At 65.4% G+C, this 44,981-nt stretch carries 40 protein-coding genes (1 of these 40 cut by a window edge); 13 read left to right on the forward strand and 27 right to left on the reverse strand.

Translation table 11 applies throughout. From position 1 onward, the window contains the following. The 14 genes from E3T39_RS08485 to E3T39_RS08550 all read right to left on the reverse strand — a co-directional run. Positions 1–400, reverse strand: the 5' portion of a protein-coding gene (locus tag E3T39_RS08485) for a C40 family peptidase (protein WP_134514359.1). Its footprint begins 269 nt before the window's first position; only the first 400 of its 669 coding nucleotides appear in the window; its start codon is at positions 398–400; its stop codon lies off the left edge, out of view. After that, positions 397–876 carry a flagellar export protein FliJ gene (locus E3T39_RS08490; RefSeq protein WP_134514361.1) on the reverse strand — a complete coding sequence of 160 codons (480 nt, stop codon included), beginning with the start codon at positions 874–876 and terminating at the stop codon, positions 397–399. The genes E3T39_RS08485 and E3T39_RS08490 overlap by 4 nt, the downstream gene beginning before the upstream one ends. Next, entirely contained in the window at positions 873–2,210 is a 1,338-nt protein-coding gene (locus tag E3T39_RS08495) for a FliI/YscN family ATPase (RefSeq protein WP_134514363.1), read from the reverse strand. The genes E3T39_RS08490 and E3T39_RS08495 overlap by 4 nt, the downstream gene beginning before the upstream one ends. Next, entirely contained in the window at positions 2,207–2,824 is a 618-nt protein-coding gene (locus E3T39_RS08500) for a FliH/SctL family protein (protein WP_134514364.1), read from the reverse strand. The genes E3T39_RS08495 and E3T39_RS08500 overlap by 4 nt, the downstream gene beginning before the upstream one ends. Continuing rightward, a complete protein-coding gene (gene fliG / locus E3T39_RS08505; protein WP_134514366.1) occupies positions 2,814–3,830 on the reverse strand; it encodes a flagellar motor switch protein FliG in 1,017 nt (338 codons plus the stop codon). Before fliG ends, E3T39_RS08500 begins: the two co-directional genes overlap by 11 nt. Further along, on the reverse strand, positions 3,827–5,443 hold the full coding sequence (fliF, locus tag E3T39_RS08510; protein ID WP_134514368.1) for a flagellar basal-body MS-ring/collar protein FliF: 1,617 nt from the start codon (positions 5,441–5,443) through the stop codon (positions 3,827–3,829). The genes fliG and fliF overlap by 4 nt, the downstream gene beginning before the upstream one ends. Next, positions 5,443–5,703 carry a flagellar hook-basal body complex protein FliE gene (fliE, locus tag E3T39_RS08515; RefSeq protein WP_478213414.1) on the reverse strand — a complete coding sequence of 87 codons (261 nt, stop codon included), beginning with the start codon at positions 5,701–5,703 and terminating at the stop codon, positions 5,443–5,445. Before fliE ends, fliF begins: the two co-directional genes overlap by 1 nt. A 53-nt stretch (positions 5,704–5,756) precedes the next feature. Next, the gene (locus E3T39_RS08520; protein ID WP_134514372.1) at positions 5,757–6,146 is read right to left on the reverse strand and encodes a flagellar basal body rod protein FlgC; all 390 of its coding nucleotides are present in this window, start codon (positions 6,144–6,146) and stop codon (positions 5,757–5,759) included. Next, entirely contained in the window at positions 6,143–6,484 is a 342-nt protein-coding gene (locus tag E3T39_RS08525; RefSeq protein ID WP_134514373.1) for a flagellar basal body rod protein FlgB, read from the reverse strand. Before E3T39_RS08525 ends, E3T39_RS08520 begins: the two co-directional genes overlap by 4 nt. Positions 6,485–6,640: 156 nt before the next feature. Further along, positions 6,641–7,018 carry a hypothetical protein gene (locus tag E3T39_RS08530; protein ID WP_134514375.1) on the reverse strand — a complete coding sequence of 126 codons (378 nt, stop codon included), beginning with the start codon at positions 7,016–7,018 and terminating at the stop codon, positions 6,641–6,643. Then, positions 7,011–7,439 carry a flagellar export chaperone FliS gene (locus tag E3T39_RS08535; protein WP_166784091.1) on the reverse strand — a complete coding sequence of 143 codons (429 nt, stop codon included), beginning with the start codon at positions 7,437–7,439 and terminating at the stop codon, positions 7,011–7,013. Before E3T39_RS08535 ends, E3T39_RS08530 begins: the two co-directional genes overlap by 8 nt. 11 nt (positions 7,440–7,450) lie before the next feature. Then, entirely contained in the window at positions 7,451–8,806 is a 1,356-nt protein-coding gene (gene fliD, locus E3T39_RS08540) for a flagellar filament capping protein FliD (protein ID WP_134514378.1), read from the reverse strand. A 163-nt stretch (positions 8,807–8,969) separates the two neighbouring features. Further along, entirely contained in the window at positions 8,970–10,106 is a 1,137-nt protein-coding gene (locus E3T39_RS08545; protein WP_134514380.1) for a flagellin N-terminal helical domain-containing protein, read from the reverse strand. 192 nt (positions 10,107–10,298) lie between these two features. Next, entirely contained in the window at positions 10,299–11,123 is an 825-nt protein-coding gene (locus E3T39_RS08550; protein WP_134514382.1) for a sigma-70 family RNA polymerase sigma factor, read from the reverse strand. Positions 11,124–11,413: 290 nt separating this feature from the next. Between E3T39_RS08550 and E3T39_RS08555 the strand changes: the two genes are divergently transcribed. Genes E3T39_RS08555 through E3T39_RS08575 form a run of 5 tightly spaced genes read left to right on the forward strand, consistent with a single transcriptional unit; the run spans position 11,414 to position 15,479 of the window. After that, positions 11,414–11,899 (forward strand): flagellar protein FlgN, encoded by a 486-nt coding sequence (locus tag E3T39_RS08555; protein ID WP_134514384.1) that lies wholly within the window; start codon positions 11,414–11,416, stop codon positions 11,897–11,899. 40 nt (positions 11,900–11,939) lie between these two features. Then, a complete protein-coding gene (gene flgK / locus E3T39_RS08560) occupies positions 11,940–13,379 on the forward strand; it encodes a flagellar hook-associated protein FlgK (protein ID WP_134514386.1) in 1,440 nt (479 codons plus the stop codon). Positions 13,380–13,382: 3 nt separating this feature from the next. Next, positions 13,383–14,300 carry a flagellar hook-associated protein FlgL gene (gene flgL, locus E3T39_RS08565; protein WP_134514388.1) on the forward strand — a complete coding sequence of 306 codons (918 nt, stop codon included), beginning with the start codon at positions 13,383–13,385 and terminating at the stop codon, positions 14,298–14,300. Next, the gene (locus E3T39_RS08570) at positions 14,297–14,695 is read left to right on the forward strand and encodes a flagellar assembly protein FliW (RefSeq protein WP_134514390.1); all 399 of its coding nucleotides are present in this window, start codon (positions 14,297–14,299) and stop codon (positions 14,693–14,695) included. The genes flgL and E3T39_RS08570 overlap by 4 nt, the downstream gene beginning before the upstream one ends. A gap of 49 nt (positions 14,696–14,744) precedes the next feature. Continuing rightward, complete coding sequence (locus E3T39_RS08575; RefSeq protein WP_134514392.1) at positions 14,745–15,479, forward strand: SDR family oxidoreductase; 735 nt, start codon at positions 14,745–14,747, stop codon at positions 15,477–15,479. Between the two features lie 66 nt (positions 15,480–15,545). Here E3T39_RS08575 and sufU read toward each other — a convergent pair whose 3' ends face one another. Both sufU and E3T39_RS08585 read right to left on the reverse strand, forming a co-directional pair. Further along, entirely contained in the window at positions 15,546–16,025 is a 480-nt protein-coding gene (sufU, locus tag E3T39_RS08580) for a Fe-S cluster assembly sulfur transfer protein SufU (protein ID WP_134514394.1), read from the reverse strand. Continuing rightward, positions 16,022–17,362, reverse strand: a complete 1,341-nt coding sequence (locus E3T39_RS08585; protein WP_134514396.1) for an aminotransferase class V-fold PLP-dependent enzyme — start codon at positions 17,360–17,362, stop codon at positions 16,022–16,024. The genes sufU and E3T39_RS08585 overlap by 4 nt, the downstream gene beginning before the upstream one ends. A 96-nt stretch (positions 17,363–17,458) precedes the next feature. Between E3T39_RS08585 and clpS the strand changes: the two genes are divergently transcribed. The 5 genes from clpS (at position 17,459) to E3T39_RS08610 (ending at position 23,122) form a co-directional block, all read left to right on the forward strand. Beyond that, complete coding sequence (gene clpS / locus E3T39_RS08590) at positions 17,459–17,743, forward strand: ATP-dependent Clp protease adapter ClpS (RefSeq protein WP_134514397.1); 285 nt, start codon at positions 17,459–17,461, stop codon at positions 17,741–17,743. Beyond that, positions 17,740–18,276 carry a DUF2017 family protein gene (locus E3T39_RS08595; protein ID WP_134514399.1) on the forward strand — a complete coding sequence of 179 codons (537 nt, stop codon included), beginning with the start codon at positions 17,740–17,742 and terminating at the stop codon, positions 18,274–18,276. The genes clpS and E3T39_RS08595 overlap by 4 nt, the downstream gene beginning before the upstream one ends. 106 nt (positions 18,277–18,382) lie before the next feature. After that, complete coding sequence (locus tag E3T39_RS08600; RefSeq protein WP_134514401.1) at positions 18,383–19,204, forward strand: FAD binding domain-containing protein; 822 nt, start codon at positions 18,383–18,385, stop codon at positions 19,202–19,204. Positions 19,205–19,239: 35 nt separating this feature from the next. Beyond that, positions 19,240–22,050, forward strand: a complete 2,811-nt coding sequence (locus E3T39_RS08605) for a molybdopterin-dependent oxidoreductase (RefSeq protein ID WP_134514459.1) — start codon at positions 19,240–19,242, stop codon at positions 22,048–22,050. Positions 22,051–22,366: 316 nt separating this feature from the next. Further along, a complete protein-coding gene (locus E3T39_RS08610) occupies positions 22,367–23,122 on the forward strand; it encodes a nucleotidyltransferase family protein (protein ID WP_166784092.1) in 756 nt (251 codons plus the stop codon). A gap of 179 nt (positions 23,123–23,301) precedes the next feature. Here E3T39_RS08610 and E3T39_RS08615 read toward each other — a convergent pair whose 3' ends face one another. From E3T39_RS08615 to E3T39_RS08625, 4 genes are all read right to left on the reverse strand, one after another. Then, positions 23,302–24,615: a nucleotide disphospho-sugar-binding domain-containing protein gene (locus tag E3T39_RS08615; RefSeq protein WP_134514405.1), complete on the reverse strand. Its 1,314-nt coding sequence runs from the start codon at positions 24,613–24,615 to the stop codon at positions 23,302–23,304. Further along, positions 24,612–26,945 (reverse strand): glycosyltransferase, encoded by a 2,334-nt coding sequence (locus E3T39_RS08620; RefSeq protein WP_134514406.1) that lies wholly within the window; start codon positions 26,943–26,945, stop codon positions 24,612–24,614. Before E3T39_RS08620 ends, E3T39_RS08615 begins: the two co-directional genes overlap by 4 nt. Positions 26,946–27,245: 300 nt before the next feature. Then, on the reverse strand, positions 27,246–27,347 hold the full coding sequence (locus E3T39_RS16705; RefSeq protein ID WP_420898154.1) for an MFS transporter small subunit: 102 nt from the start codon (positions 27,345–27,347) through the stop codon (positions 27,246–27,248). After that, positions 27,344–28,738, reverse strand: a complete 1,395-nt coding sequence (locus E3T39_RS08625) for an OFA family MFS transporter (protein ID WP_134514408.1) — start codon at positions 28,736–28,738, stop codon at positions 27,344–27,346. The genes E3T39_RS16705 and E3T39_RS08625 overlap by 4 nt, the downstream gene beginning before the upstream one ends. Before the next feature lie 207 nt (positions 28,739–28,945). On the opposite strand from E3T39_RS08625, the gene E3T39_RS08630 reads away from it, so the two are divergent. After that, on the forward strand, positions 28,946–31,246 hold the full coding sequence (locus E3T39_RS08630; protein ID WP_134514410.1) for an FdhF/YdeP family oxidoreductase: 2,301 nt from the start codon (positions 28,946–28,948) through the stop codon (positions 31,244–31,246). A 6-nt stretch (positions 31,247–31,252) separates the two neighbouring features. On the opposite strand, the gene fdhD is transcribed toward E3T39_RS08630, so the two are convergent. The 7 genes from fdhD to E3T39_RS08665 form a co-directional block, all read right to left on the reverse strand. After that, positions 31,253–32,104, reverse strand: coding sequence for a formate dehydrogenase accessory sulfurtransferase FdhD (gene fdhD, locus E3T39_RS08635; RefSeq protein ID WP_134514412.1), 852 nt, complete (start codon positions 32,102–32,104; stop codon positions 31,253–31,255). 175 nt (positions 32,105–32,279) lie between these two features. Beyond that, a complete protein-coding gene (moaA, locus tag E3T39_RS08640; RefSeq protein WP_134514414.1) occupies positions 32,280–33,398 on the reverse strand; it encodes a GTP 3',8-cyclase MoaA in 1,119 nt (372 codons plus the stop codon). A gap of 128 nt (positions 33,399–33,526) precedes the next feature. Beyond that, a complete protein-coding gene (gene fdhA / locus E3T39_RS08645; protein WP_134514416.1) occupies positions 33,527–34,744 on the reverse strand; it encodes a formaldehyde dehydrogenase, glutathione-independent in 1,218 nt (405 codons plus the stop codon). A 180-nt stretch (positions 34,745–34,924) separates the two neighbouring features. Further along, positions 34,925–36,955 (reverse strand): PhoX family protein, encoded by a 2,031-nt coding sequence (locus E3T39_RS08650; RefSeq protein WP_241979618.1) that lies wholly within the window; start codon positions 36,953–36,955, stop codon positions 34,925–34,927. 189 nt (positions 36,956–37,144) lie between these two features. After that, a complete protein-coding gene (locus tag E3T39_RS08655; protein WP_134514419.1) occupies positions 37,145–38,503 on the reverse strand; it encodes a GntP family permease in 1,359 nt (452 codons plus the stop codon). Positions 38,504–38,538: 35 nt separating this feature from the next. Further along, complete coding sequence (locus E3T39_RS08660; protein ID WP_134514421.1) at positions 38,539–39,711, reverse strand: glycerate kinase; 1,173 nt, start codon at positions 39,709–39,711, stop codon at positions 38,539–38,541. 75 nt (positions 39,712–39,786) lie between these two features. Next, positions 39,787–40,944 carry a CdaR family transcriptional regulator gene (locus tag E3T39_RS08665; protein ID WP_166784093.1) on the reverse strand — a complete coding sequence of 386 codons (1,158 nt, stop codon included), beginning with the start codon at positions 40,942–40,944 and terminating at the stop codon, positions 39,787–39,789. A gap of 209 nt (positions 40,945–41,153) precedes the next feature. On the opposite strand from E3T39_RS08665, the gene E3T39_RS08670 reads away from it, so the two are divergent. Further along, positions 41,154–41,426 (forward strand): hypothetical protein, encoded by a 273-nt coding sequence (locus E3T39_RS08670; protein WP_134514425.1) that lies wholly within the window; start codon positions 41,154–41,156, stop codon positions 41,424–41,426. Further along, positions 41,423–44,854: a DNA polymerase III subunit alpha gene (locus E3T39_RS08675; RefSeq protein ID WP_134514426.1), complete on the forward strand. Its 3,432-nt coding sequence runs from the start codon at positions 41,423–41,425 to the stop codon at positions 44,852–44,854. The genes E3T39_RS08670 and E3T39_RS08675 overlap by 4 nt, the downstream gene beginning before the upstream one ends. The last annotated feature ends 127 nt before the right edge of the window (positions 44,855–44,981 follow it).

Here is a 44,981-nt window from a genome sequence, read left to right on the forward strand (position 1 = left end):
CGAGGGAAGCGACCTCCGTTCCCATCTTCATCTGCCCCGACACGAGTCGGGGCAGTTCTATTCCAATATCGGCATAGACGGTCTGTACGAGTCCGGAGCAGTCCATTCCGCTGGAATCTTCACCACCAAACACGTAGGGTACGCCGAGGTATTTCTCCGCGGAGGCGACCACGTCGGTGCCGCTTGCACCCGTGCCCAAGCCGGTCGGGCCGGCTGCGGTCGTGCCGGCGGTGCCGAGCGCCGCCGCCAGGGTCGCGGCGAAGCTCCCAGCCGAGGCGGATGCCGCAGCGGTCGTCGCCGCCGCGGCCGTTGTCGTCACCCGGTCTGTCGACGCGCCGGAGAGCTGCTGCAGAGTGGCCTGGATCTGGCTGATCCGCCCCATGGCCGCGATCATCGTCATGGTGTCTCCTCCTCATTCATCGTGGCGGTATCGCTCGTGGCGGTATCGCTCGTGGCGGTATGGGAGCGATGCCAGCGTGCCCCGGCAATTTCGTCGAGCACGGTCTGCTCCGCGTGCAGGTCTTGGGCCAGCAGTGCGGCAGCGTGCCGCTCGTGCAGTTTTTCGAGCGCGACCGACTCGGCCCTGGCCGCGTTGTACGTAGTCTGGGCGAAGTCCAGGCTCACCTGATGATTGCGGCCGACGGCTTCGAGCTCGGCAAGCATGCTGCGCGACGACGACCGCGCCGCTGCCATGGCGTTGAGCGCGGCGATGGTTTGCGGGGAATTGCCGAGGGCGCTAAGCGCGGTGCGGGCGCGCCCATGGCGGGCCTCGCTCGCCGCCACCCGGGCGTTCGCTTCGGCGAGGTCAAGGGCAGCCTGGTCCTGCTGCAGCTTGCGCAATCGCAGCAGTCCGGCGAGGGGAAAGAGGCGGCTCATGCGACAGCCCCGAACGCACGGGTCAGTTGGGTCAGCTGGGCCCAGGCCTGCTCACTGGGAGTCTGGTCGTTCATCCGCTGCTGTAGAAAAGCTTTGATGGCCGAGTCATTCTCAACGGCCGCATCGACCAAGGGGTTGGTGCCGACCCGGTACGCTCCGACGTCGAGCAGGTCCTGCGCGCCCTGACGGGCCGCCATCACCGTGCGCAGGGTCGTCGCGATCGCGTTTCGTTCCGCGCTGTTCACCCGCGCAGCAACGCGAGAAATGGAGGAGAGCACATCGACCGACGGAAAATGGCCGGTGATGGCGAGCTTACGGTCGAGCACGACGTGACCGTCGAGAATAGACCGCGCCGCATCTGCGATCGGTTCGTTGTGGTCATCACCGTCGACGAGCACCGTGTACATTCCGGTGATCGAGCCGGTCTCACCGGTTCCGGCGCGTTCGAGGAGTCTGGCGAGCACCGAGAACGTCGAGGGCGGGTAGCCACGGGTAGCCGGCGGTTCGCCGACCGAGAGGCCGATTTCGCGTTGGGCCATGGCGACGCGGGTGAGCGAGTCCATCATGAGCATGACGTCGGCGCCCTGATCGCGAAACGATTCGGCGATGCGGGTCGCGGTGAACGCGGCGCGCAACCGCATCATTGCGGGTTCGTCCGAGGTGGAGACCACGACGATGGAACGGGCCAGGCCTTCCGGGCCGAGATCGTCTTCGAGAAACTCCCGAACCTCACGCCCGCGCTCCCCCACCAGTGCGATGACCGAGACCTGGGCATCCGTTCCGCGGGCGATCATCGACAGCAGCGACGATTTTCCCACTCCGGAACCGGCAAACAGCCCGAGGCGCTGGCCGCGGCCGACCGTCGTGAGCGTGTCAAGAACGCGTACGCCCAAGTGCAGCGGGGTCGTGATGCGCGCCCGGTGCATGGCCGACGGGCTGTCGTTTTCGAGCAGAACGGCACCGTCGGAATCGAGCGGCCCCTTGCCGTCGATCGGGCGCCCGAGACCGTCGATGACCCGTCCGAACAGACCGCGACCGGTGGGCACGAGCAGGGGCGAACCGGCTGATCGCACCCGGGCTCCCGCTTGCAACCCGGTGATGCGGCCGAGCGGCATACAGCGGATACTGGTCTGGGTCGTGGCAACGACCTCCGCATCGATTCCTTCGTGGCCGGGACGGGCGTCGAGGGTGACAATGTCGCCGATGGCCGAGCGCAGGCCACGCACCTCCACGCCGAGCCCGACGATGGACGACACGATACCGACCCGCTCCGGGCGGCCCGCTTCGATCGCCTGCGCGAGCTTTGGCGCCCGCGGGCGCCAGGCCGTGATCATTCTTCGACCTCGGCAAGGGCGGCCTTCGCGCGGGCGAACGCCGTGCCGATGCGTGCGTCGAGAAACCCGTCACTGAATTCCGTGATGGCGTCGCCGCGCTTGAGCCGGGAATCGGCGACAAAGCGGATGCTCTCCAGCGCCCGCGTCTGCGCGTTCAGCACGACGAGGTCTTCCGGGTGCATGCGAATGCTGTGGACCTCGCTGCGATCCAGCTGGTCGGGCTGATGCAGGGCGCGTTCCAACGCCCGGCGAGCGGATGGCTCGGTGTGGCTGAGTTCGCAGCCGAGTATGGCTTCGGCCAGTTCGAGAGAAGTGTTGACGAGGGTGGATTCCGCCTGTTGAATAAGCGGGATGCTGCGTTCGTCGAGGGCGCGGGCTGCGGCGGCAAGCAAACGCACCGCGTGGTCGATCTGAGCTTCGCCGTAGCGTTCATTTTCGGCGTGTTCGGCGTTGATCTCGTCGGCGCGGCGCGCGACATCCTCTGCGGCCAGGCGCAGCCCTTCGGTGTAGCCGGCGGCGTGGCCTTCTGCGCGCGACTGCTCGGCTGCACGGTCCTGTTCCTCGTCGTGCAGACGGGGAAAGGCCATACGGCCGAATCCGGTGTCAGTTGACATATTCGTCCTCGGCACCGCGCTGCACCGTGATGCTCCCCTGCGCTTCCATATCGCGAATAGCGCGCACGATTTCGGCGCGGGCGTCTTCGACCTGGCGCATGCGCACCGGACCAAGGCTTTTGGTCTCGTCGTCGAGCACATCGCGGTTGCGCTCGGAGAGGTTGGCCCGAATGACCTCGATGACGGCGTCGGTGCTGCCTTTCATCGCCATCGCCAACACATTCGTGTCGATACCGCGCAGTACCTGTTGCACGTCCCGGCTTTCGAGCTTGACGATGTCCGCGAAGGTGAGCATGCGTGAACGAATCTCTTCGGCGAGGGCCGGGTCGCGTTCTTCGAGACTTTCCAGGAGCGCCCGCTCGGTGGCGGCATCCGCTCGGTTGATGATGTCGACGAGCGGCTGGATACCGCCGATAACCTCTGCGCTGGCCCGGGCCACGATCTTGCCCGTGCGCAATTTGAGTGTGTCTGTGACTATGCGAATGGCCTCGGGGGTGGCACTGGACATGGTGGCGATACATTGGGCTACGTCGGTGCGCAAGCTGGCGTCCATGCCGGCCAGAACGGCCGATGCCTGATCGCGCCTCAAGTGCGCCAGAACGAGGGCGACGGTCTGGGGCATTTCGCCATCGAGCAGGGTGAGCACGTCACCGGGCTCTGATGGGTCCAGAAACTCGAAAGCCTTGCCTGCCATCGAAGTGGCAACCCGGTTCATGACGCCGGCCGCGCGCTCAGCACCGAAGGAGGCCTCGAGCAGGCCTATCGCGAAGTCGTGGCCGCCCCTCGACAGACGGCGGCCCTTGAGGCTAATTTCGTGAAACTCGTTGAGTGTGGCTTCGGCCAGTGCCGGATCGACGTTGCGCAGTTGAATGATCTCGCCCGCAATGACCTCGGCTTCGATATCGCTGAACTCCTTCATGACCTCGGTCGCGCGCTGCCGGTCCATGTTCATGAGCACGACGGCAACCTTCTGGGTGCCGCTCAATACCGTGAGTACCTCGCTCATGCGGGCTGCCGGTCGTCCATGAGTCCCCGCAGGAACTCCGCGGTGCTGCGCGGGTCGCTCTGGGCGAGCGCGTCGATTTCTGCACGACGGATGTCGGTGTCGCTCGGCACGAACGCCACGGTCGGGAGGATCTTGGTCGGGGTGTCGTTGCCCTGGTCGAGGAACAGGGTTGCCGGTGACGCGGTGACCGACAGCGGTGTCGGCGCTGCACCGAGCGCATCCTGCATTTCGGTCAGATCACCGATCTCGACCGTTTCCCGGCTCTGGCGCCTGGACCGACGGGCGTACAGAATGAGGGTGACAACGAGCGTGACAACAATGCCAGCGGTGATCACGGCCACCCGCACAATATCGGCGAACCGGTCGGCGGCCGCGGCATCCGCTGCCGCTTGGAGCGCTGCGGCTGCCGCTGCGGCACCGGCGGTGTCAAAGGCCATGACCTCGACGGTGACGGCGTCGCCGCGAATGGCGTCGATTCCAGCGGCGGACGTGACGAGAGAGGTGATATCCGCCACGTTGAGATTGGCGGCGGCATCCGCGTCGACGGCCACGGAAACCGTCTGCCGGGTGATTGCACCGGCCGGAATAGTGCGGCTCTCGGTCACTTTATTGACGGCGTTATTGCGCGTGGTCGACTCGCTCGAGAACGTGCCGTCCGTGGCGCCATCGGCCGCGACTGCCGCCTCTGCACCGAGCACGCCAGCGGCGTTGCCCCCGGTTCCCGTATAGGTTTCCGTGTCGACGGATTCGTTGAGGGCCGGAGTCTCGATCGGGGTGGTGAACGACTCTTCCACCCGTTCGGCCGATTCATAGCTCATGTCGGCAGCAACGACGACGGTAGCGTTGCCGGCACCGACGACCTTGTCGAGCATCGCCTGCACTGCGGTACTCACACGAGATTCATAGTCAGAGGCCTGCTGCTCCGCTCCCCCCGTGGCGCCGATTCCGACGGCCGACAGCACGGCGCCGCTCGAATCGACGACAGCCACGTCGGCCGCGGACATGCCGTCGATCGACGCGCTGGTCAGGTGCACAATCGCCTGAACTTGGTCGTTGGAAAGCGAAACGCCGTTTTCGGTTTCAACGAAAACGGATGCCGTCGGGTCGTTCTTCTCCGACACGAACACGCTGTCTTCGGGGATCGCAAGCCGCACCGAAGCAATTTGAACGCCGTCGAGCGCACCGATGGTCTTGGCCAATTCGCCTTCGAGCGCCCGCTTATACGTTACGGACTGTTGAAACTCACTCGACGTGACACCCATCGTGTCGAGCAAAGAATATCCCCCGGTGCTCGACGTGGGCAGGCCGGCCGAGGCCGCCTTGATGCGTTCGTCGTAGACGTTCGCTTCGGGCACCAGAATGGTGGCGCCGCCGTTTGCTAGTTCGTACTCCACGCCGTCAGCCCGCAGTTGCTCGACAATGCTATTTGCGTCTTCGCCGCTGAGACCGGAGAACAGGGGCGTGAAGGCCGGCTTGGTCACCCACATGCTGAGCGCGGCGATGCCGAGTACGAGCACCGCGACGCCAATGATTGCGACCGTGCGCTGGGCGATGGTGAACTCGCGAATGGCGTTTCCGAAGCGTTTAAACACGCTGGTGACCTGCCGGGGCATCAGGCCTGCATCCTCATGATCTCGTTGAAGGCGTCGACGCCTTTGTTACGCACTGCGGCGACGAGTTCCATGGTCACCTGCGCGCGAGTCGACGCAATGGTAGCAGTGTGAATGTCATTGAGGTCACCGGTCACGGCCTGAATAGCAAGGGCGTTCGAAGTTCCTTGCAGCTGCTGCAGGTTGTCGATGGCGCCCGACAGGGCGGTGCCGAAGCCGGAGCCGTCAAGGCTCTGCGTGGCGGTCGTGGCAGAAGTGCCCATGACGCCGGAGAGCGACGTTGCGGCGGCGGTTGCGTTGATAGCACTGAGCGGCATCAGCCACGTCCGATCTGTAGTGCGGCTTCATAGGCAGTCTTGGCCCGGTCGACGACGGCGGCGTTGGCCTGGTAGCCACGCTGAGCCATGATCAGGTTGCCCATCTGCTTGGCCATGTCGATTTCGGGGTAACGCACGTAACCGTCGGCATCGGCCAAAGGATGCTCCGGCTCATACACGATGGTTCCCTCCGGGCTACCAAACGCGGCACTTGCGCTGGCTCCGACGTTGCCGGTGCCTTCCTGCGCCACGATGTAGCGTTCCTGGAAAGCGGCGTTGTTGGTCGCGGTGGCGGTGTTGGCGTTGGCGAGGTTGTCGGCGATGGCATCGAGCCATTTGCGATGTACGGTCATCCCGCTTCCGGCGATGCCGATGGCGTCGACCATCAGGCGGTTTTCATTGCGGCGCGCATTGACGTTGCTGGTCCTTCGACGGCCCGAGCCGCGAACTGGTAGCGCAGCAGCGCATCGATGTTGGCGAGCGTCTCGGTGTCGAGGTTGACGTTGTTGCCGTTGAGCAGGGTCGGATCCAGTGAGCGCTCGGTCGTGGACGCCGCAACGCCGCTGCCATCGGCGACAGATTTTGCCAGAGCGTTCTCGAAGGAGACGATCTTTGCGTGGTAATTGGGCGTATTGATATTCGCGATGTTGTTCGCGATGGTGCGCTGGCGCAGGGCCAGACCGTCCAATGCGCTGGTGAGGGCTAGAGAGGTCACGGAATCAAGCATGCGTACCCGCTTCGTCGACGAAAGACAAGACGGCCGATCCGTGGCCTGATTGTGAGCAATCCGTGCTCACCCCTTGCTATCGACCGCCCCGACAGATGCGTAAGCAGTTCGTAAGAACAATTCCCAAGTTTGTTGCGCTACGCGTAGTGGCAGGTGTTAACCGGCCACATCCAGATAGACGGATGCCCGCGCATCCCGCTCCGGAGGCACCGACCGCACCGCGGTGAGGTGTTTCAGGGTGAGTGTGCGCGCCCGTTCCAATTCATTGATCAGCTTCTGCTGGTTGTGCAGGAGGTCCTGCACGCGTGCGGCAAGTTCTGCGGGAATCGCACCGAGCCCTTTCGGTGCCGTCCAGGCCGCTTCGACCGGCGTAATAACTCCCCCGCCTTCGCCGGTCGATCCCGTTGCGACCCCCCCGGAGCCAACAGAACCCGCCTCGCTGTCCGACCGGCCGACCGCCATCGACAGAGCCGCAGCGTCCAGTCGAATCTCCAGATCGTCGAGCGCAGCTTCCCAGGCGGACAGGTTAGCCAATGCCGAGCTCACCGCTTCGGTGGGCCGCTGTCAACGGCGCGGCCGGCAGCAGCTCGGCCGCTTCGTGCCAGGTCTGCCGCAGCGGCTCCAGCAGCACGATGCACTCGCGCGTGCGGGCCGGGTCGCGGCTGGTGTTCGCGCTGACCATTGCGGTCGACACATAGGTATAGAGCGAGAAGAGTCCCTCGCCGCCGTCCCACGCCTCGACGATGAGCGACGTGCTCAACTCCGACACGATCGCCTGGGCGTGCAGCAGATTGTCTGACGCCATCTGCCAGTCCTGGCGCTGCTGGGCCGCTTCGGCGCGGTTCAAGTCGAGCAGCAGCCGGTCGTAGAGCATCGTGAGCAGCCGAACCGGGGTAGCCGAGAGCACCGCGTCGCGGTTGTAGCGCGATCGCTGCGCGTTGGATCCTGCACTCATGGTCATCGTCATCATTTCGAGGTTGAGCTGGTCAGGGCGCTCACCTGGGCACTAAGCCAGGCAGACTGAGCGTTCATGCTGCTCAGCTGCACTTCCATCGCGGCGTAGGTGCGTTCCAGGGTAGACCGGCGCGATGCCAGTCGGAGGTCCCAGCTGTCGATCTGGGTGCCGAGGCTCTTGACGAGGCTTTCCTGGCCGGTGATCTTGCCGGTGATCATGCCGTCGTACTTGTCGGACGCGTTCTCCGCCGCTGCCCCCACGCGCGCGGCGATCTCGGCCAGCACGCCCTTGACATAGTCGGGGTCCTCGGCCATCGCTGTTGCGAACTTGGTTGAATCAAATTCCAGCGTGCCACTCTTGGTGATGCTGATGCCAATGTCCGACGGCGACCTGCCGCCGACCGGGGCCGAGGCCGCGTTCAAAATGGACTGCTTCACGTCGCGCACGGTGCTGTCGCCGGTGAAGACCCCCGCCGACAGCACGGCCTTTCCGGTGGAATCCGTGCTGTTGACCACGGCGGATTTCGTTGAGATCAGGGCGAAGACCCCATTGAGCGCGCCCACCAGGTCAGAAGCGATAGTGCTCACCGCGGCATCGTTGCGGGTGACGCTCACGGTCACCGGGTCGGTCGACACAGCGGATGCCGTCACCGAGACTCCGGGCAGCAGGTCACTGAAGGTGTTGGTCGCCGACGTGATCGTCTGCTGGGCGCCGGTATTGGCCCAGAGCCGCACCGAGGCATCCTGCGCTGTCTTGATCTCGGTCATCGTTGGATCGGTCGCCGGATCGGACGGGTCGAAAGTGAACGCGAATGCGCTGGAGACTCCGGTCGACGTCGCGGTGAATTGCAAGCGATAGAGGGCGTTGCCGCTGCTGTCCGTTCCGGCGGCCACCTTCACCGCTTTCACTCCGGCATCGGAGGCGTTCACTGCCGTAATGACGTCGTCGAGGCTCGACGACCCGGCAGAAATGACGGTGGCCACGCCCGATGCCGTGTTGGTGATGGAGAAGTTGGAGCCGGGCCAGACGGCTACCGCGCTCGAGACCGATACTTGGCCCTGAGCAAGCTTGTCGACGACAATGTCGATCTCACCGCCGGTAGCCGTTGCCCCGGCCGAAACGGTGACGCCCGGGGAACTGCTCTTCGCCGAGTAGAGGTCAAGCGCGTCGGTAGCGGTCGCCTTTGCGGCGAGGGTGGCGAGTGAAGCGATCGAGGTGTTCAACCCCTGGAGCGCCGTCACCAGGGTGTTCGAGCTGGTAACCCTGGCCTTCAGCTGATTTTGCGGGCCGGCCTCAAGGGTCATCAGCGAGTTGATGAGCGACGTGGTGTCCAGGCCGCTGATCAGGCCATCGACTGCGAGAGACATAGAACGACCTTCTCTTAGTTTGTACTCTGGCAGACCGCAAGAAAGCGGATGCCCGTGCTGGTGTGAAAAAAGCCTGGGGGCTGCCGAGGCGCTTGTGCAGAACGCGCCTCGGCCGCCACCAAGCTCAGATCAGGATCGATCTGGTCGAGCGGTTGAGCTGGTGTTACTGGAGGAGCTGCAGAACGCCCGAGTTGGACTGGTTGGCCTGCGCGAGCATGGCGGTACCGGCCTGCGACAGGATGTTCGCACGGGTGTACTTGACCATTTCCTCGGCCATGTCGGTGTCGCGAATACGCGATCCGGCAGCGGTGAGGTTCTCCTTGGAGACGGCCAGGTTCTTGATAACGCTCTCGAACCGGTTCTGGTTTGCACCGAGCTCGGCGCGAGCACTCGATACGGCCGTGATCTGCTTGTCGAGTGTAACGAGAGACGACGCGGCGCCACTTGCACTGGAGAAATCCAAGCCGCCGATCAGGCTCTGGGTTGCAGCCGCCCCACCAAGGACAGCAGTGGTTGTCGTTTCCGCAATCACTCCACCGCTGAGCGACTTGATATTGAGCTTGCCTCCCTCATCCACAGAAGCAGTCAGAGCTTTGCTGAAGTTGGCATCACCATTCAATGCGGCTGCGGCCGTGGTCGCGGTATCTCCGGTAGTAACGCTGCCCGTCACAACGCTAACAACGTCGGCACCATTTGTAATGCTGAAGGTCAAGGCGCCGGTCGCGGTCGCAGCCCCGGCAAATGAGGTTCCGACGTTGGTTGAGGCGAGCCCCCTGCCGATGACGGCAACGTTCGCCTTGCTCAAATCAACGGCAATCTGGCTGCTGGCGTCGCCATTTGCGCCCACCTGAAAGCTCAGCACCCCTGCAGAGTCCGGTGCGCCGTTGAGAAGTGCCGTTCCATTGAAGTTGGTAGATTCGCTAATCCGTGTCAGCTCATTGGTCAGCTGTCCAACCTCGGTCGTGATCGCGGTGCGTGATTCGGCATTGTTCGAGTCGTTACCGGCTTGCACAGCGAGGTCGCGCATGCGCTGCAGAATGGAAGTGACCTCGTTGAGCGAACCTTCAGCGGTTTGGATGACGCTGACGGCGTCCTGCGCGTTGCGGCTGGCGACCGTGAGGCCACCGACCTGCGACTTCAGGCCCTCGGAAATGGTGAGCCCGGCTGCGTCATCCGCTGCACGGTTGATGCGAAGACCACTGGAGAGCTTCTCCAGCGACTTCGACAGGTCGTTCTGGGTTGTTGCGAGGTTGCGGTACGCGTTGTTCGCCGCAATGTTTGTGTTTACCTGCATGGCCATGATGAATCCTCCGTGATTGGGTCAAGTTCACCGGCCCATCCATGGGCCAGCACCATGAGCTATCGGCCAGTTTCGAATGCGGGTTAGAAATCCGCGAAGACTGATCTGCTGCGCACTTCAACGCCCTCAACGGTTCGTTCCATGGGCCGGACGATCCAACAGTTCAACTACCGACCGAGCGCTAGGGCAGAGTCAGGATGCGGCGCGGGAGGTATCGAGTTGCCGGTGCTCCTGCACGCTGTGGGTCAGACCGACGCTCGCCAGATCGGCGAGGCGGGCCAGGTAAGCGCTGCGTCGGGCCGGCGCTATGCGGGACTCCGGCTTGAACCCCGCCACGGTCTCGTCGGAGTAGTGCGTGACCAGCCCATCGCGCAACAGGCGAATCGCCTCCGCCCGCGTTTGCGACACGGCGGAGTGGGTGGTGCCGAGTTCAGCCGCGATGTCTTTGACGGAGCGATCGTCGAAATAGATCTGTTCGACGATGGCACGCATTTTGTCGGGCAGGGCGCCGACGGCTGCACGCAGGTAGACCAGGCGTTCGGTGGAGAGTAGGGATTCTTCTGGCATGGCGGTATCGGCCACGAGAAACTCGGCGGTTGTGTCATCGAGGGCCGAGAGGGTGCGGGCCGCGTCGGCCAGGCCAGCCGCTGCAGTGTCACGGTCGACACCGAGGGCGTTCGCGATCTCGTTCACGTTGGGGGTGCGCCCGAGCGCTGCCGAGAGCGTGTCCTGCACGGCGAGGGTTTCTTTGATGCGGCGGCGAGCCGAGCGGGTCGCCCAATCACTCGAGCGCATGTCGTCGGCGAAAGCGCCAATAATGCGGCGGCGGGCGAAAGCACCGAAGGGTACCCCCAGAGCCGGATCAAAGGCATCCGCTGATGTGATCAGCGCCAGTGCACCGGCCGACGCGAGGTCGTCGCGGGAGAGGTGACGAGCCTTAGCCCAGACCTCAGATACGAGATAGCCGACGAGCGGCAAATTCTCCACGACGAGCGCATTACGGTCTTTGCGATTCACAGTGCCCCCCGAAACATGTCACCTGTCTCCAGCGTGGGGAAATGCCCTGATCACCCCAACGCGAGGCACATTGACCTCATGGTCAAAGCTACCCCAGTTATGGGGAAATGAGGACCAAAAAATGCCCATTTTGGGCGTAGTTCCGTCCTCTCTTAAGAGGACAAACCGGCTATTTTCACCGCCAATTCCCTAACGGGCATGACAGGGTGACCGATAGTGATCTCGAATGAACTGGACGGCACGCATCGGTGTGACGCTGGCCTAGGCCAAAAATGATGGGTGGAGTAGTCATGGGCGCCAATGAACTGTCCGCGCTGCTATGGCGTGAACGCGAGCTGCTGGAGCTTCTCATCTTCAAGCTCCAGGAGGAACAATTGTTGCTTCAGGGCGGCAAATCGCGCTGGCTGCAATACGCCACTCGGGAAGTCGAGCAGGTTTTGACGTTGGTGCGGGAGGCAGGCCTCGGCCGCTCGGTTGAAGTCGCTGCGCTGGCCACACAGTGGGGCACTGCCGAGGACGCCACCCTGAGCGAACTCGCTGCACACTCCCCGGCCGGCCCGTGGGGCGAAATCTTCGCTTCTCACCTCAAGGCCATGGGCGATCTCACCGTTCAGATCAGGGAACTGCAGGGAACCAACGAACGATACATACGCGCAGCGGTTCGCTCCACTCAAGAGACCTTGAGCACGTTGAATGTCAACCCCCGTACCTACGACGCGAGTGGTGCAACCGCCGCTCCCGAAACCGTCGCTCGCATCTTCGACCGCAACCTTTAAGGCACCTCATGACCTGTAAGCGAAACGAATGGACCACCCGGTGAGCACTTTCGGCGGTTTGAACACCGCGTACACCGGCCTCGTCGCAGCGCGCCAAGGCCTCAACGTGGTCGGGCAGAACATTGCCAACGCCAATACGGATGGCTACACCCGGCAGCGCGTGTCGACCTCCGCTCTCGGGGCCACGGCTTCGACCGGCGTCTTTTCGCAGGGCGCCCGGGTCGGCGAAGGCGTAGCCATGGACGGGATCGAACGCCTCGCTAGTGCCCAACTCGACGCGCGGGTTCGAGCGACCGCCGCAACCGCCGGCTATACGGCTGTGCGCGCGAATGCGCTCGCCTCGGTCGAAGACTCACTGAATGAGCCCGGCGAAAACGGCATCTCTGCAAAACTTGACGAATTCTGGGCCGGCTGGCAGACCCTCGCCAATGGCACGGACACGGCCGCCCCTGCCGCGCTGCTGCTCGGAACGGCCGGCGAGCTGGTCACGCAGATCTCCGAGGGCTATCAGGCCGTCTCGAACGAGTGGTCATCGGTGCGCACCGACCTGGACAACATGGTCTCTGAACTCAACGGTGCGGCCGCTCAGGTCGCCGCGCTCAACGTACAGATTCGCCAGAGTCTGGCCACGGGCGGTACGGCCAATGAACTGCTCGACCAGCGCAACTCCCTCACCACCACGATCGCTGCCCTCACCGGCGCAACCGTCACAGAGCAGGCCGACGGCACCGTAAACGTGCTCGTGGGCGGTAACGCACTGGTATCCGGCGGGACGGCTCATCACCTGCGCGTCACTGGTGCACGGGTCATGCAGGACAACGTGTCGGTGCAGCTCGAATGGACAGACAACGCTCAGACACCGGTCTCGATGGCCAGCGGCGAAATCGCCGGCGCGCTGTCGCTGCTCGGCCCGGCCAGCAGTGGCGCCGGTGGCGCGCTGGCCGAAGCCGCGGCCTCGTACAACTCGTTCGCGAGCGATCTGGCCGACAAGGTCAACGCCATCTACTCGACCGGATTCACGCAAGCGGATGCGACCGACCAGAAGTTCTTCGCTGTCGCGTCTGGCACACCGGCCGCGCAGGCTCTCAGTATCGTGCCACAGGCATCCGCTGATATGGCCGTTCGCGCATCAAGTGATTCTGGTGCGTATGACAGCACGATAGCGGATGCAATCGCCCAGCTCGGCGCCGGATTCGCCCCAGATGGCAGCGTCATCGTCTCGCCGAGCACCGTCTGGTCGGACTTCGTGACGAAGACGGGCGTACTCACGCAGACCGAGCTGCAGTCGGCCTCCCTGGCCAGCTCGATGTCGTCGGGGGCCGCCAACCAACAACTCTCCAACTCCTCGGTCGACCTCGACGAAGAGAATGTGAACCTGCTCATGTTCCAGCACGCGTACCAAGGCGCGGCCCGCATGATGACGGCCGTCGACGAAATGCTCGATACCTTGATCAACCGCACCGGATTGGTCGGGAGGTAGATCATGGTTGATCGAGTGACCAACCAGACCCAGATGCGTGCGGCCCAGCGCAATCTGCAAGACAACCTGACCCAGCTGGCGCGATTGCAGGAACAAGCCAGCACGCTGAAGACCATCAACCGGTCCTCCGACGACCCGACCGCCGCCGCGGCCGCGATGTCCGTGCGCGCCGAGATACGCGCGGTCGATCAGTACAGCTCCAACGCTGACAACGGCAACGACTGGCTGACCACGATCGACTCGGCCCTGTCGTCGGCCACCGACATCATGAACCGCGTGCGCGACCTGACTGTGCAGGGCGCGAACTCCGGAGCGCTCACGGACGCTGCGAGGGAAGCGATCGCCGTCGAATTGGAAGGTCTCAAAACCGACCTCGCCACCCAGGCCAACACGACGTTTCTCGGCCGTAGCGTGTTCGCCGGTAATTCGGATGATGCGACGGCGTTTATCCTTCGGGGTTCGAACCCGGCGACTTACGAATATATGGGTGGCGCGGGCAGCGTCGAACGGCGCATCAGCGCCACCAGCACCGTGCGGGTCGACGCCGACGGCGGCGCGATCTTCGACACTCCGACCAGCGTGGGCTCCGGCTCGGTGTTCGATCTGCTCGACAACATCGTAGGAGACTTACGCTCGCCGACGCCCGTTGATGTGGGAGCACGCCTTACGACTATTGATGAACGGATGGCAGTCATGGTTGGTCAGCACACAGACGTCGGCGCCCGCCAGGTGCAAATTGAACGAGCCCAGTCCACCCTGCTCGAGAAAGCCGGCACACTGGATGCCCAGCGCTCCGGCATCGAAGACGCCGACCTCGGCCAGGTAATCCTCGATTTGAAACTACAGGAAATGACCTATCAGGCCGCGCTCGCTGTCACTGCCCGTGTACTTCAACCAACCCTGATGGACTTTCTCGCATGAGCAGTACTCTCACCAGCCCGACTCTGCGCTTTGTGTCGCCCCCGCCCGGGTTGGCTCCGCTCACCGACTTTGTGCTCGACGAGATCGACGGGGCCGCCGGTCTGTACTCGCTGCAGGCATCCGCTCAGCCGACCACGCGCCTGTTCGTGCTGGACGCGGCCATCTTTCTGCCGAGCTACACCCCGGCGATCTCCAGCGAGCAGTCCAAAGCCCTGTCGCTGACGACCCCCGACGACGCCCTCGTGCTCGTGGTCGTCAACCCCGGCGAGAGCACCACGACGGTGAACCTGATGGCTCCCATCGTGGTCAACGCCCGCACCGGTGCCTGCGCCCAGCTCATCCTCGATGACCAGGACTGGCCGCTGCACGCCGAGCTCGGCACCCTCGCCGCCTAACGCCGACTGGTGCCCGGCGCGTGACGTCTGGGGTGAATAGACTGCCAGCATGAATACAGTCTTACTCACCGGTGGTACGGGAACGCTGGGGCGCGCGGTCGCACCGCGGGTCGTCGCCGAGGGACACGACCTCAGAATTCTGAGCCGCACGGCGTCCGCCGATAGCACCAGATTCCTCGGCGACCTCGCCACCGGTGCCGGGCTGGACAGAGCGTTGCGCGGCGTCGACACGATCATCCACTGCGCCACCAATCCCCGGCGCGGCGACCGAAACCTGACCCAACGACTCATCGATTGCGCGGTGCGGGCCGAGAAACCGGCCCACCTGATCTACATCTCCATCGTCGGCGTCGATCAGATTCCGCTCGGCTACTACCGCGAGAAGCTCGCCACGGAGCAGGCTATCGCCGCATCGAGACTGGGGTACACGGTGCTGCGCGCCACCCAATTCCACAATCTGATCTGGAGCATTTTCCGTGCACAACGACGGATACCGGTGGTGCTCGCCCCGAGCATCCGGCTGCAGCCCATCGATGTGCGAGACGTGGCCACTCGGCTCGTTGCCCACGTCGCGACGGGACCGGCTGGGCAGACGCCCGACATTGGCGGACCAGAGATATTTTCGGCCCAACGGCTCGCCCTGGCCACCCTCGGCTCTCGCCGAGCCATCCTTCCGCTGCGCCTTCCCGGCAAGACTTTTTCCGCTTTCCGCGCCGGTTACAACCTCGTTCCCGCTAATCGGGCCGGCACCCGCACCTTTGCCCAGTTCCTCGCCGAGCGGTGATGCACGCAGTTCCGCCGGAACATCGACGGACTCGTTCGACAGTGTGCGGTGGAACGCGCGACTCGGCTACCGCGACTCCGCCTCGATCAGCGCAGCCTCGAAGGCGACCCACGGCAGCATGGCGCACTTGACCCTGGCCGGGTAGCGCGAGACTCCCCCGAAGGCGGCGGCATCCCCGAGAATCTCTTCGTCCGGTTCAATCTTGCCGCGGGAGCGCAGCATCTCGCGAAAGTTGTCGAGCAGGGCGCGTGCCTCGGCCGTGCTGAGGCCGCGCAGGGTGTCGGTGAGAATCGAAGCGGATGCCTGCGAGATCGAGCAGCCCTCCCCGGTCCAGACCAGCTCGGTGACCGTTTCGGTGTCGATCGAGACGCGCAGCGTGATCTCGTCGCCGCAGGTGGTGTTAATCTGGTGCGATTCGGCCACGCTCAGGCCGCTCGCGGCGCCGCGGGATACGGCCTCGGCCAGCGGCGCGAGTTCGACCGCTCCGTGGCGGGTTTTCGCGTGCTCGAGAATGATCGTCTGGTAGAGCTGCTGCAGGTCGCTCATGGCTTGACGCCGAAGAAGGGAGCGACCTCGGCGAGGGTGGCCAGGAACAGGTCGACCTCGTCGGTGGTGTTGTAGAGGTAGGTGCTCGCGCGCGTGGAGGCGGTCACGCCCAGGCGGCGGTGCAGCGGTTGGGCGCAGTGGTGACCGACCCGCACGGCGATGCCGGCATCGTCGAGAAACTGGCCGACGTCGTGGGCGTGCACGCCGGCGACGTCGACGGCGGCGAGCCCCAGTCGTTCCACGCCGAGTCCGGGGCCGAGCAGGCGCACGCCGGAGATCTCGGCGACCCCGGCGACCAGGCGCTGGCCGAGCTGGGCTTCCCACGCTGCGACCCGCTCCATGCCGGTTTCGCTCAGGTAGTCGACGGCCGCCGCCAGAGCGATGGCCTGCGAGATGCGCTGCGTGCCGGCTTCGAAGCGCTGCGGCGGCGCGAGAAACTCGGCAGTCTGCATGTTCACGGTCGTGATCATCGATCCGCCGGTGAGAAAAGGTGGCATTTCGGCGAGCAGTTCTGCCTTGCCGAAGAGAACGCCGATGCCGGTCGGGCCGAGCATCTTGTGACCCGAGAAGACGGCGAAGTCCACATCGAGCGCCTTCACGTTGACCGGCAGGTGTGGCACGGTCTGGCAGGCGTCCAGTACGACCAGTGCCCCGACTTTTCGGGCCAGCGCCACGAGTTCGGCGACCGGGTTGATGGTTCCGGTGACGTTCGAGCCATGCGTGAAAGCGAGCAGTCTCGTGTGTTGGCCCACGACATCCGCTGCGGAAAGCAGGTCGAGGGTGCCGTCATCGAGCACGGGAATGAAACGCAGGGTCGCCCCGGTGCGGAGCGCCAGTTGCTGCCAGGGAATGAGATTGGCGTGGTGTTCCATCTCGGTGACCACGATCTCGTCGCCGGCGCCCAGGCTGAACCGGCGCGCGGCGGGGCCGCCGAGGCCGAGCGAGGCGTTGGAGAAACTGTAGGCGAGCAGGTTGATGGCCTCGGTGGCGTTGGAGGTCCAGACGATCTCGTCGGCCTCTGCGCCGACGAACGCGGCGACTTTATCGCGGGCGGCTTCGAATACCTCCGTCGCTTCGACGGCGAGCGTGTGAGCGCCGCGGTGCACGGCGGCGTTTCGCTGCTCGTAGTATTCCTGCTCGGCCTCCATCACGCTGATCGGGTTCTGCGAGGTCGCTCCCGAGTCGAGATAGACGAGCGGATGCCCGTTCACCGTCTGGTGCAGCACCGGAAAGTCGTTGCGAATGCGCTCAACGTCGGTGTTGGTGAGCGGAGCCAATTCTGGGTGCTGGGCGGCATGGGCTGGGAAAACGGCGGACGATGGTGCAAAAGACGTCATACTCCAAGGATATTCCCTCGCCCCGAATGCGGACACCGCGAAGCGGAGTATGTCACGGCGGTGGAAAACCCGGCGGTAGCGTGTGAGGCTTGAGGGGTGACCAAGACCGCCGAACACACCGAGCTGCGCGAGGAGGTGTCACTCGACCGACCGTGGGTGACCCTGGTCTGGGACGACCCGGTGAATCTCATGTCGTATGTCGCCTACGTTTTTCGCAGCTATTTCGGTGTCACCCCCAAGCAAGCCGAACGACTCATGCTGCAGGTGCACAACAACGGCCGGGCCGTCGTAGCTACGGGCAATCGAGAATCCATGGAACGCCACGTCGAGGCCATGCACGGTTACGGTCTCTGGGCGACACTCGCGAAGGCCGAGGAATGAGCACCCTGCGGCGATTCACCCCGCAGCCGGACGGCATGTTGCTCGGCCGCTTCGAAGCGATCGAAGCGGACCTACTCGGCCTCGTCACTACCCAGCTTCTCGAAATGCTCCACTCCGGCAGCACCGACCCTCAGCTCGCCGCAAGCGACGGAGTCTTCGGCCGACTGCTGCCCGACGCCTACCGCGACGACGACGAAGCGGCGGCCGAATTCCGCCGCTTTACGGCGACCGGCCTGCTCGAGCGCAAAGCGCAGAATGCCCAGATCGTGCTGGACTCATTGGCTGCCGGCGAACCGGATGCCGCCACGCCCGACAGCGAGGATCGCCAGCCGGTCACGGTCAGTGTCGACCCCGACGCAGTGCAGGCCTGGCTGCGCAGCCTCACCGACCTGCGCCTGACCCTCGCCGACCGGCTGCAGATCTCGCCAGACGGCGTCGTGAACCTCGCCACCGAGGACACTCCGTTTCTGCGCGAACTCTATGAATGGCTGGGCATGCTGCAGGAAGAACTCGTCTACGCGATCGACGTGTGACGCCGCGGCGGCACCTGAAATTTCTGTACGGTAGCCTGCTGTTAAAATCACTTCCGTGTGCTGTTGACCGCTCGCACGGCTCGACCCGGCACGCGACGGAAGACCCATGGATCTTTGCACCCTGACCCAGATCACCGCAGCACGACAGCGCAGCGACCTCGGCGCGCTCGGGCCGACCGTCGTGCCGCTGGCCGGCGGATCAGAGCTGTTTGCCGACCCGCGTGCTCATCTCACCGGTCTCGTCGACCTGCAGACGTTCGACTGGCCGGCCCTGACGGTGACCGACGAGGGCCTCGTCATCGGTGCGACCTGTACGCTGGACGAGCTCTCCCGGCTGCCGATGCGGGCGGGCTGGGCGGCGCATCCGCTGTTCTATCAGTGCTGCACGGCCCTGTTCGGCTCCTTTAAGGTGTGGAACGTGGCGACGGTCGGCGGCAATTTGGCCACCTCCCTACCGGCCGGCCCGATGATCACCCTCGCGGTCGCGCTTGACGCCGAACTGCTGGTCTGGCGGGCTGACGGCAGCGACGATGTCGTGCCGGCCCGCTCGTTTGTCACCGGAAATATGACCAACGTGCTCGCCGACGGCGATGTCTTGCGCTCGATCCACGTGCCGCTCGCCTCGCTGCACGCTCAGACGGCGTATCGCAAGATTGCCCTGTCGCCGCTCGGGCGCTCGGGCGCGGTGCTCGCCGGACGCCTCGACGTGCTCGGTGCTTTCGTGCTCACGGTGACGGCGGCGACGCTGCGCCCGGTGCAGCTGCGCTACTCGGTGCTACCCACCGCCCACGTACTCGCCCGCGATATCGCCACGATCGACTGCTGGTTCACGGATGCCCACGGCGCCGCCGACTGGCGACGCGCGATGGGGCTGCTGCTCGGCGAAGAGATTCGCGTCGAACTCGAACTGGCCGGAGGCCGCGCATGACGCTGGAACAGGCGAAAATCGAGGAGATCGGCGCCATGACCTTTGAGGTCAACGGCACCCGGGTCGAAGCGACGCCGCTTCCCGGCCAGTGCCTGCGCACGCTTCTTCGCGAGAACGAGCATTTCGACGTGAAGAAGGGGTGCGATACCGGCGACTGCGGTGCCTGCACGGTGCAGGTCGACGGCACGCCCGTACACTCCTGTATCTACCCGGCGTACCGAGCTGCGGGAAGGCAGATCACGACGGCGGCCGGCCTTGGCAGGCCTGGCAATCTGGCCCCGATACAGCAGCGCTTCGTCGACGCTTCCGGCTTCCAGTGCGGCTTCTGCACCCCGGGCATGATCGTCACCGCCGCCGCCATCGAAGCGGATGCCGCGCTGGGCGTCGACGACCTGCCCCGACTGCTCAAGGGAAACCTGTGCCGGTGCACCGGCTACCGCTCGATTTCCGATTCGATCGTCGGCGAGCACACCCCGCCGGAAGGATCCTGCCACACCGCGCCGGAGCATTCCGAGGCTTCGAGCCTCGGACCGGTACGGGCGACCGGGCGCACCCGGGCGGCGCGGGCAGCCGGTCTGGTCGGCACCTCCCCCGGCGCGATCGCCGGGGAGCGCGTGGTGAGCGGCCTGGAACCCTATACCCTCGACGTGGCCATCCCCGGTCTGCTGCACCTGGCCGTGCTGGGGAGTCCGCACGCGCACGCACGCATCCGTTCTCTGAATGTGGCTAGGGCTGCCGCGCTGCCGGGCGTGCACCGTGTGCTCACCCATGCCGACTCCCCCACCACGCTGTTTTCGACCGCGCGGCACGAGAGCCGCTTCGACGACCCCGACGACACCCTGGTCTTCGACCAGACCCTGCGCTTTCGCGGCCAGCGGGTGGCGGCGGTCGTGGCGGATTCGGTGGCGATCGCCGAAGCTGCCTGCCGGCTCATTGACGTCGAGTACGACCTACGGGACGCCGTGTTCGATCCTCGACTGGCCGGAGCGCCCGGCGCTCCCCTCGTGCACGGCGACAAGGATCCGGTCGTCTCGCGGCTGGCAGACCCGGGGCGCAACCTGGTGGCTCGGCTGCACGGCGAACACGGCTCCATTGAGGCCGGTCTTGCCGAGGCCACGACCGTCGTCTCTGGCCGCTGGCAGACCCAGCGCATCGCGCACACTCACCTTGAAACCCACGCAACGATCGGCTGGCTCGACCGCGGACGGCTGATCTTGCGCACGAGCTCGCAGGTTCCGTTTTTGGTGCAGAAGGAGATCTGCCGCCTGTTCGACCTCGACCCAGCTGGCGTACGCGTCTTTACCGCGCGAGTCGGCGGCGGCTTCGGCGGCAAGCAGGAGCTTCTCACGGAAGACCTAGTCACCCTCGCCGTGCTCGAAACCGGACGCCCGGTGCAGTACGAATTCACCCGCACCGACGAGTTCACCCTCGCCCCGGTACGGCATCCGATGACCATCGACGTCACCCTCGGAGCGCAGGGCGACGGCCGCCTCACCGCCCTGACACTGGACGCGCTCGCCGACACCGGCGCCTACGGCAACCACGCACCCGGCGTGATTTTTCACGGTACGAGTGAATCCGTCGCGCTCTACAACGTGCCCAACAAGAGAGTGGATGCCCAGAGCGTCTACACCAATAACCCCCCGTCGGGCGCCTTCCGCGGCTACGGCCTCGGCCAGATCATTTTCGCAATCGAGTGTGCCCTCGACGAACTGGCCCGCGAACTCGGCGTGGACCCGTTTGAGCTGCGCCGACTGAACTCGGTCAAGCCGGGTGACCCACTCGTGGTCACGCATGAGGAAGGCCCCGACCTCGTCTTCGGCAGCTACGGCCTACACCAGTGCCTCGACCTCGCCGAAACCGCCCTGAAACGCGCCAATCGGGTCGTCCCCCCGGCGGGGCCCCAGTGGCGGATCGGCACCGGCATGGCGTCGTCGATGATCGCGACCACGCCGCCGCGCGGGCACCGCTCGCAGGCATCCGTTCAACTGATGGCCGGTGGCCGCTATCTGGTGCGGGTCGGCACCACCGAGTTCGGCAACGGCACCACGACGGTGCACGCGCAGATCGCGGCTACGGCGCTGCACACGACCGTGGACCGCATCGATCTGATGCACTCCGATACGGATGCCGCCGGCTACGACTCGGGCGCGTTCGGCTCGGCCGGTGTCGTCGTGGCCGGCAAGGCCGTGCTCGCCGCGGCGACCGCGCTGGCCGAGTCGCTCGGTGAAGCCGCGGCGTCATGCAGCGGGCTTTCAGCAGCGGCGACCTGGCAGCTGGAGCGTGACGGGCTACGTGCCGTGGAGTCAGATTCCGACCTTCTTTCGCTGGACTACCTGATGCACTGGGCCGCGGCCAACGACGTCGACCTAACCGCCACAAGGCGCGAAGACGGTGCGCTGCGGTCCCTGGCCTTCAACGTGCACGCGTTTCGGGTGGCCGTGAACACCGACACCGGCGAGGTGCGCATTCTGCAATCGATCCAGGCGGCGGATGCTGGCTTCGTCATTAATCCCGAGCAGTGCCGCGGGCAGATCGAGGGCGGGGTGGCCCAGGCGCTCGGCACTGCTCTGTTCGAGGAGGTTCTGCTCGACGGCGCCGGGACCGTGACGACCCGGGTGCTGCGCAATTACCACGTTCCCCAACTCGTGGATCTGCCGGTCACCGAGGTCTACTTTGCGCAGACCCACGACGTGCTCGGGCCCTACGGTGCCAAGTCGATGAGCGAATCGACCTACAACCCGGTCGCGCCGGCGCTGGCCAATGCCATACGTGATGCGATCGGTATCCGCCCGACCGAGTTGCCGATGTCGCGCGACCGCATCTGGCGGCTGCTGCACGGCTGAGCGGATGCGCCGCGCGACGCGGGACCTACGCCAGTACGCGGGAGTTCGGGTCTGGCCAGAGGTCCCGCGCCACGCGTCGCGCGGGAGGGGCACGTGATCGCGCTCGCGCTCGTCGAGCCGTGAGTTTCGCGTCAATCAAGTCGCCGAGCCGTGAGTTTGGGACCGAAAAAGCCGCAATCAGGGCTGAGGCTCACGGCTCGGCGCTCGACACTCACGGCTCGGCGAGCGAATGCGCGCGAACTTGGCGTCACGGCTCGGCGCAGTCACGCGCGAACCTGGCGTCACGTCACAGCCCCTGAACCCTACGATGGCAGACATGCAGATGCCGCCTCCGGACACCCAGCCCACGAGCATCCTGCTGCCCGCCGGCACCGCCCGAATCGGCGGCCTCGTGCTCGCCGCTGGTGCTGGCTCCCGCTATGGCATGCCCAAAGCGCTCGTGCACGATGCCGCTGGCCGGTCCTGGCTACAGACCGCCGTCGACGTGCTCGTAGCTGCCGGTTGTTCCCCGGTTATCGTTGTGCTCGGTGCGGACGGGGCGCACGCCGCGGCGCTGCTCAACGCTGGCAACACTGGCAACACTGGCAGCACTGATCCGGACTCGACCAACGGGGCGCCATCCCCGAGCACGGCCGCCCAAACGGCGCCAGCCCCGAGCACGGCGGCCCACAGCGCTCGCCAGCACAGCGCGGCCCGGCCGGCGGCATCCGTCTTGGTCGTGCAGATCACCGACTGGGCCGAAGGGCTCTCGGCCTCCCTGCGCGCCGGCCTGGGCTGCGCGCTCGAACAGCCCGACCTCGTCGCTGTCGCCGTCATTCCCGTGGACGTGCCCGATCTGAACACCGCGACGGTGGCCCGCTTGATTGGTTTGAGCGACGCCGGCACACTGCGTCAGGCCCGTTTCGACGGCCAGCCGGGGCATCCCGTGGTGATCGGCCGGGCGCACTGGGCGCCGCTCCTCGACACTCTCGCTGGCGATACCGGCGCGCGACCGTACCTGCGCGCACACGACGTCGAGGCGGTCGAGTGCGGCGACCTCGGCACCGGGGCCGACGTCGACCGGCCCGACTAACCTCTTTCGACCACGCAGCCCGGTCCCCCGAACCACCGGGCCCACCTTCGGACCGTGGGCCCATGATCTATCGTGGGCCCACTTTCCCGGCCCGGGCCCGGAAAGCACTGGGAGGCCCCGCACCCTCCTGGCTCCGCGACGTTGCGAGCCCCCTGAGCGGCCCCAGGGACGCGACGAGGCTACCCCCGCGCCGACACCCGGCCCAGCGCCGCGTAGGCCCGCTCGGCCCCGGATTGCCGGGTCAACGACAGCGCGAGATCGTCGAGACGGGCGCGCGGGTCGCCGGAGAGGCGCAGCAGCCGTTCGCAGGCAGCCCGCAGGTCGAGAACCGTGGCGGTATTGGGCGGCAACGAGGCGCCGAAGCCCGCTGCGTCGAGGGCGGCCGCGCCGGCGAACTGATCGGTAGAAAACGGCAGCACGACCAGCGGAACTCCGGCCGTCATCGCCTCGGTCACCGAATTGTTGCCGCCGTGTGTCACACCGAGGGCAGCCTCCTGCAGCAGGCGCACCTGTGGCAAAAACCCGCGCACCAGCCATGAGTCCGGAATGGGGCCCAGCTCGGCGGGGTCGGTCGCCCCGACGGCGATGGCGACCCGAACCGGCAGGGCGTCGAGGGCGGCGGCGACCCGCGCGAGCACATCACCGCGTACCGAGAGAAAACTGCCGAAGCTCACGTAGACGAGGGGCCGAGGATCGGCCGCCAGCCAGGCTTCAACCTCGGGGTCGACGGCCTCGGAGCGTACCGCCGACCCGAGAAACAGATGCGGCGGAAGCTCATCGGTGCGCGCCGATGCGTGCAGTTCGCCCGGGTAGTTGAGCAGCAGCAGATCGCCGCACTCCTGAAACGCGTCGAGGCTCGGCGCCGCGGACGGATCGAGTTCAAAAAGCGCATCGTTCCACTCGGCGGTGAACGAATCGCGCACGGCCTCGCACTGCAGCTCGAGCAGAGCCAGCTCGGCCGGTTCGGGAGAGAACACGGCGGGCCAGGCCGGCGGGTACCCGTAAACCTCCGCGCCAACCGGCAGAGCCGAGGGGTGTCCGAGCACCACGTCCGCGTGCGCCACACCAGCGCTCAGCAAACCCAGTCTGGCGCTGAAGGCGAGGTGGTCAACGATCACCTGATCTGGCCGTAGCCGCTCAACGATGCGCTGCACCTCGCGGGCAATCGCGACGGGGTTATAGAGCAGATCGCTGCTGCGCGCCTCGGCCTGAAAGCGCAGGGTCTCGACCATGCCACGGCGGGTGGCATCGAAAAATCCACGCAGGGCGTCGTCTTCGCCGATGGGCTGCTGCTCAATGCGGATCGTGCCGGGGTTGGAACCGCGGCCTAGCTGCAGGTTTTCCCGTTCAAAACCGAATTCGGCGACGATGTCGGCCGTTGCCGGCCCGCTCGCCACCACGACGCGCTCGCCGGCCTGCGCCCACGCGACGCCGAGCGTTGCGAGCGGATACAGGTGCGAGGCATAGTCCGGGCTGATGATCAACAGGGTCACGACACGCTCAGTTCCCAGGCCGCCGGCTCGGTCGCCACGGCGACGTCGCGGTAAACATCGGTGAGGGCGGACGCCATCGCCCCAATCGTGAAATTGTTCGCCACCATGCTGCGGGCTCGCGTCGCATTGGCGCCGCCCCGCGCTCCACCAGCAAGGTCCACGGCTTCAGCCATGGAACGAGCGAGAGCGGCACCGTCACCGGTATCGACGAGAATACCGGTCACTCCGTCCTCGACGTACGTGGCCGGTCCTCCGCCATTCGGCGCGACTACCGTGAGCCCGGTGGCCATCGCCTCGAGTAGGGCGATTCCAAACTCCTCTTTCATACTGGCGCAGACGTACACCCCGAACGGTGCCGCCAGGCCCGGCCGGCCGTAGCGGACGGCGGCCAGCCACCGCGCAACGGTGTCGTTGGCGCGATGCCCGGCCAACAGCAGGCCATGGGAGGCGGAGTCGTCACGACCAGAACCAGGTAGGGAGCGGGCCATCCGCGCCAGCTCAACGCCCTCATCAAACGACGGATGCTCCAGGTCGCCGCCGACAATAAGCAGGTTGCAGCGTTGCTGCAGGGTCGCGCTCCCAGTCCAGGCTTCGACCAGAGCGGCCATGCCCTTGACTCGGTGTAGCCGACCCACGCTGATCAGCAACGGCAGTCCGCGCCGGGACGGCGGCAGGGTGCGTAGTAGGGCGTCGAGTTGGTGAAAGGCAAGCGCAGCGGGTTCGGCGGCGGCGCGGTCGTGGGCGTCGTGTGAAACCACCAGGCTTCCGCCGGTCAGTCCGAGCGAGCCGAGCGCATCCATTCGGGAGCGGTCGATCACCGCGAGATCGATTCCCTCGGGAATGACCGAGTGCCGTTCCGGGTGCGCGTCAATGTCGATGCCAGTCAGACGTTTCATATCTTGCTTTAGTCGCGGGCGTGGAAACAGCACGGTGTGAGCTGCATCCGCGGCGAGCCGCTGTACGAGGCGGGCGCGAAACCAGAAGTGTTCGACCGCATCGACGGTGCCGAAGTTGGCCCGAGTGAGCGCGCCACTCGCTTCGAGGGAGTCGATCACGCCGTGCGGGTCTGGCGCGACGGTGAAGACGACCGGAATGTCCAGGTCCCGCGCCACTGTTGCCGCGGCGAGGCTGCCGACGTCGGCCATGCGCAGGTGAATCGCATCGACCACACCAGCCGAGCGGAGAATGCGCCGAATGCCGCGCTGCGCGGCAACGCGCCGAGGCCACGCATCGATGGATGGGACCGCGCCGTCGATGAACGGAATCGCCGCGAAGGAGTGCCCCCGCCGGGTCCTCCCGACATCGGCCAGGCCGTTCAGCGCCGATTCGTGTGTGCCGCGCGACATGGTGATGACCCGTTCTACCGAGTCTCCTTCTTTCGCGCGGCTAGCGCTGAAACAACTACCGACAAACGGCGCACGTAGAGCGGATGCCGCGGCGCTCTGAGTTTCGCCGCCGGGCAGGCCGGTCGGCCCGGCGACGAGGGCGTCACCGAGCCGTACCAGCAGGGTCGCGATGCCGCCGTTGTCGCCGACACCCACCTGGGAGAGTCCACCGTCGATGTCTGCGTGCAGGAACAGCTGGGCGATCGTGGTCCCCCGGTTCCATTTCGGCCGCGGCGCGGTCGTCGCCGTGAGATCGAACAGTGCCAGCCGGGCTACGGCGGCGAGTTCGATGTCATCGCCGGCAGCTATGTCGTCTTGCGACAGAGCGCTGAGCAACCCGAGCACGACTTCGCTGGGGGCACGGTCACCGAGGCCGGCAATTGCGGCGGCACGAGCGCTCAGGCTCTCAGCGCTGTCGGTGGCCACCCGGCGCAGCAGGCGTTCGGGAACTCGGCCGGGGATCAGGCCGATGGTTTCGATGAGGCGGGCGCGGGCATCCGTTTCAGAGATGCCGAGCAGCGAACCCTCCAGCAGCAGGGCCACCTGGTCCGCAGCCGAAGAGCCCCACTGTTCCAGGGTGCGCTGGGCGAGCATGCCGGAGAAGCCGCCCTGCCGAACCAGGGTGACCAGACCGGCGATCGCGTCATAGCGCGGCAGCCGGGTGCCGAACGCCCAGGCGGCATGCTCGCGCAGAAACGCGGAGTCGTGGTAGAGGAGGGCCACCAGCACCTCATCGGCAGAGTCGTCGAAGACCTGAGCGAGGGCGTGCACGGCGGCGATAGCGGTGAGCTGGTCGCTTAAATCGGTCGCGGCTTGGGCGAGCAGTCGCACAGCCCTGGCGCCCCCATCGCGGCTGGCCGCCACGGTGAGGTCGTCGGCGCGTCGAATTCCCTCGAGCAGGGTTGCAGCGGATCGTTGGTTGTCCAGTGCGGTGTGGGTAGCCATTGGCTGCTCCTTCTTCGTGAAACTCCGCGGATCAATCGTGGCAATTCGGGGTTGCCGCGAGTGAACATGGGTGGATTTCGACACTTCCAAGTCGAGAAACGGTGAGGTCCCGAACACGAAAGCGCACAAATCAGGCATAGCTAACTAAGTTAGCGACTTCCCCATCCGCCATCATTGCATGATTACGGCCCCCGGGCTGACAAACTGCCCTGATCGGTACCGACCGCCCAATACACAAATAGAGCCACGCCCCTATAAGTGGGGCATGGCTCTATTTGTTTAGGTCTGAAGAGGCCAGGTTTAGCCGAACAGGGCCGTCACCTTCGCGAGTGTCTGAGAAATACCGTAGGCCAGCGGGATCCCCACCAGCGCCCAAGCCACGATGACTTTTACAACCTTCATGCGTGCGCCTTCCTTGCTTTTCCACCGACGAGCGGCTTTTCGGGTTCGTGAAAGTCGGTGTGAACCGGTCGTACGAAGAGGTTCGCCACGAAGCCGACAACGAGCAGCCCGACCATGGTGAGCAGGGCCGGCTGGTAGGCCGCAGCGGTCAACTCACCCGGAGCTCCCTGAGCGTCCAAGAACGAGTTCACAATGAGCGGACCAGCAATACCAGCCGCTGACCAGGCCGTCAGCAGCCTGCCGTGGATAGCCCCCACCTGGAAGGTTCCGAACAGGTCCCGCAGGTAGGCCGGTACAGTCGCGAAACCGCCACCATAGAACGAGATGATGACGAAGGCAAGAACAACGTAGAGAACCGTCGTGCTCGATCCGAAGAGGGCCAGCAACAGGTACAACACCGTGCCGACACCGAGGTAGACCATGTAGATGTTCTTACGCCCGGTCTTGTCCGAGGTAGCCGACCAGACGAAACGTCCACCCATGTTGCCCAGCGACAACAAGCCGACAAAACCGCCGGCAACGGCCGCCGAGACCAGCGAGTTGCCGTCATTCTGGCGGAAGAAGTCCTGGATCATCGGTGCGGCCTGCTCGAGGATGCCGATACCGGCCGTGACGTTGCAAAACAACACGGTCCAGAGCAGCCAGAATTGACGCGTTCGAATGGCATTCTTGGCTGAAACGTGGTTGCTCGTGACGAGGGCCTTGACACGCACCTTCGAAGGATCGAATCCGGCCGGCACCCAATCAGCGGCCGGAACCTTGATCGTGAAAGCGCCGAACATCATGTACGCGAGATACACCACGGCGAGGGTGAGAAAGAGCTTGCCCACGGAATCACCACTGGCGACCCAGTTCTCGACCCCGGAGTTGGGGTCGTAGAAGGCGAGCAACGCCGTCGACACCGGGCTGGCGATGAGGGCGCCGCCGCCGAAGCCCATGATCGCCATGCCGGTCGCGAGTCCCGGACGGTCCGGAAACCACTTGATGAGCGTGGAGACCGGCGAAATGTAACCGATACCCAGCCCGATACCGCCGATGAAGCCGTAGCCGACGTACACCAGCCAGAGCTGATTCGTGAAGATTCCGAGCGAACCGACGAGGAATCCCCCCGACCAGAACAGAGCAGCGACGAACATCGCCTTGCGCGGTCCGTTGGTGTCGACCCAGGTGCCCATGATTGCCGCAGACAGACCGAGCATCACGATGGCGATCGAGAAGATCACCCCGATCTGAACCAGGCTGGCGTCGAAGTGCGCCACGAGCGCCGTCTTGTAGACGCTCGTGGCGTAGGCCTGGCCGATACAGAGGTGCACGGCGAGTGCGGCCGGCGGAATGAGCCAGCGATTGAATCCTGGCGGGGCGATGGTGTGGTCTCGATCGAGCCAGCTCATTGGGGTGTCCTTGCTGCAGGGGGCGAATAACGACTGTGTTGTGCGTGTCAGGGTGCCCACGGTGACCGTGAGCATACTACGTGACGGGGTCTGCAATGTCTGCGAATAAGAACACTATACGAACGTATCGAGCGAAATGTCATCGAAATCCTCACCCATTTCGCAGATCGGGGGTATTTCCCCTCGCCGGCAAGGCAGGATAGCTGTATGACACGTTCTGCTCCGATTGAAGACATCAACGAAGATAATTTGGTCGTCACCGCGCCCAAGACCCACGCGGCGGGCGTCGAAGCCGTAGTGGTGGCACTCGATCGGGGTATCGCCCAGGCCGGTATCGTGCGCACCGCGCGTTCCCTGATGCGCCTCAATCAGCGCGACGGCACCGACTGCCCCGGATGCGCGTGGCCGGAATCCCAGGGACACCGCAAGACCGCAGAGTTCTGCGAAAACGGCGCGAAGGCCGTCGCTGAAGAGAGCACGCTGCGCACGGTGACGCCCGAGTTCTGGGCAGAGCATTCCATCGCCGAGCTCGCCACCAAGACCGAATACTGGCTCGGCAACCAGGGCCGGATCACGCACCCCGTCGTCATTCGCCCGGGCGATACGCACTACTCGCAGATCTCCTGGGATGACGCCTTCGAGCTCATCGGCGAGCAGATTCGCGCCACCGTGTCCGACCGCACCGTCTTCTACACCTCGGGCCGCACCGCCAACGAGTCGGCGTTCATGTACCAATTGTTCGCCAGGTCGATCGGCACCAACAATCTGCCCGACTGCTCCAATATGTGCCACGAGTCCTCCGGCTCGGCATTGAACCCCACGATCGGTATCGGAAAAGGCACGGTCTCGCTCGAGGACATTCACCAGGCCGAACTCATTTTGGTGGTGGGACAGAACCCAGGCACCAACCACCCGCGCATGCTGTCGGCGTTGGCCGAGTGCAAGGACAACGGCGGCAAGATTGTGGCCGTCAACCCGCTGCCCGAAGCTGGCTTGTTCAACTTTATGGACCCGCAGACCCCGAAGGGTGTCGTAGGTAAGGGCACCAACCTGGCCGATGAGTTTCTGCAGATCAAGGTCGGGGGCGACCTGGCCCTGTTCCAGGCACTCGGCCACCTGCTGCTCGAAGAAGAAGCGCGCGTGCCAGGATCGGTCATCGACCACGAGTTCGTCGCCGCAAACACGGACGGAATCGACGCCTACCGCGCGGCTCGTTCGGTGATCGACTGGTCCGAGACGAAGAAAGCGACCGGCCTGGACCGTGCCTCAATCGAGACGGTGGCGCAACTGCTCATCGCGAGCAAGGCCACCATCATCTGCTGGGCGCTCGGACTGACCCAACAGCCACACTCGGTGAACACTCTCAAGGAGATCATCAACCTACTGCTCCTGCAGGGCAACTTCGGAAAGCCCGGCGCCGGAGCGTGCCCGGTACGCGGCCACTCCAACGTGCAGGGCGACCGCACCATGGGTGTGTGGGAGAAGCCGAAAGAGGCCATGCTCGCCGCCCTGGACGCCGAGTTCGGCATCGTGTCCCCTCGCGAGCACGGTCTCGACTCCGTCGATACGGTGGATGCCTTCGTGCACGACCGCGTTGACGTGTTCGTCTCCATGGGCGGCAACTTCGCCCTGGCCTGCTCCGATACCGAGCTCCTGGAGAAGGCCATGCAGCGCGTCGGTCTCACCGTGCACGTCTCCACCAAGCCCAATCGCTCGCACGTCATGCACGGTTTGACCTCGCTCATTCTGCCGACGCTCGGCCGTACGGATACCGATGACAAGCATCCGTCTGGCCGGCAGGTGCTCTCGGTGGAAGATTCCATGTCGGTCGTTCGCACCACTCAGGGACGCCTCGACCCGGTGTCGGAGCACCTGCTGGCCGAACCGGTAATCATCGCCCGCATGGCCCACGCCACGCTCGGAGACGACCACGCGGTCGATTGGAAGGCGATGGCCGAAGACTACGACGTCATTCGCGACCACATCTCCCGCGTTGTACCCGGCTTCGTCGATTTCAACGTTCGGCTCAAGACCAAGAATGGGTTCGTGCTGCCCAACCCGCCGCGCGATACGCGCAGCTTTGCCACCGATATTGGTCTGGCCCGGTTCACGGTGAGCCCGATCGAGTACCTGTCGGCGCCAGAGGGTCACTTGATTCTGCAGACCATCCGCAGCCACGACCAGTACAACACCACGTTCTACGGGCTTGACGATCGCTACCGCGGCATCAAGAACGGGCGTCGCGTCATCCTCATCCACGAAGACGACGTCACCGAGCTGGGCTTCGCCGACCGCGACATGGTCGATGTGATCAGCACGTACCAGGGTGTTGAGCGTCGTGCCGACACGTTCCGCCTCGTGGTCTATCCGACACCGCGTGGCTGCGCAGCTGCGTATTTTCCGGAGGCGAACGCGCTCATGCACCGCGAGCTCGTGGCCCGCGAATCGAACACCCCCGGTTACAAGGCCATGACCGTGCGCTTCGTTGCAGCCGGCGCCACCGCCTAGCCTGAGCTAGGCGGCCTGCTCGTCACGCTGTGCATCGATGATCCGGTTGCCGCCAGCGTAGACGACCATGGAGTTGCCGCGGAGGAAGCCGACCAGGGTCATGCCGACCTCGGCGGCGAACTCCGCGGCGAGTGACGAGGGGGCCGAGACCGCCGCGAGCACCGGGATACCCGCCATCAGGGCCTTCTGGGTGAGTTCGAAACTCGCCCTGCTCGACACCATGAGAACCGTGCCGGTCAGCGGCAGCCTGTTCTCTTTGACCGCCCAGCCGATGACCTTGTCGACGGCGTTGTGCCGGCCGACATCTTCGCGCAGCACGAGAAGTTCGCCGGTGGCGGCATCGAACAGCCCGGCAGCGTGAATGCCGCCGGTCTTCTCGAACACGTTCTGCCCGGCGCGCAGTTTCTCGGGAAAAGTCGTCAGCGATTCGGCAGTCACTTGCACCGCGTCATCCGCTATCTCGAAGACTGATTTGGTGCGTACGGCATCGATGCTCTCCTTGCCGCACAGGCCACAGGAGCTGTTGGTGATGAGGGAGCGCTCCAGGCTGGGCGCCGGCGGTGCGACGCCGGCACCCAGGGTGACGTCCAACACGTTGTAGGTATTGACTCCGTCGACGGCCCCGGCGCAGTAGCGAGCCGAATTGAAGTCGTCACCCTGCGTGATGACGCCCTCCGAGACCAGAAACCCGGCCGCAAGGTCGATGTCATTGCCCGGGGTGCGCATCGTGACAGCGAGACGGCGCCCGTTCACTCGAATTTCCAGGGGTTCCTCGACGGCGAGCAGGTCCTCGCCAGCCAGAGGCTGGGCACCGACGGTGATTCGGGTAATTTTGCGTCGCGCGGTAATTCTACTCATAGTCAAAGTCTGCCACGGGTCGGCGTTCGCCGGGACACGGGTACGTAAAACCGGCAATTTTTTGGGGCGCGCCGCAATTTTGGGCGTCACACCTCGGCGTGTCGCGATGCTACCGGCGTTGCGTACCGGGCCATCAGCCGCCCGCCGTCACCAGGCCGTTCCACCACCGGGCCGTTCAACCGCCGATGTAGGACATTTCGATTTTTTTGGCACCGGATGCCCGCAGCTCACTGGTCTTCGCGCTCCGCAGCTGCGAATAGCGGTCGGTGCGCTCCCGCCAGAGGTGCGCCATGACGGTGGAGAGTTCGGCGTCGGAGCAGCCGCCACGCATAAGGGCCCGCAGATCGTGGCCTTCGGTGGCGAACAGGCAGGTGAACAGCTTGCCATCAGTCGAGACCCGCGCCCGCGAGCAGGTCTGGCAGAAGTTTTGGGTCACGCTCGAGATGACGCCGATCTCGCCGCCACCGTCCTGGTAGCGCCAGCGGCGGGAGGTTTCACCGCTGTAGTTCGGAGCGATCTCTTCGAGCGGCAACTCGGCATGGATGCGCGCAATGACGTCCTTCGACGGCACGACAGCGCCCATCTCCCAGCCGTTGCTGGTGCCGACGTCCATGAATTCGATAAACCGCAAAATGTAGGGGGTGTCCTTGAAATGGCGGGCCATGGCCACGATGTCCTGGTCGTTCTTGCCGCGCTGTACGACCATATTGACCTTGACCGGGCCGAGCCCGACCGCTTCGGCCACGTCGATGCCGTTCAGTACCTTCGCAACGGGAAACTTCACGTCGTTCATGGTGCGAAACGTGGTGTCGTCGAGCGAGTCGAGCGACACGGTGACTCGCTTCAGGCCGGCATCCTTGAGCGCCTGCGCCTTGACGGCCAGCGCCGACCCGTTCGTGGTGAGCGCGATGTCGATCTCACGTCCGTCGGGAGTGCGCAGCTCGGCCAGCAGGGCGATGAGATCTTCGAGCCCCTTGCGCAGCAGTGGTTCACCGCCGGTCAACCGAATCTTCTCAACGCCATGGGAGACGGCCACGCGAGCGAGCCGGGTCAGCTCCTCGAAGCTGAGGAGTTCGTCGTGTTCCATGAACGCAAAGTCTCGGCCAAAAATCTCTTTGGGCATGCAGTACACGCAACGAAAGTTGCAGCGGTCGGTGACGCTCAGGCGCAGGTCATGCAACGGCCGGTTCATCCGGTCGGTCACGGCGCCGGTGGGCGGTTCGAGGGTCAATGGAATGTCCGCGCGCTCTCGATAGAAGCGCGGAGCTGGTTCTGTAAGGTCGGCGCCGGTCATGTTTCCACCCTAACCCCGCGCCCCGCACGGGGTTGCCCAGAACGCCGGTTCTAAGTGGATGCTGATGGACGCAGACAGGAATGGCCCGCCCGCGAGAATTCCCGGGCGGGCCATCCGCTTACCTGTTGTTAGCCCTTGACGTACCCGTTGGGGTTGAGCACGTACTTCGTCGCCGCGCCGGCGTCGAATTCGGCGTAGCCACGCGGGGCATCTTCGAGGCTGATGGCCTTGGCGTTGACGGCCTTGGCGATCTGTACCTTGTCGTGCAGGATCGCCATCATCAGCTGGCGGTTGTACTTCATCACCGGGCACTGGCCGGTGGTGAAGGACAGCGACTTGGCCCAGCCGAGTCCCAAACGAATCGACAGCGAGCCCACCTGGGCCGCCTTTTCCTTGGCCCCCGGGTCGCCCGTGACGTAGAGGCCCGGAATGCCGAGGGCACCGCCGGCCGCGGTGACCGTCATGAGCGAGTTGAGCACGGTAGCCGGGGCCTCGTGGTCGGCGTCCTTACCGTGACCGCGCGCCTCGAATCCGACGGCATCGACACCGGCATCAACCTCTGGCACACCGAGGATCTGTTCGATCTGCTCTCCCGGCTCGCCCTTACTGAGGTCGATGGTCTCGCAGCCGAAGCTGCGGGCCTGCGCGAGGCGGTCCGCGTTCATGTCACCGACGATGACGACGGCCGCGCCGAGCAGTTGCGCCGAGACGGCGGCCGCGAGGCCCACCGGGCCGGCACCGGCCACGTAGACGGTCGATCCGACGCCGGCACCGGCAGTGTAGGCCCCGTGAAATCCGGTCGGGAAGATGTCCGACAGCATGGTGAGGTCCATGATCTTTTCGAGCGCCTGGTCCCGGTCGGGAAACTTCAGCAGGTTCCAGTCGGCGTAGGGAACCAGCACGTATTCGGCCTGGCCTCCCACCCAACCGCCCATGTCGACGTAGCCGTAGGCACTGCCCGGACGGTCCGGATTGACGTTGAGGCAGATGCCGGTCTTGCGTTCCTTGCAGTTGCGACAGCGACCGCAGCTGATGTTGAACGGTACCGACACGATGTCGCCCACCTTGATGAATTCCACGTCGGGGCCGGCTTCGACCACTTCGCCGGTGATTTCGTGACCCAACACCAGGTTCGCCGGTGCGGTTGTGCGGCCACGCACCATGTGCTGGTCGGAGCCGCAAATATTGGTGGTTACTGTTTTGAGAATGACGCCGTGTGGCACCTTCCGGCCGACGTTGGCCGGGTTGACGCCCGGTCCGTCTTTGAGTTCGAACGTGGGGTAGTCGATGTCAATGACCTCGACGACTCCGGCGCTCTTGTAGGCAACTGCTCTGTTCCCCGTCATGAACTACCTTCCTCGTTTTCTTCGTGGAGCAGGCCAGACGACCTTCTCCACAATGGGTGAGCGCTGCCGATTCTGACTGCAGCCCTTTTACTTCACCACGGATCTGAGAAATTACAATCGGTCAACTCCCAGTTCGTGGCCCCCGTTCTGGCCTAAGGAACGACCAGAACGGGGAGCGAATCAGGGCTTCCAGACCTGCACGACGGATGGCCGCGGCCCGGCCCACGCGCCAGCCGGCGCGGTCGCACCCAGCGCAACGTAGTCCGGGAATCGACTGGACTGGGCGGCCCAGCTGCCGTTCTCCCCCGGATGCTGCACGGCGACATAAACCATCGACTGCTCAGAGCGGATGACCGGCCCGCAGGTCTCCGCCTGGCGCGGCACCGCGAGGAACTGTTGCACCCGCCCGCGCTCGGGGCCGGCGAGCGGAACCTTGAACAGTCCGTCGCAGAATCCGATCGTGCTCGGTGCGCCGTCGGTGGAAATCCACAGGTTGCCCTCGGTGTCGAAGGCCACGTTGTCCGGGCAGGATATCGGCGACACCTTGTCGCTCGGGAAACCGGCGAAGTAGGTGCTCGTGTTGGTCTTCGGGTTGCCGCAGACGAGCAGCAGATTCCAGTCGAAGGTCACCGAGGTGGCGTCAGATCCGGTTTCGGTGATCTCCACGATGTGACCATCGCGGTTGATGGCCCGCGGGTTGGGCTCGGTGGCGCCCTCCTTGCCTGGCAGGCCGCGATCGGTGTTGTTGGTGCAGGCGACATAGATTTTTCCGGTAACCGGGCTCGGCTCGACGTCCTCGCAGCGGTCCATTTTGGTGGCGCCGACGGCATCCGCTACCAGGCGCGTGTTCACGAGCGCATCATCCGTGGTGAAGCCGGGAACCTGGCAGACGCCGTCGATGACGAGCGCCACCCACTGGCCGGTACCGTCGAAGAGTCCGTCGGCGGGCAGCTGGCCGGTGCCGGTGATCTCGGCGGCCGGCGAGTTGCCCGCGAACCGGGCCACGTACAGGGAGCCGCGGGTGAGCAACGTCTTGTTGTGGGTGCGCGCCTTCGGGCTCTTCTTCTTGTCGAAGCGGTCGTAGGAGACGAACTTGTAGAGGTAGTCGAAGCGTTCATCGTCGCCCATGTAGGCGGCGACATGGCCGGTCTTTCCGACGATAACGTTGGCGCCCTCGTGCTTGAACCGGCCGAGGGCCGTGTGCTTGACCGGGGGCTCGTTCGGTGCCTCCGGGTCGATCTCCACGATCCAGCCGAATCTGTTCGGCTCGTTCTCGTTGCCGGCGACGGTGGCGTCGAAGCGGTCGTCGACCCGCTCCCAGAGCCGACCGGTCGGACGGTTGGCCAGACCGTAGCGGGCATCAGCCGTGCTGGTGCCGGTGGTGCGGAAGTATCCGTTGAAGTTCTCCTCACCGGAGAGTACCGTCCCCCAGGGCGTGGTGCCGCCGGCGCAGTTGCCGAGGGTGCCGAGCACGGTGCGTCCCGCGGGGTCGCCCTTCGTCTTCAGCAGATCACTGCCGGCGGCCGGACCGGTGACGGTGAACGGCGTGCTCGCGGTGATGCGCCGGTTGAGGCGGTCACCCACCCGGTAGGTCCAGGGTTGGCCGGCGCGCTTGCGTTCGAGGGCGACCACGGACATGCCGTGGGCCATCATGGCAATGCGACGCTGCTCATCCGCTTCGGCCGGTGTCGTTGCGGGTGCGAACATGATGTTCTCGTTGGTGTATTCGTGGTTGGTGACGAGGATGCCGTCCCGCCCCTTGCGCCCCGGACCCTCGAGAATGTCGAGGTAGTCGTTGTTGTAGCCGAACTGGAGCGCCTGCGACGCGGCCGTCTGGTGTTCTGGGTCGAACCGATCGGTGGCGGCGAACAGCGGGTCGCCCCAGCGGATGATGGGGTTCCACGCATAGCCGGCGGGCACCGAGAATGCGTCGACTGCGGCCGGAACGGGCGCGATCGGCGTGAATGCGAGGCCACGGCTGGCCGGACCGCCGGGTGCCGCCATCGCTGGTGCCGACTGGCCCGACCCGAGTACGATCGCCGCAGCGCCGACGCCCGCGCCCACGAGCAGGGAACGGCGGCTCAGTGCAGCGCCGACGATGTCGCGAAAGTAGTCGTTCTTGCTCTCGTTGGGCACCGGGTGGAAGCAGGCGTCAGCACACTTGAGGTGGCAGGTGACCGCGCTGCGTTTGCCGAGCGTGTGCCCCTGCATCGGAAGCAGCGGCAGCAACGGTCGATCACGATCGGTCGCGTGCTGACGGGGGCCGGTGGATTCACGATTCAACATGCGAGCGCTCCTCATGGGGTCAGCCCCCGAACTGGGGGCGGAACCACCTTCCCGCCGCTCGGTGTCCCGGCGGTTAACCGAACATGAACGCTCGGTGTCGCCGGGCACACAGGCCTACAAAACGAAGAGGCCGATCACCCAAACGGCGGCGAAACCGGCGACACCCTGAATTGCCGTGGCGGGGGTGAGCGTGCGGTACGCGGTCGCGACTGGAATACGGCTGAGCTGCGACACTACCCAGAAGAAGCTGTCGTTGGCGTGCGAGACCACCATGGCGCCGGCGCCGATCGCGAGCACAGAAAGCACCTTGCCCAGGTCAGAATCAAGGCCGAGCGCCGGCAGCAGGGGCAACAGCAGCACCGAGGTGGTCACCATCGCTACAGTGGATGAACCCTGGGCAGTCTTGAGCGCGGCCGAGATCAGGAACGGCACGGCGAGCCCGAGGCCGAGGGTCGACAGGGAGCTGCCGAGGAAGTCGGTGAGGTCGGAGGCCGCGAGAACGGCTCCGAAGGCGGCGCCGGAGGCCGTGATCAGCAGGATGGGTGCCGAGATGCGAATGCCCTCTGTGACGCGTTCGCCGAACATGTCGAGCTTGCCCTTGCCCCGCAATAGGAACAGGGAGGCGAGCAAGCCGACGGCCAGGGCGATGACCGGGGTGCCGAGAAAGACGACGGCGATGTACAGGCCGGACTCGCCGAACGGCCGCGTGGGAAGCTTGGCGATCGAGGCGATGCAGATCAGCAGGATCGGCGCGAGAATCGGCAAAAAAGCCATGAACGCGTTGGGCAGCTTGCCGTAGGAGGCGCGAATCTTGTCGTAGTCCTGCTCGTCTTCTTCGCCGGCCACTTCCGGCATGAGCTCGATGTTCTTCTTCAGGAACCGGTTCGCCCAGAGCAGCCCGGCCACCGCGGAGACCGCGGCGGCGATCAGACCGAATCCGATGATCAGTGCGAGCTGGTCGATGATGTTGAGATTGCCGGCGGCGGCGAGCGGTCCGGGGGTCGGCGGCACGAACACGTGGGTGGCGTAGAGGCCGGTCATCAACGCAATCGTCATCGCCACCAGCGACACCTTGGCGCGGGCGGCGAGCGACTTCTTGAGCGAATTCAGAATGACGAAGCCGGAGTCACAGAACACCGGGATCGACACGATGAAGCCGATGACGCTCATGGTGAGGGTCGGGAATCGGGTGCCCAACACCCGTATAAGGGCTTCGGCCATGGCAATGGCGGCGCCGGTGCGCTCAAGGATCACCCCGATGATGGTGCCGAACAGAATGATCAGACCGATGTTGCCCAGAGTGGCGCCGAAGGCCGTCGTGATGGTCGGGGCGATCGTGTCGACCGGCAACCGGAACGCGAAACCACCGACCAAGGCCGCGGCGAGCAAAGCGAGAAAAGGATTGATCTTCAGCTTCGCGGTGGCGAAGACGATGGCGGCGACGAGAGTCACCAGGATGGCAATGCTCAGCATTGAGACGGCCTTTCTATTTCTGGGTGGAGCGGCAACTAGTGGGACTGAAGGAAGAGGGCGACGGCGTGCGCCGTCGTGTCGCGCACGCGTTCGGCAGCGTGGTGCTGCAGGTCGTCGAGGGTCGCCGGTCCGCCGGCGATCGAGAAGGCGGCGGTGACCCCGGATGCCGCGGTGTCGGCCGCAGGCAGCGCCACGCGTCCCGCGATGACGACGACCGGGCATCCTGCCGGGGCCAGACGAGCGACAGCCACGGCTACCTTGCCGCCGAGGGATTGGGAATCGAAGCTGCCTTCCCCGGTGAGCACGAGGTCGGCGTTGGCGATTTTGTCGGCCAGGCCGACGGCATCCGCTACCAGGGTGGAGCCGGGAACCAGCTCGGCGCGAAGCAACGGCACCAGGGTGGCCGGCATACCGCCGGCCGCTCCCGCACCGGGCCGGTCGGTCATGTCCTCACCGGTTTCGCCCAGCACGATGGCGGCGAGGTGGGCCAGGCCGGCGTCGAGCTCGGCAATGTCACTCGGCGCGGCACCCTTTTGCGGGCCGAACACCGCGGCGGCGCCGGTCGGGCCGCAGAGCGGATTATTCACGTCGACGGCGACACGCCAGCGCACGGCGCGGGCGTGCGGGTGTAGTCCGGCGAGGTCGATCGACTTGATCTGCGCCAGGCCGGCCCCGCCGGGAGCGACGATTTCTCCGGCCGCATCGAGGAAGCGTGCGCCGAGCGCGGCGAGCAGACCGGATCCACCGTCGGTGCTGGCCGAGCCGCCGACGCAGAGCAGAATCTCCTCCACGTTTTGGTCGAGCAGTTCGCGGGCGATCAGGCCGACGCCGAAGGTGTCGGCACGCTGGGGCTGGGGTGCGGCATCCGCTACCAGTGGCAGACCATTGGACTCGGCTGCCTCGATCAGGCCGATCCGGCCATCGGCTGACCGCGCATAGCGGGCCAGTCGGCTGCGGCCAAGCGCATCGACGGTGAGCATGGTGCGGGGCTCGACCTCCCAGACGGCGGCGATGGCATCGAGGGTCCCCTCGCCGCCGTCGGCCATTGGGCAGAGCGTGATCTGGGCCTGCGGCAGACCGAGGGCGATGGCGGCGTCACGGGCCCCGTCGGCCATGGCTGCGGCGGCAGCAGCAGCGCTGAGGCTTCCCTTGAACGAATCCGGTGCGATGACTATGGTGAGCGGCTTCCTTGCCGGGTGATCATTCATTAGTTCAGGCTAGGTCACAATCGCGCACATATTCAGGTGGAGTGAACCCACATTTTTCGCTAAGTTTCGAGACAATTACTGTGTACCGTGCACATAAAGAGCGTCGTCGGCCGCCAGCGCAACCCGCATCGAGACGGCGGAACTGAAACGCCGCATATTGAGGGTCGTGAGCACTTCGATGCGGTCGAGTCGCTGCACGACGGTATTGCGGTGCACGCCGAGCGCTCGCGCAGCGCCGGCAATCGAAAGTTCGTTGCCGAGAAACATCCGGGCGGTTTCGCGCAGGGTGTCACTGAGCGGGGCGAGAACCGATGCGGCGAGGTCGTCGATCATGGCCTCGGGTAGGCCGGCGATCGCAAGTTCGAGCCCCAGCGAGTCGAGCCGAATCTCTGAGGTGGCCTCCGTGGTGAATGGGACGAGCAGTCCAGGCCGCGCCAGCAGCGCGCCGAGCCGCTCGGCGTCACCAGTGAGTTGCGGCATCGTTGCGCCGACCCGCCCGGTCAGAAACCACAGGGGCTGCACGCGGGACTGTTGCAGGCGTTGCCGGAGCAGGGACAAACCGATCGCCGTCGACGACCCGCTCAGCACCCAGACGGCGCCGTTGATATCGGCGGCCACCACCCCGGAGAGCTCGCGCAGCTGGCGCAGCAGCGACACCGACTGGTTCGCGCCGAGCGCAGTGTTGAAAACTCCGGTCAGGTTCCACGGCGGCTGCAGGGGCATATCGATGCCCCGCAATCCGGATATCAGGCGGCTTTCGGTGAGTTTACCCAGCGACAGTGTCGAGAGGATGTCCCGGGTCGCCGATTCTCGCCACGACGCGTTGTCGCGCAGCCGTTCCTGGGTGAGCAGCATCTGAACGGTCAGCACGAGCACCTGCGCGACCGGCAGAACCTCGGCGGGGGTTCCGGTGACCCCCACGACCGCCACGACGTGGCCCTCGAGGATCAGCGGAATATTCACGCCCGGCCGGGTGCCTGGGTGTTCGTCACCGGGGGCGATGTGTACCGCTTCCCCGCGGAACGCCGCGTCCCGGGCTCCATCGTGCCGGGTACCGATGCGGGCGGCGTCCATCGAGCCAATAATCATGCCGGTCGCATCCATGATGTTCACGTTGTGCACCAGGCTCGGCGCAAGCTGTTCGACCAGGCGCTGGGCGAGCTCCCTGGTGATCTGCGCTGTGCTGGGTGAGCTTTCGGTCGGTGCACTGCCGTTCGGTGTTACTTCGATCATCTGGCCATCGTAGATCGCGAGCGTCAGCCGGGCCGCGGGCAATCGCCCATGGCGCATGTCGGTGGGGTGACATACACTTTTACCTAGAAGAAATATTCGATAGTCATTGATTTCAACAAGATTTTGTTCGAACTCATTGCAGGAGTTTTTTAACCATCGCTCATCAGGTTTTTACCATTATCACCCGTCACGAGCCTAGGGAGCCCACCTTGCCCCAAATTATTGACGCACCGGTCGACGTTGAGCTGTCCGCCGACGGCGACCCACGTGCATTCATCTGGAATCGGTTCGAACACACCGTCATCGGACAACCGCAGGCCGTGTTCAAACGCACCCGATGGTGGGAAAACGAAGGAACCCCCACCCGCATCGACACCGAGCTGTGGCGGCTCGATGCCAGTCGCGGCGGCGAAGAACAACACCGCTACGACCTGCGCCGCGGCATTGACGGGTCCTGGACTTTAGCATTGGACTGGGGATGAGCAACGCACTGGCTACGAGCTTCGCGCACCTACACGTCGCGAGCGCCTATTCGACCCACTACGGGGTAACGCTTCCCGAAGTCCTGGCCGAGCAGGCGGCCGCGCAGGGCGCGAATTTTTTGGCAGTTACCGACCGTGACGGACTCTACGGAGCCGTCAAACACGTGCGAGCCTGCGTGGCCGTGGGTATCCGCCCCGGGCTCGGCGCCGAACTCGCCGTGCACGACGAGGAGTATCGCCCGCTCGGCCGAGTGGTCGTGCTCGCCCACGGCAATACCGAGGGTCGCGGGTACGCCGCGCTCTGCCGGGCGGTCAGCTCCGCCCACGACGGTGGTGCCGGTCAACGCTCCGCGCTCACGCCCGGCAGTACCGGACCGAGCATTTCGCGCTCCCGCCTGGCCGATCTGGCCGGCCTCTCCTCGCTCACCGTGCTGCTCGGCCCCGACTCCGACGTCGGCCTCGCCATCGCCCGCCGCGACAATTCAGATGCTGCGGCGCGGCTCGCCCGCTGGCAGCGGGCCCTGCCCGCTCAGGCCGTCGTACTCGAAATCGTCTGTCACCTGGCCGAAAGCGGCGCTGTCGGCAGCGTGACCCCGGCCACGCGCATGCTCGCCCTCGCCGAGAACGCCGGGCTGCCCGCAGTGCTCAGCAATGCCGTGCGGTACGGCACGCCCGACGAGGCGGTCACCGCCGATCTCGCCGATGCTGCACGCTTTCTGCTGCCGCTTGCCGAACTCGAAACCCCCCAAACCAACGGCCAGGCCTGGCTCAAACCGGCCGGAGCGATGCGCCAGGTGGCCCGCATGGTCGTCGATGCCGGTCTGCACGATGACGGGGCGCTCGAACGGTTACTGCGTGACACCGAGCAGCTCGCCGACCGGTGCACCCTCGACCCGGTTCTCGATATCGGGCTGGGGCGCCCGCGCATGCCGGAAGCGCGCATCATCGGCGTCACCGGCGACCCGGTCACCGAATTGTGGCGGCGCGCTCGAAGCGGTATCGCCGACCTGTACTCCGCGAGCGGCTCGCGCGCGGTCGAAGCGGCCCACGCCCAGCTCGCCCACGAGATGAAAACGGTCGAACACTTAGGCTTTGCCAGCTACTTTCTCACCGTGTCACGGGTGGCCGACATTATTCGCGGGATGGGCATCCGCATTCAAGCGCGCGGCTCGGGGGTCGGCTCGGTGCTCAACTACGCGTTGCGCACCTCCTCGGTCGAACCCATCGGCAACGGGCTGCTCTGGGAGCGTTTTCTCTCCCCCCAACGCCAGACGCTGCCCGATATCGACATCGACGTCGAGTCAGCCAGGCGCCACGACATCTACCGCGAGGTGTTTCGTGCCTTCGGCAGCGACCGGGTCTCGCTCATGTCGATGACCAACGCCTACCGCGGCCGTGGCGCAGTGCGCGACGCCGGTCTCGCCCTCGGCCTGCCCGATGCCCAGATCAACGTGATCGCCAAGCAGATGTGGCGGTTCAACGCCCGCGACTTTCGCCGCGCCCTCGAAGAGAAGCCCGAACTCGAGGCCCTCGCCGCCGAGGTGCGCGAGTCGCAACAGCTCGACCTGCTCGTCGACCTCACCGCCAAGCTTGACCGGCTCCCCCGGCACATCTCGGTGCATCCCTGCGGTGTGATTCTCTCCGACGCGAGCCTGCTCGATCGCACCCCGGTGCAGGCGAGCGGTATGGGCCTGCCGATGTCGCAGTACGACAAGCACGACATGGACCCGATGGGTTTGATCAAGCTCGACATTCTCGGCGTGCGTATGCAGTCGGCGATGGCGCACGCCGTTGAAGAGCATCACCGGCTCACCGGCGAGAGCATCGACCTCGACCGGGTCCCCCTCGACGATGCGAAGACGTTCGAGCTCATTCGCTCCACCCGCACCCTCGGCATCTTTCAGATCGAGTCCCCCGGCCAGATGGAGCTCGTCGGCAAGCTACAACCGGAGGTGTTCAACGACCTCACCGTGGAGATCTCACTGTTTCGACCCGGCCCGATGAAGAACAATATGCCGCTCAAATATCTGCAGGCCCGGCACGGCGAGGTCGCCCCCGACTATATTCACCCCCGGTTCGAGCCGATTCTGCGCGAAACCAACGGCGTTGTCATCTTTCACGAACAGGTCATGCGACTGTTCGACGAACTCACCGGCTGCGGCCTGGGCAAAGCGGATGTCTTTCGCCGCCACCTCGATAAGCCCGAGCAGCTCCCCGAGATCGAACAGTACGTGCGCGAACGGGCGCTTGCGCGTGGGTTCAGCGTTGCCGTCATTGACCAGGTATGGACGGTGCTGGCCGGGTTTGGCAGCTTCGGTTTCGCCAAGGCCCACGGCGCCGCCTTCGCTCTGCCCACCTACCAGTCGGCGTGGCTGAAAACCCACCACCCTGCGGCCTTTCTGGCCGGGCTGCTCACTCACGACCCCGGCATGTGGCCCAAAGACCTCATCGTCGCCGAGGCCCGGGTGCTCGGGGTACCGGTACTCCCCCTCGACGTGCAGTCGAGCGCGTTGGACTACCGGGTGGAGGATCTCGCCGACGGGAGCCAGGGTATCCGTTTGGCGCTGCCGGAACTGGTCGGCAGCACGGAGGCGGAGCGGGAACGCATTGCTCGGCATCAGCCATTTGGGTCGCTACAGGACTTTCGCGACCGGGTACACCCCCGTCGGCGCACTTTCGAGGCGCTCGCCCGGGTGGGCGCCCTCGACACGTTCATCGGCTACGACCGGGCCCGGCGGCACGAACTGCTCGCGCATATCCAGTCGCTGCGCGGCACCGCCGTGGTCATTCGCGCCGACCAGCTCGCATTCGAGGTGGAGCTGCCGGTGCCGCGGTACTCCGGCGACCGTGCCGGCGCCATCACCTCGCTCGAGCTGCGTGGCCGCACCCAGACCGATCTGGAGCTGCTCGACCTTAACCTGGCCGTTTCGACCCACCAGATGAAGCGCTTTCACGCGCTGTTCAAGGAGTTGGGGGTGACCCCGGCGAGCGAGCTGGGCAACCTGCCCGGCGGCACCGAGGTGCTGCTTGCCGGGGTACGTCGGGCCACAAACACACCGCCGATGCGCGGCGGCCGCCGCGTGGTCTTCATCAGCCTCGATGATGGCACCGGCCCGGTCTCCAACGTCGTGTTCTTTCACGACGCGCAGGAGCGGGTCGGCGGGCAAGTGTTCCAGACCAATTACATGCTCGTGCGCGGTCGCACCCGGCGCTCCGGTGCGCGCGGCGTCTCGGTGACCGGGGAGAATCTGTGGAACCTGTTCGATGTGGCCCGCCAGGTGAAGGAGCGGCACGCCGTCGAACACGCTGCCGCGGAGGAAGTGGCCAGCGCCGCCGCCTACGCGGCTGAACTCGCCGCGCATCCGGCGCAGTTTTCATCTCACGCCGGTGGCACCCTGCACCAACTCAATGCGGCGCAGAGTGCGTAGCCGCTTTCGGCCGGCTACTGCCCCGGCGGGGCGGGGGCCGCGTCGGGCGGGGCGGGGGCCGCGTCCGGCGGGGCGGGGACCGCGTCGGGCGGTGCGGGGACCGCGTCGGGCGGTGCGGGTGCCGCCG

The sequence above is a fragment of the Cryobacterium suzukii genome, assembly GCF_004403185.1.
Lineage (GTDB): Bacteria > Actinomycetota > Actinomycetes > Actinomycetales > Microbacteriaceae > Cryobacterium > Cryobacterium suzukii.

Bases quoted from the DNA above. Each gene is read 5' to 3' on its own strand.
- E3T39_RS08660 (WP_134514421.1), bottom strand. From the start codon at position 39,711: ATGAATGATCACCCGGCAAGGAAGCCGCTCACCATAGTCATCGCACCG.
- E3T39_RS16705 (WP_420898154.1), bottom strand. From the start codon at position 27,347: ATGAAGGTTGTAAAAGTCATCGTGGCTTGGGCGCTGGTGGGGATCCCG.
- E3T39_RS08650 (WP_241979618.1), bottom strand. From the start codon at position 36,955: ATGCAGGGGCACACGCTCGGCAAACGCAGCGCGGTCACCTGCCACCTC.
- E3T39_RS08675 (WP_134514426.1), top strand. From the start codon at position 41,423: ATGAGCAACGCACTGGCTACGAGCTTCGCGCACCTACACGTCGCGAGC.
- E3T39_RS08545 (WP_134514380.1), bottom strand. From the start codon at position 10,106: ATGGCCATGCAGGTAAACACAAACATTGCGGCGAACAACGCGTACCGC.
- E3T39_RS08605 (WP_134514459.1), top strand. From the start codon at position 19,240: ATGACCTTTGAGGTCAACGGCACCCGGGTCGAAGCGACGCCGCTTCCC.
- E3T39_RS08570 (WP_134514390.1), top strand. From the start codon at position 14,297: ATGAGCAGTACTCTCACCAGCCCGACTCTGCGCTTTGTGTCGCCCCCG.
- E3T39_RS08555 (WP_134514384.1), top strand. From the start codon at position 11,414: ATGGGCGCCAATGAACTGTCCGCGCTGCTATGGCGTGAACGCGAGCTG.
- fdhD (WP_134514412.1), bottom strand. From the start codon at position 32,104: ATGAGTAGAATTACCGCGCGACGCAAAATTACCCGAATCACCGTCGGT.
- E3T39_RS08575 (WP_134514392.1), top strand. From the start codon at position 14,745: ATGAATACAGTCTTACTCACCGGTGGTACGGGAACGCTGGGGCGCGCG.
- fliF (WP_134514368.1), bottom strand. From the start codon at position 5,443: ATGCCCCGGCAGGTCACCAGCGTGTTTAAACGCTTCGGAAACGCCATT.
- E3T39_RS08610 (WP_166784092.1), top strand. From the start codon at position 22,367: ATGCAGATGCCGCCTCCGGACACCCAGCCCACGAGCATCCTGCTGCCC.
- E3T39_RS08585 (WP_134514396.1), bottom strand. From the start codon at position 17,362: ATGACGTCTTTTGCACCATCGTCCGCCGTTTTCCCAGCCCATGCCGCC.
- E3T39_RS08495 (WP_134514363.1), bottom strand. From the start codon at position 2,210: ATGATCACGGCCTGGCGCCCGCGGGCGCCAAAGCTCGCGCAGGCGATC.
- moaA (WP_134514414.1), bottom strand. From the start codon at position 33,398: ATGACCGGCGCCGACCTTACAGAACCAGCTCCGCGCTTCTATCGAGAG.
- fliE (WP_478213414.1), bottom strand. From the start codon at position 5,703: ATGGGCACTTCTGCCACGACCGCCACGCAGAGCCTTGACGGCTCCGGC.
- fdhA (WP_134514416.1), bottom strand. From the start codon at position 34,744: ATGACGGGGAACAGAGCAGTTGCCTACAAGAGCGCCGGAGTCGTCGAG.
- E3T39_RS08600 (WP_134514401.1), top strand. From the start codon at position 18,383: ATGGATCTTTGCACCCTGACCCAGATCACCGCAGCACGACAGCGCAGC.
- E3T39_RS08625 (WP_134514408.1), bottom strand. From the start codon at position 28,738: ATGAGCTGGCTCGATCGAGACCACACCATCGCCCCGCCAGGATTCAAT.
- E3T39_RS08655 (WP_134514419.1), bottom strand. From the start codon at position 38,503: ATGCTGAGCATTGCCATCCTGGTGACTCTCGTCGCCGCCATCGTCTTC.
- E3T39_RS08595 (WP_134514399.1), top strand. From the start codon at position 17,740: ATGAGCACCCTGCGGCGATTCACCCCGCAGCCGGACGGCATGTTGCTC.
- sufU (WP_134514394.1), bottom strand. From the start codon at position 16,025: ATGAGCGACCTGCAGCAGCTCTACCAGACGATCATTCTCGAGCACGCG.
- fliD (WP_134514378.1), bottom strand. From the start codon at position 8,806: ATGTCTCTCGCAGTCGATGGCCTGATCAGCGGCCTGGACACCACGTCG.
- E3T39_RS08630 (WP_134514410.1), top strand. From the start codon at position 28,946: ATGACACGTTCTGCTCCGATTGAAGACATCAACGAAGATAATTTGGTC.
- E3T39_RS08665 (WP_166784093.1), bottom strand. From the start codon at position 40,944: ATGATCGAAGTAACACCGAACGGCAGTGCACCGACCGAAAGCTCACCC.
- E3T39_RS08620 (WP_134514406.1), bottom strand. From the start codon at position 26,945: ATGGCTACCCACACCGCACTGGACAACCAACGATCCGCTGCAACCCTG.
- E3T39_RS08535 (WP_166784091.1), bottom strand. From the start codon at position 7,439: ATGAGTGCAGGATCCAACGCGCAGCGATCGCGCTACAACCGCGACGCG.
- fliG (WP_134514366.1), bottom strand. From the start codon at position 3,830: ATGAGCGAGGTACTCACGGTATTGAGCGGCACCCAGAAGGTTGCCGTC.
- E3T39_RS08525 (WP_134514373.1), bottom strand. From the start codon at position 6,484: ATGCTTGATTCCGTGACCTCTCTAGCCCTCACCAGCGCATTGGACGGT.
- E3T39_RS08500 (WP_134514364.1), bottom strand. From the start codon at position 2,824: ATGTCAACTGACACCGGATTCGGCCGTATGGCCTTTCCCCGTCTGCAC.
- E3T39_RS08490 (WP_134514361.1), bottom strand. From the start codon at position 876: ATGAGCCGCCTCTTTCCCCTCGCCGGACTGCTGCGATTGCGCAAGCTG.
- flgL (WP_134514388.1), top strand. From the start codon at position 13,383: ATGGTTGATCGAGTGACCAACCAGACCCAGATGCGTGCGGCCCAGCGC.